General features: G+C 60.8%; 44 protein-coding genes. 16 read left to right on the forward strand and 28 right to left on the reverse strand.

The genetic code is table 11. The features are described 5' to 3' along the window. Positions 1-191: 191 nt before the first annotated feature. A complete protein-coding gene (locus GXY47_00270) occupies positions 192-1,487 on the reverse strand; it encodes a hypothetical protein (protein NLV29559.1) in 1,296 nt (431 codons plus the stop codon). A gap of 66 nt (positions 1,488-1,553) precedes the next feature. Further along, complete coding sequence (locus tag GXY47_00275; protein ID NLV29560.1) at positions 1,554-1,943, reverse strand: hypothetical protein; 390 nt, start codon at positions 1,941-1,943, stop codon at positions 1,554-1,556. 918 nt (positions 1,944-2,861) lie between these two features. On the opposite strand from GXY47_00275, the gene GXY47_00280 reads away from it, so the two are divergent. The 4 genes from GXY47_00280 to GXY47_00295 all read left to right on the forward strand — a co-directional run bounded on the left by GXY47_00280 (position 2,862) and on the right by GXY47_00295 (position 7,547). Next, positions 2,862-3,803, forward strand: coding sequence for a peptidase (locus GXY47_00280; protein NLV29561.1), 942 nt, complete (start codon positions 2,862-2,864; stop codon positions 3,801-3,803). A gap of 79 nt (positions 3,804-3,882) precedes the next feature. Continuing rightward, on the forward strand, positions 3,883-4,938 hold the full coding sequence (locus GXY47_00285) for a radical SAM protein (GenBank protein NLV29562.1): 1,056 nt from the start codon (positions 3,883-3,885) through the stop codon (positions 4,936-4,938). A gap of 6 nt (positions 4,939-4,944) precedes the next feature. After that, entirely contained in the window at positions 4,945-6,888 is a 1,944-nt protein-coding gene (locus tag GXY47_00290; protein NLV29563.1) for a radical SAM protein, read from the forward strand. A gap of 164 nt (positions 6,889-7,052) precedes the next feature. Next, positions 7,053-7,547: a nuclear transport factor 2 family protein gene (locus GXY47_00295; protein ID NLV29564.1), complete on the forward strand. Its 495-nt coding sequence runs from the start codon at positions 7,053-7,055 to the stop codon at positions 7,545-7,547. Between the two features lie 6 nt (positions 7,548-7,553). On the opposite strand, the gene GXY47_00300 is transcribed toward GXY47_00295, so the two are convergent. Continuing rightward, the gene (locus GXY47_00300) at positions 7,554-8,876 is read right to left on the reverse strand and encodes a family 43 glycosylhydrolase (protein NLV29565.1); all 1,323 of its coding nucleotides are present in this window, start codon (positions 8,874-8,876) and stop codon (positions 7,554-7,556) included. A gap of 177 nt (positions 8,877-9,053) precedes the next feature. Here GXY47_00300 and GXY47_00305 point away from each other — a divergent pair, with 177 nt between their 5' ends. After that, positions 9,054-9,827: a DUF169 domain-containing protein gene (locus GXY47_00305; protein NLV29566.1), complete on the forward strand. Its 774-nt coding sequence runs from the start codon at positions 9,054-9,056 to the stop codon at positions 9,825-9,827. A gap of 23 nt (positions 9,828-9,850) precedes the next feature. Here GXY47_00305 and GXY47_00310 read toward each other — a convergent pair whose 3' ends face one another. The 6 genes from GXY47_00310 to GXY47_00335 all read right to left on the reverse strand — a co-directional run bounded on the left by GXY47_00310 (position 9,851) and on the right by GXY47_00335 (position 14,593). Beyond that, complete coding sequence (locus GXY47_00310; protein ID NLV29567.1) at positions 9,851-10,702, reverse strand: DUF169 domain-containing protein; 852 nt, start codon at positions 10,700-10,702, stop codon at positions 9,851-9,853. 66 nt (positions 10,703-10,768) lie between these two features. Continuing rightward, a complete protein-coding gene (locus GXY47_00315; GenBank protein NLV29568.1) occupies positions 10,769-11,527 on the reverse strand; it encodes a 3-oxoacyl-ACP reductase FabG in 759 nt (252 codons plus the stop codon). Positions 11,528-11,635: 108 nt separating this feature from the next. Then, positions 11,636-12,055, reverse strand: coding sequence for a hypothetical protein (locus tag GXY47_00320; GenBank protein ID NLV29569.1), 420 nt, complete (start codon positions 12,053-12,055; stop codon positions 11,636-11,638). A gap of 528 nt (positions 12,056-12,583) precedes the next feature. Continuing rightward, positions 12,584-12,883, reverse strand: coding sequence for a type II toxin-antitoxin system RelE/ParE family toxin (locus GXY47_00325; GenBank protein ID NLV29570.1), 300 nt, complete (start codon positions 12,881-12,883; stop codon positions 12,584-12,586). Further along, positions 12,880-13,068 carry a hypothetical protein gene (locus tag GXY47_00330; protein ID NLV29571.1) on the reverse strand — a complete coding sequence of 63 codons (189 nt, stop codon included), beginning with the start codon at positions 13,066-13,068 and terminating at the stop codon, positions 12,880-12,882. The genes GXY47_00325 and GXY47_00330 overlap by 4 nt, the downstream gene beginning before the upstream one ends. A 133-nt stretch (positions 13,069-13,201) precedes the next feature. Next, positions 13,202-14,593 carry an aminotransferase class V-fold PLP-dependent enzyme gene (locus tag GXY47_00335; protein NLV29572.1) on the reverse strand — a complete coding sequence of 464 codons (1,392 nt, stop codon included), beginning with the start codon at positions 14,591-14,593 and terminating at the stop codon, positions 13,202-13,204. Positions 14,594-14,845: 252 nt separating this feature from the next. Between GXY47_00335 and GXY47_00340 the strand changes: the two genes are divergently transcribed. After that, positions 14,846-15,229, forward strand: coding sequence for a reactive intermediate/imine deaminase (locus tag GXY47_00340; protein NLV29573.1), 384 nt, complete (start codon positions 14,846-14,848; stop codon positions 15,227-15,229). Between the two features lie 229 nt (positions 15,230-15,458). Then, entirely contained in the window at positions 15,459-16,403 is a 945-nt protein-coding gene (locus GXY47_00345; protein NLV29574.1) for an aldo/keto reductase, read from the forward strand. 149 nt (positions 16,404-16,552) lie between these two features. Here the strand turns inward: GXY47_00345 and GXY47_00350 are convergent, their stop codons facing one another. The 4 genes from GXY47_00350 to GXY47_00365 form a co-directional block, all read right to left on the reverse strand. Next, positions 16,553-16,894 carry a TfoX/Sxy family protein gene (locus tag GXY47_00350; GenBank protein NLV29575.1) on the reverse strand — a complete coding sequence of 114 codons (342 nt, stop codon included), beginning with the start codon at positions 16,892-16,894 and terminating at the stop codon, positions 16,553-16,555. A gap of 31 nt (positions 16,895-16,925) precedes the next feature. Beyond that, the gene (locus GXY47_00355) at positions 16,926-17,513 is read right to left on the reverse strand and encodes a 3'-5' exonuclease (GenBank protein ID NLV29576.1); all 588 of its coding nucleotides are present in this window, start codon (positions 17,511-17,513) and stop codon (positions 16,926-16,928) included. Between the two features lie 177 nt (positions 17,514-17,690). After that, positions 17,691-19,640 (reverse strand): aconitate hydratase, encoded by a 1,950-nt coding sequence (locus tag GXY47_00360; GenBank protein ID NLV29577.1) that lies wholly within the window; start codon positions 19,638-19,640, stop codon positions 17,691-17,693. Positions 19,641-19,655: 15 nt separating this feature from the next. Continuing rightward, on the reverse strand, positions 19,656-20,933 hold the full coding sequence (locus tag GXY47_00365) for a cytochrome C (GenBank protein ID NLV29578.1): 1,278 nt from the start codon (positions 20,931-20,933) through the stop codon (positions 19,656-19,658). 570 nt (positions 20,934-21,503) lie between these two features. Between GXY47_00365 and GXY47_00370 the strand changes: the two genes are divergently transcribed. The 3 genes from GXY47_00370 (at position 21,504) to GXY47_00380 (ending at position 27,591) form a co-directional block, all read left to right on the forward strand. Continuing rightward, positions 21,504-22,085: a zinc-ribbon domain-containing protein gene (locus GXY47_00370; protein NLV29579.1), complete on the forward strand. Its 582-nt coding sequence runs from the start codon at positions 21,504-21,506 to the stop codon at positions 22,083-22,085. After that, complete coding sequence (locus GXY47_00375) at positions 22,082-26,350, forward strand: hypothetical protein (protein NLV29580.1); 4,269 nt, start codon at positions 22,082-22,084, stop codon at positions 26,348-26,350. Before GXY47_00370 ends, GXY47_00375 begins: the two co-directional genes overlap by 4 nt. A 431-nt stretch (positions 26,351-26,781) precedes the next feature. Further along, positions 26,782-27,591, forward strand: a complete 810-nt coding sequence (locus GXY47_00380; protein ID NLV29581.1) for a zinc ribbon domain-containing protein — start codon at positions 26,782-26,784, stop codon at positions 27,589-27,591. A 153-nt stretch (positions 27,592-27,744) separates the two neighbouring features. Here the strand turns inward: GXY47_00380 and GXY47_00385 are convergent, their stop codons facing one another. From GXY47_00385 to GXY47_00405, 5 genes are all read right to left on the reverse strand, one after another. Beyond that, complete coding sequence (locus GXY47_00385) at positions 27,745-27,948, reverse strand: hypothetical protein (protein ID NLV29582.1); 204 nt, start codon at positions 27,946-27,948, stop codon at positions 27,745-27,747. Between the two features lie 246 nt (positions 27,949-28,194). Further along, positions 28,195-28,839, reverse strand: coding sequence for an O-methyltransferase (locus GXY47_00390; GenBank protein NLV29583.1), 645 nt, complete (start codon positions 28,837-28,839; stop codon positions 28,195-28,197). A gap of 22 nt (positions 28,840-28,861) precedes the next feature. Further along, positions 28,862-30,106 carry a 2-amino-4-hydroxy-6-hydroxymethyldihydropteridine diphosphokinase gene (gene folK, locus GXY47_00395; GenBank protein NLV29584.1) on the reverse strand — a complete coding sequence of 415 codons (1,245 nt, stop codon included), beginning with the start codon at positions 30,104-30,106 and terminating at the stop codon, positions 28,862-28,864. Next, positions 30,103-30,465 (reverse strand): dihydroneopterin aldolase, encoded by a 363-nt coding sequence (folB, locus tag GXY47_00400; protein NLV29585.1) that lies wholly within the window; start codon positions 30,463-30,465, stop codon positions 30,103-30,105. The genes folK and folB overlap by 4 nt, the downstream gene beginning before the upstream one ends. Further along, entirely contained in the window at positions 30,446-31,198 is a 753-nt protein-coding gene (locus tag GXY47_00405; protein NLV29586.1) for an SDR family oxidoreductase, read from the reverse strand. Before GXY47_00405 ends, folB begins: the two co-directional genes overlap by 20 nt. A 457-nt stretch (positions 31,199-31,655) precedes the next feature. On the opposite strand from GXY47_00405, the gene GXY47_00410 reads away from it, so the two are divergent. Next, positions 31,656-32,615 (forward strand): hypothetical protein, encoded by a 960-nt coding sequence (locus tag GXY47_00410; protein NLV29587.1) that lies wholly within the window; start codon positions 31,656-31,658, stop codon positions 32,613-32,615. A gap of 3 nt (positions 32,616-32,618) precedes the next feature. Here GXY47_00410 and GXY47_00415 read toward each other — a convergent pair whose 3' ends face one another. Together GXY47_00415 and GXY47_00420 are read right to left on the reverse strand one after the other, a co-directional pair. Further along, positions 32,619-33,902, reverse strand: a complete 1,284-nt coding sequence (locus tag GXY47_00415; GenBank protein ID NLV29588.1) for a hypothetical protein — start codon at positions 33,900-33,902, stop codon at positions 32,619-32,621. A 152-nt stretch (positions 33,903-34,054) separates the two neighbouring features. Continuing rightward, positions 34,055-35,395 (reverse strand): esterase, encoded by a 1,341-nt coding sequence (locus GXY47_00420; protein NLV29589.1) that lies wholly within the window; start codon positions 35,393-35,395, stop codon positions 34,055-34,057. A gap of 206 nt (positions 35,396-35,601) precedes the next feature. Between GXY47_00420 and GXY47_00425 the strand changes: the two genes are divergently transcribed. Next, positions 35,602-37,212: a tannase/feruloyl esterase family alpha/beta hydrolase gene (locus GXY47_00425; protein NLV29590.1), complete on the forward strand. Its 1,611-nt coding sequence runs from the start codon at positions 35,602-35,604 to the stop codon at positions 37,210-37,212. A 784-nt stretch (positions 37,213-37,996) separates the two neighbouring features. Further along, positions 37,997-38,575, forward strand: coding sequence for a porin family protein (locus tag GXY47_00430; protein NLV29591.1), 579 nt, complete (start codon positions 37,997-37,999; stop codon positions 38,573-38,575). A 202-nt stretch (positions 38,576-38,777) separates the two neighbouring features. Here the strand turns inward: GXY47_00430 and GXY47_00435 are convergent, their stop codons facing one another. Beyond that, positions 38,778-41,354 carry a serine/threonine protein kinase gene (locus tag GXY47_00435; GenBank protein ID NLV29592.1) on the reverse strand — a complete coding sequence of 859 codons (2,577 nt, stop codon included), beginning with the start codon at positions 41,352-41,354 and terminating at the stop codon, positions 38,778-38,780. After that, positions 41,351-41,959: a sigma-70 family RNA polymerase sigma factor gene (locus tag GXY47_00440; GenBank protein ID NLV29593.1), complete on the reverse strand. Its 609-nt coding sequence runs from the start codon at positions 41,957-41,959 to the stop codon at positions 41,351-41,353. The genes GXY47_00435 and GXY47_00440 overlap by 4 nt, the downstream gene beginning before the upstream one ends. Before the next feature lie 525 nt (positions 41,960-42,484). Between GXY47_00440 and GXY47_00445 the strand changes: the two genes are divergently transcribed. After that, positions 42,485-43,021 (forward strand): hypothetical protein, encoded by a 537-nt coding sequence (locus GXY47_00445; protein NLV29594.1) that lies wholly within the window; start codon positions 42,485-42,487, stop codon positions 43,019-43,021. Between the two features lie 221 nt (positions 43,022-43,242). Then, a complete protein-coding gene (locus GXY47_00450) occupies positions 43,243-44,163 on the forward strand; it encodes a hypothetical protein (GenBank protein ID NLV29595.1) in 921 nt (306 codons plus the stop codon). A 482-nt stretch (positions 44,164-44,645) separates the two neighbouring features. Here the strand turns inward: GXY47_00450 and GXY47_00455 are convergent, their stop codons facing one another. After that, a complete protein-coding gene (locus GXY47_00455) occupies positions 44,646-45,818 on the reverse strand; it encodes a hypothetical protein (GenBank protein ID NLV29596.1) in 1,173 nt (390 codons plus the stop codon). Between the two features lie 141 nt (positions 45,819-45,959). Then, complete coding sequence (locus GXY47_00460; GenBank protein ID NLV29597.1) at positions 45,960-46,367, reverse strand: hypothetical protein; 408 nt, start codon at positions 46,365-46,367, stop codon at positions 45,960-45,962. 404 nt (positions 46,368-46,771) lie between these two features. Between GXY47_00460 and GXY47_00465 the strand changes: the two genes are divergently transcribed. Continuing rightward, on the forward strand, positions 46,772-48,457 hold the full coding sequence (locus GXY47_00465; protein ID NLV29598.1) for a sulfatase-like hydrolase/transferase: 1,686 nt from the start codon (positions 46,772-46,774) through the stop codon (positions 48,455-48,457). A gap of 138 nt (positions 48,458-48,595) precedes the next feature. On the opposite strand, the gene GXY47_00470 is transcribed toward GXY47_00465, so the two are convergent. The 4 genes from GXY47_00470 to GXY47_00485 form a co-directional block, all read right to left on the reverse strand. Beyond that, positions 48,596-50,635 carry a hypothetical protein gene (locus GXY47_00470; GenBank protein ID NLV29599.1) on the reverse strand — a complete coding sequence of 680 codons (2,040 nt, stop codon included), beginning with the start codon at positions 50,633-50,635 and terminating at the stop codon, positions 48,596-48,598. 15 nt (positions 50,636-50,650) lie between these two features. Next, entirely contained in the window at positions 50,651-51,394 is a 744-nt protein-coding gene (locus GXY47_00475) for a 4Fe-4S dicluster domain-containing protein (protein ID NLV29600.1), read from the reverse strand. Positions 51,395-51,864: 470 nt separating this feature from the next. Next, positions 51,865-52,665: a hypothetical protein gene (locus GXY47_00480; protein ID NLV29601.1), complete on the reverse strand. Its 801-nt coding sequence runs from the start codon at positions 52,663-52,665 to the stop codon at positions 51,865-51,867. Positions 52,666-53,111: 446 nt separating this feature from the next. Further along, complete coding sequence (locus GXY47_00485; GenBank protein NLV29602.1) at positions 53,112-55,136, reverse strand: hypothetical protein; 2,025 nt, start codon at positions 55,134-55,136, stop codon at positions 53,112-53,114. Positions 55,137-55,334: the final 198 nt, after the last annotated feature.

Genomic DNA, 55,334 nt, shown 5'->3' on the forward strand with positions numbered 1-55,334 from the left:
ACCGTCGCAAAAGCAGTCTCGACTGCCGCCTGCTCTGCTTCACCGGAAAGGCAAAAGCTCTATAGGGTTTAATGCCCATTACTTGACAGGTCGTTCCATATCAGGAGTGCGCCCTGCCGGGCGCACCAAAAAAAGTCGGCAGCGGGCCGTACAACCCGCTGCCGACTGAACGACTGACGATTAACGACTGCCTACCGCCACTTGTCGATGTCGATCGCCTGGCCGGGTCTCAGGCCGCCGGCCATCCAGTAGTTGTTGTTGGACGCCCCGGTGACGATGAGGTCGATGCCGCCCCCCATCATGCCAAAGCCGCCGCGGCCTCCGGGCTTCGCCGCCGGAGCCGCGGCCTTGGCCGCCGGGTCCGGCTGCGTGACGTACTTGTTCAGGGCTTCCACCGTGTCGAATCCGGCGTCCTTGACGAAATTGGCGATCGGCGGACTCAGGATGATGAAGGTCCCGAACAGACCGGGATTCTGCTGTTCATAGATGCCCTTGATGATCTTGGGATAGTCCATGAGCGACTGCCAGGCGTTGACCTTCCAGTTCGCCGCGGAAAGAACGCCCCATCCGCTCAGCAAGGTGACGACATTGTCGCCTCTCTTGTACTTGGGGGAGGCGCCGCCCGGGGCGTTGCCGAAACCGTAACCGCTGCCGGCCCGCGAGTTGGATCTCCTGACGGCGAACGGCTCGAAAGGAGAGGCCTCTTCATTTTCGGCAATGATGGTGGCGAGGGCGTTCTGCGCGTTGCCGACGGTGCCCATGTAGGTCGTGCCGATCTTTCCGCAGTTTCCGCCGTTTATGGAAATGAGGTTCCAGGCCCTTCCGATCGCGACATTCGCGTGGGCATAGGGTCCCACGGCGCCGACATCGTAGTTGAGCCCGATTTCGTCGCGGATTCTGCCGTTCACCACGGCGGCGGATGCGAAACCATTATCGGAGATATTGATGGATGTCTGGTTGCCCGATGCTATGGCCAGGATGAGCGGGAAATATTCCGGCTTGGCTCCCGCCATGACCGCATTGACGGCACAATCCTTGACCGTATAGGTCCAGGTATCGCCGGCGTCGGATCCGGGATTCATGCGGCCGACCACTTCATCGGGTGCGTGGCTGGTACCTTTCAGCATATCCTCGACCTTTTCTTCGGTCGGAAGAATGATCGGCATGAAATCGGTGTATCTCTTTTCCAGGTACAATTTCTGCAGCTCATCCGCCGTGCCGGTATACGTGGCCGGGCCCCTGTCTCTTCTGAGTTCCCCCGTTTTCTTCTCTTCGGCGGTCAGGGGTTTGGTAAGCATCTCCACCATCTCGGCCATGGCGGGCTTCCCCGTAACCGGGCTCTTCCCCTCGATGACCTGCTTTTTGATCTGTTCGTTCGTTTTTGCCCAGATCGGACCACGGATATAGTGAATCCGGACATTGGGCATGCCGGCCAGCATGGCCACTTCGGTTTCCTGTTCTTCAAACTCCGACAGGAGAACGGGCACCGCCGGTTTTTTCAGATCTGACTGAACTTCGATTGCGAGGCGAACCGCCCCGGGCGCGCAGACACTTCAATGCCCGAGGGCGAAGATCACCGCATCCGCCTTCTCCTGCAGTTCCTTCTTCAGTGCCGGCGTGAGGTTGCTCATGCCGGTTCTCTGGTCCACGATGGTGGTCTTGGGGTAGTTGGCCTGGAACCACTTCTTGTATTCTTCCATCAGGCGTTCCGTGTTGGGAAAACCCGTGTTGACCAGGTAGAGCGTTTTGCCGTCCAGCGTGGACAGCGGCTGGGCCATCTGCTTTGCCGTTATCGGCGGCGGTGTTCCCATCGGATTGAGCACGGTGATCTTCTCGGCGGTCGAGGCCGCCTTTTTCCCCTGTGCCTGAGTCAAAGCAGGCAGGCTGCAAAACAGGCCGATGCAGAGGGCCCCTATCGCAGCAATCATCAAATGCCGTTTCATTCCTGATCCTCCTTCAAAGAGAAATTAAATACCAAGCATGTAAACCCGAGAGATCGATCCCCGCCACTAAAGTCGCAGCTGGAGCTGGATGCCGACGCATCACCCTCGTTTTTTCTCCATCCCGATCGGGGAAATATTGAGGCCTAAGCTCCTGACAGCCCACGGTCGGATCTCGCAAAAATCATCGCAACTCCAACCATTTCAGCAGGATAGTCAGAATCAGCTGCCCTTTCCATCCTGAAGCCCGTATTCCCTTCCCCCTCCCCTCTTCCGGTGATCCCCATCATGCAGGCTGGGAATGCATCCTCTTGACCATGGGGGCATTTTAACCGAAGATCGGGCCGATCAACACGGATTTTTAACACACCGTCATAATATTGCTGGGCAGGTCGGCTGCCGGGGCGACGGGGGCGGCCCGGTCCTGCAAGGGACCGGGTCCCTCGCTCCGGGGCTTTCATCGTTGAGGTTCCCACCCATTTCCTCGGTCCGGCGGCCCCATTCTTCTTCCAAATCCCATGGCACCGCCCATGACGGTATCCGGCATGGAAGTTCTGGGTTGTGCTCCCTTCACGAGGTCGACGGGTCCCGGCGTGTCGTGTCTTCATGGGAATACGATCCAATTTTTGATGAATCCATGAAAACAAGTGAAGCCGCCATCTTGACAATGCAGGCATTCCAGCCGAAGATCGGGGAGACTAGCATCGATTTCCGACGCACGGGTGTTTATCGTGGAAGGCGGCGCCGCAGGCTGATTGAAAAAGACCCCTCTGATATCCCAGCCTGCACAAACGGAAAATCCCGCCGGTGAAAGCGGGGAGAGATTTGAATCCGAGGATGATGATAAAACGACAGGCGCTCTCCACGGTTTGGGAAAAAAGAGTCGCCCGCACCGCCGTCCTGTTCTCGGCGCTGTTTCTGATGGTATTCCTGCTGTTTTCGCTCGTCCTGGCGCGCACGGGTATCCCGCTGTGGGTTTTGATTCCGCTGTCGGCCCTGGCCGCGCTCCTGGTCCATGCGTTCCTCACTCGCAAGATCCGGCGTCGCAAAGCGATTCTGGCCCGGCCGTTCCCCCCCGAATGGGAAACGGTCCTGCAGAGCGAAGTCGTTTTCTTCCGGGCTCTCGAACCGGAGGACCGGCAGCGTTTCCGCCGCGAACTGCAGCTCTTTCTCGGCGAGAAGCGCATCACCGGAATCAAGCTCCGGCTGGATACCCGAACCCGGGTTCTGGTCGCGGCCAGCGCCATCATCCCGATCTTCGGGTTCCCCGAGTGGGAGTGGGACCAGATCAGCGAAGTCCTGGTCTATCCCGATCGGTTTGACGATGAGTACGCGTTCGACGGCGATCGGCGGCACACGCTCGGCATGGTCGGCACCGGCGCGATGAACCGGATGATGATCCTCTCCCGGCCCGACCTCCTGAACGGCTTCCGCGATTCCCGGGACAAGCGCAACGTGGGGTTCCACGAGTTCGCCCACCTGGTGGACAAATCGGACGGCTCCGTCGACGGAATTCCCTCCGTGGGGCTCCAGCGGGATGCGATCGGCCCGTGGATCGAGCTGGTGCGGCGCAAGATGAACGAGATCGAGAGAGGCAAATCGGACATCGATGCCTACGGGCTCACAAGCGAAGCCGAGTTCTTCGCCGTCGCCAGCGAATACTTCTTCGAGCGTCCGGGGATCCTGGAGCGCAAACACCCGGAATTGTACGCGATGCTGTCGCAGGTCTTCAACCAGAACCTGTCCGCGCGCGCAGCCGCCATGGCACGGGAGATGCAGCGGCGCCCCAGGCGCCTGGGGCGCAACTCGCCCTGTCCGTGCGGCAGCGGATTGAAGTACAAGAAGTGCTGCCTGGACCGCTGAAGCGGCCTCCCTGCCATCCATGCGGCACAGGACACCCCCGGACGGAGGCCCGACGGAGGGGTTTACAGGGGGAAAGGACATGGACACCTTTAGGCGGAACAGGCGCCTGATTTCCATACTGGAGAAGGGCCTGGCCGGTGAGCGGATCGACCGCCATGAAGCCCTGTTTCTCCTCGGCTTCCACGAAGCTTCCCTGGAAGCGGGCCTGGTTCGCACCGTCGCGCAGGCCGCCTCGCGGCGTCGTTTCCACAACGAGGCCTTGCTGATGGGACAGATCGGCGTCTCCACCGCACCGTGCCCCGGCAACTGCCGATTCTGCGCATTCGGCAAGCACCACACCCGGCTTCCCGAAACCAGGCTGACGCCGGAGGAGGTCGCCGCCAGGGCCCGCTCCTTCGCCGGCGGCAGGGACCTCTATGCCCTGTTCCTCATGACGATGCACGACTTCCGCTTCGATGATCTGCTGGAGACCATCGCCGCGGCCCGGCGCGCCGTCCCGGCGCACACACGTATCGTGGTCAACATCGGCGACTTCGATGCGTCCCAGGCCGGCGAACTCAAGGCAGCCGGGGTCAGCGGCGCGTATCACGTGCGCCGGCTGCGGGAAGGCACGGACACAGACCTCGATCCGGAGGCCCGTCTATCCACCTTCAGGGTCATTCGGGAGGCAGGCCTCGATTTCTACTGTTGCTGCGAGCCGATCGGGCCGGAGCACACGGGGGAGGAACTGGTCGAACAGATGTTCCTCGCCGTCGACTTCGGATGCTTTCAGCACGCGGCCATGCGGCGGGTCTACCTGCCGGGTTCACCGCTGGCCGACCGGGGGCAGATTACCGAACTGCGGCTGGCCCAGATCGTGGCCGTGATTGCCCTGGCCGCACTCGGCCGCACCGGGACGCAGAGCATCGCGGTTCACGAGCCCAACCTGATCGGCCTGGTATCCGGGGCGAACGCCGTCTACGCCGAGACGGGGGCCAACCCGCGCGACATGGCCGCCGACACAAGCGGCCACCGCGGCCGCGACATGGCGGCGTGCCGCACCATGCTGTATGAGGCGGGGTTCACGGCCCTGCGTCGCGGGGACGGCACGACGGCGCCCCTGACGCTCGAGTCGGTGACGGCCGCGATGCCCTGATCGTCCGTGACGGCAATGAAAAAAACAGTCAGCCTGGTGGATGTCAACTTCCAGCAGGGGCCCAAGAAATTCAACGCTCACTATCTACCCTACAGCGTCGGCATACTCTGGTCCTACGCCCATCAATTCCCCGAAATCGCCGACCATTACGACTTGGGCCAGATGCTCTGGCGACGGGATTCCATCGACGCGGCGGTTGAAAAATTGGAAACCGCCGATGTAGTCGGCTTCAGCTGCCATGTGTGGAACCGCAACTACAGTTACACTCTTGCCCGCAGGCTGAAAGAACTGCACCCGCACATCAAGATCCTGTTTGGCGGACCGGAACCCGCGATTGGGGAACCGGAATTTTTCAGGAAATGGCCCTTTATCGACATCATGGTCAAGCATGAGGGCGAGATTTCCTTCAAGCGCGTGCTGGAATCGTTTCTCACCGGTTCCGACCCGGGACGCATCCCAGGCCTTCTGGTCAACCGCCGGGGCCGATTGCTGGACACGGGCAACCCCCTGCGCATCGACGATCTCGACGATATCCCCAGTCCCTACCTCATGGGTTACTTCGACAGGATCCTGCAGGCAAACCCGGATGTCACCTGGAACACTACGCTGGAGACGAACCGGGGTTGCCCCTATCGCTGCACGTTTTGCGACTGGGGAAGCCTGACCCATAACAAGGTCAAGAAATTCGACCTCGAACGGGTTCTGGCTGAACTCGAATGGATCGGCCGCAACCGGTGCGGATTCCTCAATATCGCCGATGCCAACTTTGGCCTGTTTCCCGATCGCGACCAGGCCATCGCGCAAAGGCTGGTCGAAGTACAGGCCAGGTACGGTTACCCGAACAGTTATACCATCAGTTGGGCGAAGAATCAGAGGCCTGCAGTCATCGATATCGTGAAGACACTGATTTCGGGGGGAACCGGCAGGGTGGGATTGAATTTGAGCGTACAGAGCCTGAATGACGTCACACTGCGGGCCGTCAAACGCAGGAACCTCGCGATCAATGAAATCAGCGAGGTTTTCAGGATGTGTGAGCGGGAGGGCATTCCGCTCTACACCGAACTCATTCTCGGCTTGCCGGGGGAAACTTTGGACACGTGGAAGGAGAATTTCTGGAAATTGTTCAAGGCCGGCAATCACACCGGAATCACGGTATATCAGGCACAGTTGCTGGAAAATGCGGAGATGAACCTGACGCAGCGCGCGGAATATGGACTGGAGGCCGTCACGGTTTATGACTACCTCGATGGAGCCAACAACCTCGATGGATTGCGCGAAGGCGTCAAGGTCGTCGTGGCGACCTCCGCCATGCCCAGGGACATCATGCTGGAAGCCATGCTGTTTAGTTGGCTGATGAACACCTTCCACATAAGCGGCATCACAACCTTCCTGTGTCGTTTTCTATTCGACAGGTATGGCATCGAATACAGTACCTTCTATGAGCGCCTCCATGCGTACATCCAGCGCGATGCGTTCCTGGCCAGGGAACTCGCCGATACGCGTCACTATTTCAGTAAATGGATGCGCGAAGGGGAGATCCAGCATCCCAGGATTGCCGGAGTAGACATTTTCGGCGTCAATCTGATTCATCGCACCGTCATCAACATTCACGCCCGCGGACAAAGCGCGCACGTATTTGATGTCATCGAGGACTTTCTGCACGACGCCTTCGCCCCGATCGATCCCGGGCTGATCAAACAGCTGGTGACGTTCCAGCGCCATTACCTCGTGAATCACGCCGAGCTTTCAGGCTATCCCAGGGTCGTGGGCTTCGACTACGATTTCCTCGGCTATATGCGCGACGGGACCGCCCTGGAAAAACCGGCCGTTTATACCTTTGAATTTGCGGAAGACAAAAAGATGTCGTTGACCACATTCTGCGAGCAGATTTTCTTCGCCCGCCGCAAAAACTTTGGCAAGGCCACGGTGACGGGCGGACGCGTAGCCTGAAGGGCCGCCGGGACCGGACGCCTCCGCTCTTCCGCCGGGTGCCTGCGGTCGACTGCAAAGGCGCCGGCTTGACTGTGAGCGCCTTTTGGTCGAAGATCATGGCGATCGGCGCACATCATCGACTCACCGGTATTCAGTGCAGAAAACTTGACAAAGGAGCGGATATGGACAGATTGCGGCTTTTGGTTTTCCCGACGGCGGCACTCGCAGCCTTGATTCTTGCATCCTCATGCACGGCGGGAAAGGACCCGGCGCGCATCGAGGACCGCGTCGCGATCGAACAGTTGATGTGGGACTACATCCAGGCGCTCGACTCGGGGGACGCGGAGCGCTATGCGGCCCTGTTTACGCCCGAAGGGGAGTTCAAGGGAGTCAACATGAGCGTCAAGGGGCACGATGCGCTGAAGAACATGATAGCGGGGTCCGGGGAGGCCAGGGCAGCTGCGAACCAGGGCGACGCTCCCGCGGGACGCCTCTACCACGTCGTGACGAACCCCCACATCGAATTCATCGGCCAGGACCGCGCCCGCTTCCATGCCTACTGGATGGGAGCGTTGTCGGACAGGGGAGTCACCTCCGCGGGCCGTGAAGTCAACGACCTCGTGCGGGTCGACGGCCGCTGGCTTATCGATGTGCGCGACGTGGCCCCCAAGGACTGACCCGGATCATTCGAACCGGATCCAGTCGATCTCGACGTTCGTTCCTTCCTCGAGAAGGACAAACAGGTTGTGGACCCCGGCAGGGCTCCCGGAAACGGGAGCCCTGACCGCGCCCCAGTCCGCCCCCTTCGCCACATCCACCTCGGCGAGGAGCGGCCCGTCCTTCCCGTCCAGCCGGATTTCGACGCGCCCGCCGGTCAACGACAATGTCCTGGCCGTGACGCTGCGCACCTTCCCCGCCCCGAAGTCCACCCTGTCGTATTGCACCCATGCCTCCGGGGCCGCCAGGACCGCTTTCCACCCGTCCCGCTTCCGCTCGGGATTCACGAAGGCCACCGACGTCCCTGCCGGGCTGACGGCGCTGTACCTGTCGATCTGGATTTCCCTGAGGGCATCGGAAATCCCGACGCCCCGATGGGTCGGGATCACCTTCCGGATGGCGCCGTCCTCCTCGAAATAGAGAAAGTCCGCCCTCATGGACCGGTTCTTGTCGAATTCCGGGGACAGGTCCTGGTCGTGATAGAACAGGTACCACCGGCCCCGGTATTCCACGATGGAGTGGTGATTGGTCCAGCACCCGCTGGCGGACCGGTCCATGATCACCCCTTTCGGTTCGAAAGGCCCCATCGGGCTGCTCGCGGTCGCGTATTCCAGCCTCTCGGCGCCGTCCACCTCGTGAGGATAGGTCAGGTAATAGGTGCCGTTGCGTTCGAAAACGAAGGGCCCTTCCACGAGTCCATTGGTCGGCAGGTTTTCGATCCGCTGCACGGGGGAATCGAGCTCCACCATGTTGTCTTTCAGTCTGGCCACGAATATGGCGTTCATGGAATAGTACAGGTAGGCCGTGCCATCCTTGTCGATGAGCACGCAGGGGTCGATTCCGCGCGCCCCGTCGATGGCCTGCGGCTCCGGCTTGAAGGGGCCGAAAGGCCGGTCCGCCACGGCGACCCCGATCCGGCCCCCGGCGGGGAAATAGAAATAATATTTCCCGTTTTTGAAAACGCAGTCGGGGGCCCACATATCGAACGATTCGCGCCCCAGCCACGGAACGTCGGTCTGGGTCAGGATGACCCCGTGATCCTTCCAGTCCGTCAGGTTTTCGGAAGAGAACACGTGGTAGTCCTCCATGACGAACCAGTTGGCCCGCCCCCTCCCCGGGCTTGCCGGGATATCGTGGGAGGGATAGACATAGACGATGCCTTCGAACACCCGCGCGGTCGGATCGGCGGTGAACTGGTCCAGGACCAGCGGGTTCTGGGCGACGGCGCCGTTCGCCCCGAGAAGGGCGCACAGGGCGAGGATTCGGGCGCAGCATTTGAATGGTTTCATCCGGACCTCCCGTAGACTGTCTCGGGCGGTTGTCCGCCCTTTCCCATAGCAGACGGTGATGCGATCGTATACGATCGTCCGGGAAAATCAAATTGGAATCGACCGGTGACGATCGCGGCCCGATTCTGCTATATAATCCCGGTTATCCATTCATCGATGCACTCCAGGAGGTACGGGATGAGAGCGTTGTCACAGGATCTGTCGATCTACGAAAAATTCCATTTCGAGTACGCGCCGGTGGCCGTGAAATTCCTTCTTCCCAGACCGGATGAAGGGATCGGGCGGCTGGACCGGAGTCTGTCGCTGTGCGAAATGATCACGGAGGCCCGGGTACGCAACGAACCCTTCTACATCACGAAGGAGAACGAGTGCTGCGTCGGCAAGGTGGCCCTGGGGATGGTGGACCTGGAAGTCCCGGTGGAAGGGGGGCTGGTGGGTCCCAAATTCGGCATCTACCAGGAAGACCGCGCCAACAACGCCCTCTTCCGGCACGCGCCCATGTTCCGAAGAGGAGTGGTCCATTTTGTCCTCTTTTCCACCCTGGAGAAGCTGGGCTTCGAGCCGGACCTGCTGATCCTGAACACCGACGTGACACAGGCGGAAATCCTCATCAGGGCGATGAGTTATTCCACCGGGGACCCCGTGGAATCGAAGCTGACGCCCGCCCTCGGGTGCTCCTGGATCTTCGTGTATCCCTTCCTGACCGGCAAGACGAATTACATGATCACGGGAACGACCTTCGGCGCCAGGGCAAAGGAGGCTTTCAAGCCGGGACAGTTTCTCTTCTCCATCCCCTACCAGCAGTTGCCCCTCGTGACCCGCAACCTCGAGGAAATGGAGTGGTATCTCCCGGCTTACGCGGACGGCAGGGAGAAATTCCTGGCAAGGGACGAGAAGGCGTTCCAGGAGGCGGAAAAAACCTACCGGGACGCCCTGTCCCTCCTTGGGTGACGCTCTCCGGGAGGGACGCCCGCCTACTCCGTGATCCCCCACCGCTTGAACAGCAGGCGATAAAATTCGGGCTGCTCGAAATCGGCCTGCATGAGCCTGGTCAAATGGGTATGGCCGAGCTTGATCTCGTCGTAATGGCGCAGGCCTTCCGCCACGATTTTCACCTTGTCTTTCGTCAGCGAGAAAATGATCTTGTTTTCGTCGGTCAGGGCCCGCTCCTGCTCCCCCGGGTCGGGGAGGGTGATGCTATAGTCCTTCCCGCCCTCGAGGAGGGGCACGAGGGAATAGATGCAGGAGTCGATGGGATCGAATTCGGAGACTACGTGCACCCCTTCCTTGAATTTGACCGCCATCAGGATGTTGCGCAACTGGGCGTTGTTCGCATAGATGAAGACCGCGTCGGGCTCGAAGCCGGTCCGGCGCAGGGGCGCGGTGAGGCAGCCGATGTACTTTCCGGCCTCGAGGCAGGGGAACGTCATGTTCTTCGCCAGTTCCGGCTTCTCCAGAAAATGGCCGAGGAACTTGCTGCCGGTGCCGCCCAGCGCCTCGAGAATCTCCGGGTCCTCCCCGAGCTCCGGGTTGTATAATCCGCCCTTCCTGAAGAATTCCGGCTGCTCCACCAGCCCGTAACCGATCACGGGGGCGTAACACCAGTGGTCCTCTTTGAGCATGGCCACCGTTTCCCCGTCGCGGCGCGAGAGGGAAAAGGCCTGGCACTGGGCCAGGTGCTGACGGCGGTCTCTCTTGGGCCTGACGGCGTCCGCCGGGATCTCCCCCTCCGTCCGGATCATCTTCACCGCGATCGGAAAAGAATCCAGCCTCAGGAGATCCTCGATTTCCTTTCCGTAACTCCGGTATTCCTCTATGGTCGCCATTCTGGATTCTTCCCTTTTCGGGTGAAGGGATCCCCCCGTTCACGAGGCCCGGCCTGACGCCCGGCCCTAGACCGAGATAAACCCGCCGTCGACAAAAAAGGTCTGTCCCACGATAAAATCGGATTCGTCGGATGCCAGGAAAAGGGCGGTGGCGGCGATATCCCCCGGTTTGCCGATGACGCCCCTCGGCGTTTTCGCGATCCCGTTCCGGATGAAATCCTCCCCCTGCGTGGCCACGTCGTTCACCATCGGGGTGTCGATGATTCCGGGGCCTATCGCGTTCACGTTGATTCCCAGCGGGGCGAGATCGATCCCCAGCGAGGTGGTCAGGCTGATGATGCCGCCCTTGGAGGCGCAATACCCGCAGTCATCGTGGAGACCGATCCTGGCGCCCATCGACGCGATATTGATGATCTTCCCCTTTTTGCGTTCGATCATGGGCCCGACCGTATGCTTGATGCAGAGGAATGCGCCCTTGAGATTCGTGTCGAGCACCCGGTCCCAGTCCTCCTCGGTCATGTCGAGGATCGACTTCTTTACCAGGATCCCGGCATTGTTGACCAGGATGTCCACCGGGCCGAATTCCCGGACCGCTTTCCCGACCATCCTTTGGACCTGTCCGGAATCGGAGATGTCGGTCTCTACGAACAGGGCCTGGTAACCCGCCTTCCGGATCTCCTCTTCCGCGCTTTTCCCCGTGTCGGCCCTGATTTCGGCGATGACCACGCGTGCCCCTTCCCCGGCGAATCTATTCGCTATGGCACGCCCGATCCCCGAGCCGGCCCCGGTGACGATGGCCGTCCTGTTCTCCAGTTGCCGTTTCATGTTGTCTCTTTCCGGGACCCTTCGTTGAAGGATAGTCGGCGCGAGCCCGCCGGCGGCAGCCGTCGCTTGCTTTTCTGCCTCAAAAATTCCGTATGCTTCCCGAAGGGATCAACGTCCCCCGCCGGGCATTCCACCGCCGACGCTGCGCTTCAGCTTGAGTTCATCGCCCGAAAGCGTTCCCGTCCACGATATGGGCATTTCCTGGCCGCCAAACGAACGCATGTAGCTGAAGGCGATGGTGTTTCCTTCCAGCTTGCCGTCCTTGAACGCGATCGGTCCGGGGAACTGGGTGTTTTCAATGGTGCCCGACAGTTTCGACCCATCGACCTTGATGTCCAGCTTCACGTCGTTGCTGCCTTCCTTGGCGATCCACTTCCCGGCAACTCCCGTCGACGGCCCGCTGCCTGCCTCTCGTTTGGCGGTCAATTCGACATTGGCGCTCCCGCCACCGGGCTGGGCCAAAGCTTGCAAGGGGATGGTCAAAACCGCGACAGCCAACAGGGAAAAAAGCAACCTTCCGTTTTTCATAGCGACTCTACCCTCCGATATCCTGATTCTTTTACCTCTGTCGCATACACAACCATATTACGATCTACCATATACGCATGTTTTCCGTTTTACCAAGCAAATTCCTGCCGACAGAGGGCTTCCTGTGACTATGGCCACGCGCATACCAGGCATGGGCCTCGTCGGCTTCGACGCGGGGAAGATCCCAGCCGGGGAAGGTGTCGTGGAAAATCAGGATTTCAGTGCGCATGACGCCGGATGGGACACCCGACGGGTGGTGCGCCGTTGCGGACCTGGAAGCCGAGGGGGGGCTGCTTCACGCGGGGTCCAACCCCGGTGCGTTTCATGACGGCTTCGCCCGTGAAGGTCTCGGGCGGAGGTTTGAGGCGGCGGGTTTTGCCGGCATCGCTCATGCCCCCGCGGCCGAGGCGGAAAAGCCGCTCCCGGACGGGGGCCTTCACCGGTTCGGGCCAGACTCACCGGTTCTCCCGAGCGCTTGCCTAAATCTTACCAAACCCTGTAATTCCCTGGTTTATGCGGATCTTCGGCTCAATCTTCTTCCTTGCTGGCGCCTAGCACATTTCGCGACCCGTGAAGCACAGCGATGACGTCGATCTGATCCGCCCTAATATGGTAGATGATCCGGTACGGTATCTCGATGACCTGGCGGATCTGATCCATGTCGTACTCCGGCACACGCCGACCGGAGAGAGGGGCATCGGCAATTTGCTGGGAACGGCGAGTGAGGCGAGCGACCATCCGCAGTGCGTACTCAGGCGAATCCTTTGCGATATACGCATAGATGGCGTCGAGGTGATCTTGCGCGGTGTCTGTCCAGTGGACTATCATTCAGGCAAACCGTACTTCGAGCGGACATCCTGCACGCTTTTCGTACGGCCGGACCGGCTGTCTGCCAGTCCGCGTTCTATGCTCTCCCGCACGTAGATCTCGTGCATCAGATCATCCCACGTCGCGTCGTCTGGGAGGCGGTCAACAAGTTTGTGGGCTTCTTCTTTCTGAACCACATTCGACATCGTCAGGTCTCCGTATTCCTTATGGACAGGATACTGGAGACGCGTTTTGACGTCAATGTCGCTGAGCCGTACGATCAGGATGGCCTCACCAGGGCAACCGCAATCCTTCGGATAAACAAACCCTGCTCTCTCCTTATCGCATCATTTCATACAGCCGGAGCATGGCGTCCACCACACCATCAATCTGCGCATGATCGTGAAACAGGTGAGTGGATATCCTCAAGGCATGGGTATTCTTTGTGTCTTCCTTATGCAGATGAAATTCGGTAGACCGGATCACGTAACCGGTTTCTCTCTTGAGGCGGTCGACAAAATCCTCGATCTTTTTCTGATCCTGCACATCCTTGAACGGATTGAAGGACGTCAGTCCGGATGTGAGTTCCGGTATGTCCGGGGAAAACAGCAGCGCGGAATCGCCAAATGCCTGCCTGATGCTCCTTTTCAGGTAGGAACTCAACCCGCAGACGTATTGCTCGATACGCTCACGGCCTATCTCTTCCCATAGATCGCAGGCATCGAGCAGGGCCTGCATGGCAGGGTAGTTTTCCTGTCCGCGGAGCCCGAACTGGCTGGAAAAATCGCTCATCTTCGACCGGTCATTGTTTATGGGCTGCGAGACATAGGGATATAAACAGCTGTTCTGAGGCCAGAGCAGGGGAAGCCTGTCGCCGTGATTTCTCAAATAAAGTATGCCCGTAGCACCCGGCCCGCATTGCCATTTATGACCGGAGGCGGCGTAAAAATCACACCCGATCCCCCTGAAATCGAGTTCCACCATACCCGCCGTGTGGGCGCCATCGATAATGGAGATCAACCCCTTTTCCCGGGCCAGGTTGCATAGGGCCCGGGCCGGGAGTCTGACTCCTGTCTTATAGGGAATATGGGAAAAGAGCAGGGCCCTGCATTTGGGGGTAATCTCTTTATCGAAGGCCTCAACCACCTGGCCCCCGTTCTCGAGATCAAGGACCGGTATCTCTACCTCCCTCAAAACAACCCCGAACCGGTCCTTGAGCACCTGAAGGGGTGAAAGAGCAGACACGTGTTCGTGGTGCGTGATCAGGATTTCGTCATTTTCTTCAAACGGAAGCCCGAAAAGGACGGTATTCAGGCCGTCCGTGGTGTTGCGCGTAAACGCGATCTCATCTTTTGTGCAGCCGAATTGCCTCCCCAGCTTTTCTCGCTGCTTACTGAGCCCGAATTCCCAGCCCAGTTCATCGGCAAAACCCATCGGGTGCCGTGCAATCACCCTGTTGTATCGGTCATAATGATCGATGACGCCTATGGGCATGGCACCCGTGGTGCCGATATTCATGTAGACCTGGTCGGGATCGAGGGCAAACTGCGCCTGTACCCTTTTCCAGAAACTCTTCTCGGGAAGGGCGGCGTCGATAACCGGTACCCTTTGTTCTGACGCAAGACATGCATTATCAAGTCCGATGACGCCCCCGGCCGCCGCCAGCCCCGCCAGCTTGAAAAACGTTCTTCTGTCCTGGTTTTCGACCTTGTTGCCAGACGATCCCTGCATGATCCCCCCCTGATGCAAGCATTGGGCTCCGGACCGGCGCCGCTTTAGAGGTTGACATGAATTCCCTGTATACGTATCCCTAAAAGATGACAAAAACATCCATTTTTTCTACTGCAGGCGGCCGGAGCCGATCGGTCAGGGACTGCCGCCTGACGATCATGCCCCTGTAAAACAAGGAGATCGCTCATGAAAAAGACGCTTCTGTTTCCCCTGCTCATTTTTGTTTTCACCGGGTGTTCCAGACAAACCGATATCCGTGAAACCCTATCCTCCCCGGATGCCCCTGCGGCCATAGGCCCTTACTCACAGGCGGTTCGTGCCGGCAATATTCTATACCTCTCGGGGCAGCTCGGTCTTGATCCCGCGACAGGAAAACTGGCCGGGGAGGATTTTGCCAGCCAGGCGCGTCAGGCTTTAAATAATCAAAAAGCGATCCTCGAGGCTGCCGGCTTTTCCTTGAAGGATGTGGTGCAATGCCAGGTATTCGTGACGGATATGAACAACTACCCTGCATTTAACGAAATCTACAAGGAGTATTTCATCTCGGATTTTCCGGCCCGGGCCGTCCTGGAGGTCTCCCGTATCCCGGCGGATGGATTGATCGAGATCATGATGACGGCCGTTCACGGCATATGACCACATTTTTCCTCAGGTGGCGGGAAAGGCTCCATCGGGGATAGCAGGGAATCCGACGGGGCCCGCGCCCATCGGCGGATACCTGCCGCCGGCGTTGTGGATCTCGGGCGGCCCCATCCGCCGCATGCGGGTCTCCTGCGGCACCCGCTCCACGTCCCTCACGAAACTCTGAACTGGAAACGCAGGACCCGTAATCCCCTATGATATGATCTATCCGGAGAAACCCATCATGAGCGGAACCAGGATCACGCGGCGGGAGTTTGTGCGCGGAGCGGCCGCGCTGGCCGGAGCCGCCATGACCTGTCAGGCCGCCGGTTTTGCCCTCCAGGCAAGGAAAACGGCGACGGACCAGGTTGCGCTGGGCAAAACCGGCATGAAGCTGAGCCGGCTCGGCATCGGCACCGGCACAATCAGCGGCAGCGTGCAAAGAGGTCTCGGGCACGATAGATTCAACGCCCTGATACGGTACGCCTACGACAGAGGGATCACCTATATCGATACGAGCGACACCTATCAGACCCACACGTGGGTGCGCGAGGCCATAAAGGGGATACCCCGGGAAAAGCTCTATATCCAGTCCAAGATCCCGACCACTTCGGGATTCGGCGGCCGGGGCGGATTCGGGGCCGCGGGCAGGCAGGCGTCGGCCCTGGAGACCCTGGACCGCTTCCGCAGGGAACTGGATGTGGATTACATCGACACGGTGTTGATTCATTGCCAGATCGCGCCCGACTGGGTCGAACAGACCAAGGCCCTGCAGGACGGACTGGAGGAAGCCAGACAAAAAAACATCATCCGCGCGCACGGCGTATCCTGCCATTCGCTTGCGGCGCTGAAAAGGGCGGCGGAGCTCCCGTGGGTCGATGTCAACCTCGTGCGCATCAATCCTCAGGGCGTCAATATGGACACAGGGGGCCGGATGGGATTCGGGATGAGCGGACCGGCCGACGTCTCCGCGGTGGTCGAACAGCTCAAAGTCATGAGGAAAAAGGATCACGGCATCATCGGCATGAAGCTGATCGGCCAGGGCCAATTCAGAACCGTCGAGGAACGCAGGAAATCCCTGACGTGGGTGCTGCAGTCGAACCTCGTCGATGCCGTGGTCGTCGGCATGAAAAGCAGAGAGGAAATCGACGAAGCCATCCTGCACATCGACAACGCCTTTGCCCTCTAGGCTTTCAGCCGTCGGCCTGCAGCCGTCCGGGCGGTCGTACTCTCCCAAGCGCGGTTACGTCGTCGGGCGGAGGGAGACCGTTCCCGGGCAGCGAAGGGGGCGGTTGATGGGTAAACGGTGGACGGTGTGGCCAAAAAGCGATTTCCGATTCAGCGATCGGGCGATCGCCGCTTCCCCTTCTTCGCCTTCGGCGCCGGCAGCGCCCCGGCGGTAATACGGATCAGCTCACTGAGCCATTCGCGGTCCTCGATCTTCTCCTCGATGAGAAAGCTCGGCTTCGCCCCCAGATACGCCGCAGCCTCCACGACATCGCCGACGTATCGTCTCCCGGCTTCGGTCGGCTTGACGAAGAGCCGGCTGTCGCACACGAGCGCCACCACCTTTCCGTCGCTGTAGAGCGCATATTCGCCGAACATCTTGCGGCAGGTGATGGTACCCGCATCTTCGAGTTGGTCGACGATGAAGTCGACGAAGCTTTTGTCGATTGCCATGGTTCCCCGCTTATGGAAACAGTTGGAATCCTCACACGGCAATCCGTTTCCTCCCCGTCTTCAAAAACGCCGCTTCCGGCACCCCCGACCCTTCCGCCCGCAGGACGATCTTCGCGCACGCGAGCGCATCGGATGCGGCATCGTGGTGCTGCAGGTCGATGCCGAACCGGCCGCACACATCGGAGAGTCTCGTGGGCCTGATGTCCCAGAGGTTGCGTGCGAGACGCATGGTGCAGAGGTACCTGGCATCGGGCGGCTTCCTGCCGTGTCTGTTGCAGCATTCGTCAAGCACGCCCCGGTCGAAGGCGGCATTGTGCGCGGCGATAAAATCGGCTCCTTCGAAAAGCGGCGCAATTTCCGCCCAGAGCTCGCCGAAGTCGGGTTTGTCGGCGACATCTTCCCAGCCGATACCGTGCAGCCAGGTAAACCGGAAGCAACGGCGCGGCGGCCGGATGAGTCCCGAGAATTGCCTGACGATCCTCCCGTTTTCGACCACCACCACCCCGACCGCGCACGCGCTGTCGCGGCCATAGTCGGCCGTTTCGAAGTCGAGAGCGACGAAACGCGAAAAATGGACGTGGGGCGGTTCTGCTTTCCTGGTTTTTCGTCGCGGGGACATGGATTGCCGCATCATTGGCCCTGAGGATGTGAAGGATCCCCCGCCCTTTTCGTCCGGGCGGCCGGATTCGCTCCCCAAATATAACCGCAGGAAGTGACGCCATCAAGTATTGGACCTGCCCCTTCCCAATGCCGGGCCGATATTTCCCGGTGGCGGTGATCGGTCCGGAAAAGGCGGTTACGTGTTCCGGGCGCCCGCGTGCTTCACGAAATTGAGCGCGCCCCCGGCCAGGAGTTTCCGCCGGTCGCGATCGGAGACGTCCAGGATCGCGACGATTTCCCGCCCGCCGATCCTGACCGGGATCTCGGACGCCCCCGCGGCGACGAGATGTCTCACCCCCGGGAACAGGACCGTATCGTCCTGGCGTACGAGGTCGTAGTCCGAGGGATTCCTGAACGTCAGCGGCAGGATGCCGAAGTTGACCAGGTTGGCCTTGTGGATGCGGGCGATGCTCTTGGCGATCTTAGCCCGGATCCCCAGGCAGCGGGGGGCGAGGGCCGCGTGCTCCCGCGACGACCCCTGGCCGTAGTTCTCCCCCCCGATCACCACCCCGTTCGCCCGGGTCCGCGCCCGCTCCGCGAATCCGGGGTCGAGCGGCTCGAAGACGAACCTGCTGATGGCGGGGATATTGCTGCGCAACGGCAAGACCCGGTTCCCGGCCGGCATGATGGTATCGGTGGAGATGTCGTCGCCCACTTTCAGGATTACGGAAGCCTCTAGCTCCTCCGGAAGCTCGTCGAACCGCGGGAGCGGGACGATATTCGGGCCTGTCACCACCTCCACCCGCGCGGCCTGTTCCGGCGGGAGCGGGAACAGGATGCCCGCGTCGTCCAGGAGATATCTTTCCGGGTTCGTCACCGCCGGCCACGGCAGCAGCTCCCCGAGTTTGCGCGGATCGGTGATCCGGCCGAAGAGAGCGGCCGCCGCCGCGGTTTCCGGCGAGCAGAGATACACCCGGTCGTCCCGGGTGCCGCTGCGGCCGGGGAAGTTCCGGGGGAAGGTCCGCAGGGACACCTGGCCCGTCCCCGGCGCCTGCCCCATGCCTATGCACCCGAGGCAGCCGGGCTGGTGAATCTGGGCTCCGGCCCGCAGCAGCATCAGCACGCCCCCCCGGGCCGCGACGTTCTCGAGCACCTGCCGGCTCCCCGGGTTGATGTTCAGGGAGATGCGGGGCGCGATGCGCCTTCCCTCCAGGATCCGGCAGACGGTCATCAGGTCGCGAAAGGAGGAATTGACCGAACTCCCGATGATCACCTGGTCGACCGGGGTGCCCGCCGCCTCGGCGACGGGCACGACGTTGCCGGGGGAGGAAGGGCGGGCGATCAGGGGCTCCACCCGCGAGAGGTCGATCTCGTCGTACTCGTCGTAGGCGGCATCCGGGTCGGCGGCGAGCGGCTGCCAGGCGGAACCCCGCCCCTCGGACTCCAGGAACTCCCGGGTCCGGCGGTCGGAAGGAAAGAGCGAAGAGGTGGCCCCGAGTTCGGCGCCCATGTTGCCGATGGTGCCGCGATCGGTGGCCGACAGGGTTTCCACGCCGGGCCCGTAATACTCGATGATCTTCCCGAGCCCCCCCTCGACCGTATGGCGGCGGAGCATCTCCAGGATCACGTCCTTTCCCGATACCCAGGGCTGGAGCCTTCCGGTGAGCCGGATCCCCCAGATCGCCGGGCAGGCGAGATGGAACGGGTGCCCCGCCATGGCGATCGCCACATCCAGGCCGCCGGCGCCGATGGCCAGCATCCCGAGGCCGGCCGCCGTCGGGGTGTGGGAATCGGCGCCGAGCAGGATCCTGCCCGGGACGCCGAAGCGTTCCAGGTGCACCTGGTGCGAGACTCCGTTCCCCGCCCGGGAAAGGTGGAGGCCGAAACGCTGCGCCGCCGTCGTCAGGAAAGCGTGATCGTCGGCGTTCCGGTTGTCGGTCTGAAGCAGGTTGTGGTCGATGTACTGCGCCGCCAGCTCGATGCCCACCCGTTCGGCCCCCAGGGCCATGAACTCCAGCATCGCCATGGTACCCGTGGCGTCCTGCAGCAGGGCGTGATCGATCCGGATCGCGATCTCGGATCCCGGTTTCAGTTCCCCCTGCACCAGGTGCGCCTCGAGGATTTTCGCAGCCAGGTTCTCGCCCACGTGTCTCCTTTCCAGTCATCGGCCCCCTGCGGCCGGCGTTTCCGTCCGGCGGTTTTTTCGCAGGACATCACCTAGGTATTGGATTTCGGTCAGGCTCTGCTTCAATTCGCTCCATCCATACCAGAAGGCGTAATCGGGGTTGGCGTGGAACGCACCCTGAAACGCGCGCATCCGATGCTGCTGGAACATGATGAAGAGCTTCTGTTCGATCGGGGTGGGGGCATCGTGAAAGGCGAACAGGTCGGGGAACGCAAACTCGTAGCTTTCAGGCTTTTCCAGGATGCCGTCCCGGTAAAGCGCCGCGACGGTCCGGATCGCCTCCGCCATCACGCGATCGGCTTCGCGTATCATGAAATCGCCCTTGGCCAGCTCGCCCCGGGCAAAATTCCCGCTGTGGCACCGGCTGCACGCGGCCAGCATCCGGTCCCTTTCCCGCTGCCATTCCTCCCGGTTGAGGCGCGCCATCTGGGCGCCCTGGACTACCAGCAGGCGGCTGGTGGTGTTTTTATCCTCCCCCAGGATATGGAGCGCCTGCAGGATGGTGGAAACGTCCTCCTCCCATTGAGGGTCCTCCGGCATGGGGAAGCGAAGGCCGAGGAAGCCCCAGGCGGTGCGCACCTCGTGATTGCCCTCCGGCATGTGGCAGGTCTGGCACGCCGGCGCCGCAGCGGTATCCGGCAGCACGCCGCCCTGTTTCAGCAGCAAGCGCACGCCGTGCTTGGAGGCCGAATACATCTCCCATTGCGCGTGGTCGAAGCCCATGTGGCAGGTCCGGCAGGCCTGCGGCTGCCGCGCTTCCACGACCGAAAAAGTGTGCCTCGTGTGACAGGCGTCGCAGGACGCGGTGCCGAACCCGGGGGAGTCCTGTTTGATCAGCCGGAGGTCGTCCTCGGTTTTCACTCCGATCTTATGGCATCCCCCGCAGCCCTTCACACCCTCGGTGGCCCCGGCCGGCTGCCAATGCATCGTGGGCATGGACTTCATCGCCGCCCAGGCGAGGGCATGCTTTCCCGCTTTGTACTGCCGGACGCGTTCGGCATGGCAGGGGGCGCAGGTTTCGGGCCCGGGGATCCGGGCCAGGGCCGCGTCGGCCGCCGAATGGTGCAGGTTTCCGTGGCAGGCGGCGCAATCCAGCCCGATCGCCCCGTGCCGGCTGATCTTCCAGTCGTTGACGATGCCGGGCGAGGTCGTGGCGTGGCAATCCACGCACTCCGACGCGGCGGCCGGGAGGGCGCAGTACAGGAGCGCCAGGGTCCATGGAAACAGAAGCGGGAATCGGCCCGGGATGTTCATGGTTGTTTTCCCTCCGGATGGGTTCACTGCCCGCGGATGGGGAACGCCAGGATCCGCGCCCGCAAAATCGGGATGCTGTTATTCATAATCATCCCCGGCCGGGCGGGCCCCGTCAACCGCAATCGGAGCCGGGCCGCACAGGGCGGCGCCATCGGGCGTCATGCTCCATCGGGACCGCGGCCGGGAGCAAGGCTTCCGAAATTCAGGTCCCGGCGGATCCGGCCCACTTCTTCTTGACTGGAGCGGCTTTATATCCGAAGATCCCCGCGAAGAAGATCGAAAGTGAAGCACAACCCTATCGATGGCCGAAAGGGTTCAAGGGATATCGAAGAGATGGCCGCGCCGGGAAGCACGCTGTTCCCGGCCTGATTTTTCGTGGCGGCGGGGCCCCTCCCCGGTGCGACACGCCCGAGCGGCCGAATCCGGATGCGCGGGAGGGCGTTCCCTCGAGGGAGCGCTCACCCGAACGGGAAGCGGGGGCGCCCTCCCGTGCAAAAGCACGGACGCCTGCACATCGAAGTCAGCGACCTGGAAGCCGCGATGACAACAATCCGTTCACTATGCGGACGCATGCTCGTATGGACCGTCCTTGTCCTGTGCGGAACCGGCCTGCTGCTGCAGGACAGCGTCAGCGAGTACGCCTATTACCGGTTCGGCCTCTCCTTGCGCAAGGAGGAGTGGAGCTTCCTGTTTATGGGCCTGGTCAATGCCGCCTATGCCCTGATCCTCCTGCTGAAGCTGACTGCGGCCGTGTGGCGCCGGTTCAAGGCGCCCCCCGGCGGGAGTGTGAGCCGCCTGGCGCGCGAATGGGTCGTGTGGTTGTTGATCCTTTTCTGCGCAGCCGGGCTATGCCTGACCGAAGGCGAGGATATCAGCGCCTTTTTCCTGATCGCGGCGAATGCGGTTTATGTCCTGGTCCTGCTGATCCGGATGTTCGCGGCCCTGGCCCGCGGGCAAAGGAAGCCGGAAGGGCGGGTCCGCCACCCCGGCGCCCCGACCATCCCCTCCCGGCCGATCGACCCGGAGACCGCCTCCCCGGCGCGCCCGAAATACTGTTCCGCCTGCGGCGCCGGACTGGAGCCGGGGGACCGTTACTGTCCGCAATGCGGCCAAGAGCTTTCCGGACCCTCCCCGGAAGGGGAACCGGCATGAAGCGACGCCTTCTCCCCTTCATCAGGAGCCTCGCGATCTCGGGCATCGTCTTTGCCGCCGGTTATGCAATATCCCTGGAGCACAGGGCGGCCGGCATCCTCTTTCTTGCGCTCTATTCCACCTTCATGGTGGTGCGGGCCTACCGGAAACCGATTCCACTCGGCTTTTTGACGGCCCTGCTTCCGGGCCTGATGGCCTCCCTTTCCTACGCCATTCAGAGCGGCGTCATGGACTACGGCGATTCGGACCTGCCCCTGATCGGTCTCCTCCTCGGCATCGTGCCCGGAACCCTCATGGGCGCCGGGCACCGGGTCTATGCCGCGAACGGCCGCCTCTGGGCCAGAAAGGGGTTCCCGTACCTGCTGCTGTGGGGCGTTTCCTACCTGATCACCCAGGTCGCCGCGCTCGCGGGCGTCCGGGAGATTTCCGGGGGGGCCCTGGCCCTGTCCGGGTTTACGACCTCGTCGCTGGCGATCCTCTCGCTTTTCCTGGCCGCAAAATATCGCAGGGGCAAGCGAAAGTTCTTCAGCCCGGTCGTGTCCTCCGCGGCGATATCTCTCGTCCTGTTGCCCGCCTTCATCGCCACGGCGCCCGAATCCTCCAACGCGGGAAAGACGACGGCGCGGGATGCGGAAGAAGCCCTGTCCCTGCTGGTCGCCCATGGCGATATCGTGCGTCATTTCCCCGGGTTCGGAAATTCCCGGGAGGAGCGCTGGAACCTGGACGGCAATCCGCTCTTCGGGAAACCGGGCAATCCCGACAGCTCCGCGGAAGTAAGGTATGCCGCCCGGAATGTCGGCAGGCTGCAACTGCAGCTCTGGGCAGGCGGTGAACCGAAGCTGCCGGTTCTGCTGAAAGAGATGGACAGGGACTCCGATCCTTTGAACCGCGAGTGGTATCCGCATCGATGGCAGTCCGGAAATATCTTCGTTTGCGCCGCGCATGGCGACAGCCCGGGCGGATCTTATCAGGGCCACGCATATGTCGAGTACGGGCCATGGTTTCTGGAGGTGGAATACGACGATTATTCGGAATCGGCCGACGTACTGGGCGCCCTGAGGCGCTTCGCGACCTTTCTCGAAGAGAGGCTTGTCGATATCGAGTACGCGCGAAACGGCGGGGGCTCCTTTGCAGTCGTCCCGCCGGGAGGCGGAAAAACGGACATATCCGCGACCCAGGAGGTTGCCGATGCCGGTGCGGCCGCCGCCCTTATTCAACTGCTGGCGGCCGCGATCATGGCTGCCGCCGCCTCGGGCGCCTCGACCGGCGCCGGCGCCGCCGGAACCGCGGAAGACCCGGGTTATGAGGATCTGAACAGGTCCGGAGAAGCGCTTCCATCGACGCGGTTGGCGGACCCGGATACGGGAGAGCCGCTTCCGGAGGAGAAGGGGAGGTACCTGGTTTGGGGCCGATGGGTCGATGGGGATGAAGCGGTGCGCTGGGTGCGCGAGCGGGAATCCGCCCGGGCGGCCCGCAGCGCCGAGATCGACAGGCGCTTTGCCGATGAACGGGCCGGGAGGCAGGCCCAAGCGGATGCCGATCACCGGGCCCGAGGCGATCGCTACGATGCCGCCGACGGGACCTGGTATACGGCCGGGTACGATCAGGCGCGGCTGGCGGAAGCCCGACAAGCGGCCCGGAAAAGATTCAGCGCCGAAATGCTGGAAAAGAACCGCAACCACGCGGCCGATCGATTGCGCGGGATGCTTGCGGCGGAGGGGACCGACGCCGGCGTCGTGGATGCCATGATCGCCGCGGGGCAGTGGGATGACGTATGCAGCATGTTCCGCGACAGGGTGTACCAGGGGATAAAGGATTCCATTGCGCAGCATGCGGCCGAGCGCCGCTGGGAGACGGCGGCCCAGGTCGGGGAGTACGCGGCCACCGTGGTCGAAAACGCGTCCAAGGCAAGCATCGTGGCGCTGGCGGGGGGACCGGCATGGATTGCCGCCGGGGGATCCGCGCTCACGGGAATGGGCGCGGCCGCGGTGGCTACCGGCGCCATCGGCGCCGCCGGTGAAACCACCTCCGCGGTGCTGGATGTTGAGGAGATGCTGCGCAAGACCCCGATTACGCGGAAAAACCGCTTTGACGTCGCCTATGATATCTCAACCCACGTGGCCAAGGGCTTCGGCGCCGGATTCGTTTCCGGGGCCAAGGATGGGGCCATCGGTGTGTATTGCGGTCGGCCCGGTCTCGGAAAGTCTGTGAAGATCCTGCTTCCGGCGGCGGGCGATTTCGTGGAAACCGGGCTGCGGACCAGGGACCTGTCCAAGGCGGCGAAGACCGGAGCGCTCTCCGCGGCCGGGGAATACCTGGGCGGGAAAATCGACGGCATCCATGGCCGCATGGCCCGGGAAGCGGCGGGAACGGCGCTTTCGGCCGCGTCGGGGGGCGCGGGCAGCTATATCAACGGAGGCGATTTCGGCGAGGGCGCCATCAAGGGAATCGCCGGCAGGGTCGGCTCCAAGCTGGGGGACGCGGTCGCCCGGGGCCGTTCCGATCCGGGGCAGCTTCAGAATCCTGAAGCAGCCATGGAAGCCGATGCGGCGTCGCATCGCTCCGCTGCCGACGGTGAAGCGGAAGCCAGGCTGCGGAAAACCCTGGATGACGCCGCAGCCGAAAGGAATCGCACCATCCCGATCGAGGACCAGCCCGAAATCATCCGGAAACTTCACGAGTCGATGCGGGACGTCGAGGACACCGATCCCGCAACCGGTCGTTCCAGGATCGTCAAAAAGGTGGACCCGAAGCTCGCTTGCGACCAATTGCGCGACACCGCCTCGAGCCGCCTCGCCAAGCAGGCGGATCCGGAACTCAGGGAGGCCATGATCCGGACCCGGCAGGAGGACCTGTACGATCCCCCCGCCCGGGCGACCATCGAGCGGGTCGCACAGAAGCCGGAAGTCCAGGCCATGATGCGGCCGGGAGACAGACTCGTGCTCGAAGGGTATTCCACGCCCGGCGCCCCTCCGTCGCTCGGGGCGGACCGGGACGGAATCATGTGCATCCTGCGCACCGATCCGGAAACAGGGAACGTGCAGCGGATCCAGCTCGACGGGAAACATTGGCACGACGCCGCCTACGAGGAATTTCACAAGCACACCATCCAGTACGCCAACCGCGACGCCAACGGCAACATCACGCCGGAAACGGAGCCGGACTACCACCGGAGGCTGGAAGAGCTCGACTACCTCAAAAAACGCCCGCTGGACCGGGAAACCATCGATCGTGTGCACGACCAGGTCCGGCGGAAGGTGAACGCGCAGATAGCGGCGGAAGACCTCTCCTTGAAGGAATCCGGCCGCCCCCCGGTGAGCGAGGCGGAGCGCCAGGCCCGGATCCAGGCGGGCGTCAAGACCCGTATCGACCGCCTCAACGGCCAGTTTCTTTCCGAGGACCAGGTCAGGGCCCGCGCCTGGGCCGCCAGCCGGAACCAGGTCTTTACCGACCCCTATCATGTCGAGGCCAGCCGCGACAATTCCAACCAGGCCCTGGCGGTGGTCACCGCCCCGGACGGGACCCGGAAGGTCGAAAGGGTGGAAATCGGCGTCGAAGTCGAAGGTACGGTGCGCCCGATCCGGGACGCGTTCGGCGAAGTCCGGACGGGCCCGGGCACGGTCGAAGGTCAGTCGGGCTCGAGACGCGGCATGATGGATTCCGAGGCGGCGGCCGGCATGTGGAAGCGGAAATCGGGGGATTATGTGGACGGCAATCTTCCGGAAGCCCTCGCGCAGACACAGAAAGGCATCGCGCAGCAGATCAGGTTTATCGACGGGCAGCGCCGGGCGGGCATCCCGGTTCCGCCGCTGAAAGCCCATGACGCCGAGGCCATGACAATCCTGTCGGATCCAGGGCTGGCGACGGCGGACCCGGATACCCTGCAACAGGCCGATGCGCAGCTCCGGTCGATCCGGAAGGAGGATGGGACACCGGCGTATCCGGGTGGCATCCGGGAAGCGATCGAAAAGATTCCCGAGCAGAACCGGGTGCGGGATCTGGCCATCAGGGCGCAGGGAATTCCGGCTCAGGGCCCTCCGGCTCCGGCGGCACCGGAGGATGGGGTGACGGATGCCTCCGAAACCGTCCGGACGGCCGAAGGCCCGCTTGCGTCCGACGCCAACCGGAGCGGCATGCGGCATGGGGTTTCCAACCCCCGGACGGATGATCTGGAGGAACGGATCCGCCGGCTGGAAGAGGAGCGCGACCGGCTGGCCCGCCGGATAGCCGAGCGGGACAAGGGTCCCGAGGGAGGGAACGCGTGAGGAGAGCCGCGATTTCCATGAACCTTCAGCCGCCCCCGTGGGAGTGCGTGGTCTCGTCCGGAAGCCTGGCCTGGCTGCTTCAGGGTTCCGGGACCATGTCGCGGCTGTCGCCCCTCCGCCTCCTTTCCGATCCCCGTCCGCCCGCGCCGGAAGACCGGCGCCGGCTCGTCGCCGCCGGGCTGGTGGAAGCGTCGGGTTCGGGGCGCCGGGCCGTGACCCCGCTCGGCGCCGAAACCGCCCGCACCCTGTCCTCCCCTCTCGCCAACGTCACCTTGCGGATCTGGGATCCCGGGGCGGGCGTGGAATCCTGCGCCTATTTCCCCGGAAACCCGGTCGGCGGGGGTGGTGTTCTTTTGAACGGGGAACCGGACGGCCGCTGGCGGCTGGCGGGAACGATCGAACCGGACATTCTTGTCGCCGCGGCGGCCCGGATGATCCCGGCCGAGCCCGATTCCCGGGTTGGCGGACTGGATTTCACGGCGCACCTGCACTCCGCGGCGGCGGCCGTTCTTTGCGCCCTCCTCGATATCGGGCGCACCGCCTACCGCCGGCAGGGCTTCCCCGTCACCGGGCTCGAACCCGGAACCGCATTCTCGACCGGAGACATCGCCGGCTACCTGGACGCCCGGTGGGGCCTGTCCGATTTCGACCAGCTGATCACCTATCTTCCGGCTACGGCCGGGCGCGGCGAACCGCCGTTGCGGGCCGAAATCGAGGCCGCGATTGCCGGCCTGGCTTCGGACGGCTTTATCGAAGAGACCCTCACCGGCCGCTACCTCATCGGGGAGCCGCTCGGGAACCTGGTCCCGGCGCTGTACGGACTGCGATGCGGCTTCCAGTGGCAGCGCACAAGCCTGCTGCCGGGGGGCGACACGGCCGTTTCTCACCGGGTTTTTCTCATCGGCCCCGGCGGAGCCGTCCTGATGCTTTCGCCGACTGCGGCCGGGCGCGTGTACATGAAGCTGAGCCGCGGGGATGAGATCGCGCGATTCCTTGCCGTGGAGGCCTCGGAGATCCTGCCGCTCGGTTCCGCCGGAGACATGGAAGAAACACCGCCCGCCGCGTGCTCCGGATGCCACGCCCCGGTGCGGCAGGGGGCCCGTTTCTGCACCCGCTGCGGCCAAAGCCTCGCCTCCCCTTCCCCTCCCTCCGTCCAGCCGGACGTATGCCCGCATTGCGGCAGGAAGATCAGGCTGCACGCCCGATTCTGTACAAACTGCGGGACCCCCATCCTCCCCTGACGGCACCCCCGGCGCGACAGGACAGCCTGGAAGCCAACGGGCCCCTGATGACCAAAGAGGAAAGGAAATGCGCCAGGATGCCGCAATGGGGGATCCGAACAAAGCCGCGGGGGGCCGAACGCGTCGCGGTGCTTCAACCCCGAGGACCCGGACTCAAACGACGATGGGGGCGTGGTATTCGATGTCATAGGTGTAGTACGGCAGGACTTCCGCCCGGTTCGCGAACTGGACCTCAAGCAGCGCGCGTCCGACCTCGAGGCGCTGCCGGTGGAGCTGGGGCCGACCCCCTTCGGCACGGGTCGGAAGGATCACCATGACGCAGACCATCAACGTGAATGCCGCCATCATCCTTTTCATGGGAGAACCTCCTCGACGCATTGTTTCGGAGACCGAAGGACAGGGAGGATAGGCCGCAGTTTTCCTCCGGGTGCAGGCAGACCATTCCCCCCCCGCCTCTTCCGATAATCCCCTAAATATCGACTGCGAATAGGCCTATGGACTCTAGGGGCGTTTTGAGCGAAGATCGGGGCGATCCCTATGGATTTTTGACTCAGCGGCATTCATGGCAGCGCGGTTTGTGTAACGGTACGCCGCCCGACTGCGTCAGGTTTTCAGGCCGACCCAGAGCCCGTCTCCCAGGGGGACGATGATGCTGTGCAGCCCGCTCTCCTTCGCCATGACGTCGTTGAATGCGCGCATGCCGGCGGCTCCGGGATCGGACTCCTCGAAGAGATGGCCGAATCCGAATGCATTGTCGGCCAGGATGAGCCCTCCCTTGCGCACGACCCTCAGCGCCTCCCGGAGATAGACCGCGTAGCCCTCCTTGTCGGCGTCGATAAAAACCGCATCCGCGGACTCGGAATGAAATCCGGCGAGGATATCCGCTCCCTTGCCCCGATAGACGCGGATACGGTCGGCGACATCGGATTTCGCGATCCAGCGTTCCGCGAAATCGGCGTACTGGATGGACACCTCGATCGTTCGCACCCGGCCTCCGGGGGGCAGCCCCCGAGCCATCCAGATCGCCGAATAACCCGCCAGCGTGCCGACTTCGACCACCTCGCGCGCCCGCGCGGCCGCAAGCAGCAGTTGCAGGAAACTGCCCTGCTCCGGCGCTACCCAGATAGGGGGAATGCCCCCTGCGCGCGCGCTCGCCTTCAGGCTGCGCAGAAACGCATCTTCCTGCCGGGTGCGCTCGGCCAGGTACCTGAAGTGATCCTGAGTGACAGGGGTGGATTGTTCCGACATGGTTTCACCTCCCTGATTCCCGTTACCGGCAACCGGTCCGCTGGAACGCCCAGATAACGGAACTGCGTGCGTACCATTGGTTGTATTTGACGCCGCGCCAGTGCGCGTTTTCGCGATGGACAAGCCTGAAATCCGCGGCCAGGAGATCGATCAACTCCCGATCGGAATAGATCATGAACCGCATTCCGTTGTTGGGATCGGTCACTATGCCGCTTCCCCGGTTGGATTCGCGCAGAAGCCTTCCGTAGTACCCGTCGTCCTCACTATAGCATTCGACCATGAACAGCCCGTCGGGGGACAGCACCCGGCGCAGTTCTCCGACAAAGTGCCTGCGGCTCCGCACGGTCATCAGGTTGTCCATGACAGTTATGGCAAGGGCACAATCGACACTATGGTCCGGTAGGTCCCAGCGGGCTCGCATGTCACCGACCAGGATGGAAACGTTCGATTCCAGCCCCTTGGCCTTGGCCGTCCGGGCGAATTTCCGGACCGCGGATGCTACGACGTCCAGGCCGATAACGCGGTATCCCTCCTTCGCCAGGTGCAGACCGATCCGGCCCTGGCCGCAGCCGATATCCAGTATGGTTTTCGGGGGCGACAGTGCATTCCTTCGAATCACGGAGCGCAGCGCCGTGACCGCGGCGGGTTCGCTGTCGGTATAGCCAAGTTGGATGCCCTTCACGGTATCGTATTCACGCCGCCACAGCTCAGCCTGCGTTGCATTTCCGCCCCCTGCCTGCAGGCTCTCCACCATGCGCCTGAGCGTGAGCGTGAGCGTTTCATCCGGGCGCAGCGGGCTTTGATTCAGGCGGTCCAGCACCGTCCGGATCCCGATCTTCGAATCCGGAAGCCGGAGACCCGGGTCGAGCTCAAAAATTCCCGCGGCGACAAACTGCCTCCGGTAGATATCGGGGTCGGGGATGACCAGATTCCTGTCGTGAATGACGGCGTCGTCGCAGAGCAGGAGATCCAGGTCGATGGTCCGGGATGCGTAAGTGTCCGCGCTCCGCCGGCGCTTCAGGATCCTCTCGATGTCTCTCAGGATTCCGCTTTTCAAGAGGTGGGGGGCAACAGGGGTTTCGATGCGCCAGACCCCGTTCCGGTACTCGGGCTGGTCCCGGCCACCGATCGGCCGGGTGCGGTAGAACGTGGACGTTGCGCGAACCGCCGCACGTTTCGAAAGAAGATCCAGTGCCCTCGGGATATTGTCCCCGGGGTCGATATTGCTCCCGACTCCGATATAGGCGGATTTATCTCCACTCTTCATTTTCTGCGGCATATTTCAACCGCTACCGAGCGGGCGTATCGCAGGGCTCCGGGCTTGTCGACGGTGACGTCCGCCTCGAATACCCCGTCGCGCTCAAGACACAGCCCGGCGATGTGCCAGGCGAGCGCTTCGATCAAAAAGAACGAAGAACCGTGCACCAGGTCGATGATTTCCTGCTTGACCCGCTTATAGTCGATCGTATGATCGATGTCGTCCGTCGTGCAGGCATCCTGCAGGCTGCAGTGCAGCGTGACGTTGATGCGCACCCTTTGCTTCTTCTCCCGCTCTTCCGGCTTGATGCCGATAATGCAGCGCAGGCTCAAATCACGGATGTGAATTTTATCGTACGCTTGGGGCATACCGTTTCCGTTTCAGGTTTTCGCCGCCGTCGACAAACAGGGTCTCCCCCGTAATGAAGTCGTTTTTCAGCAGAAAGAGCACGCTGTCGGTAATATGGTGGATGCTGCCGTGTGTCCCGAGCAGCGTGCGCCCGCGGATTTTCCTCAAATATCCCGGCCCCTTGCCCGGGGGGGGCAGGATGATGCCCGGCGCGACGGCGTTGACCCGTATTCCCGGCGCGCACTCCAGCGCCATCATCCGGGTCAGGTGAAAGAGCATGATCTTGCTTATGGCGTAACCGGCATGCCCGGTGTCGTATCCCCCGATGCGGGCGTCCAGGATATTGATGACGACGCCCGTTTCGGCCTGTTTGGCGAAATCACGCGCCAGGATGAACGGGCTGAAGGTGTTGACGGCCAGGGTGGCGTCCATCCTGTCGGCGGAAATGTCGAGGAGACGGGACTCTTCGAATATGGAAGCGTTATTGATCAGGTAATCGACCTGAATCTTACTCTCCCGGAGAATGGAAAAAATTTTGGCGGCTTCGCCCGCCTTTAAAAAATCGGCCCGGATCCCGTGCGCCTCCACCCCCGCCGCCCTGATTTCATCCAGCGTTTCCGAGGCGTCGCTTTGGGGCAGGCTTTGGACGACGCAGTTCACGCCCTTCTTCGCGAGCGAGAGCGCGATGGCGCGGCCGATCCTGTGGCCGCCCCCGGTGATGAGGGCGGTTTTGCCGGCCCACGCGCTAGCCATAGGGTTGCCCGTTGAAGCAGGAAGGCGCCCGGCTGGAAGCCTCGAACAGGGTCGGGATTTGCAGCTCGGTGAGCGGCTCGGGACTGAAGGAGCGGGGCGGCCGGCGATCCGTGAATGCCTCGTCTACCGGAGCCTGGGCGATCCGCTCAACGTTTTTCCTTGCATCCATGGCTGCATGCATTCTAACCCGCAGAGAATGCGCCTTCAATGATTATTGAAAAGCGGATCGGCCGGCGTGTGCTCCATGGGCGCGCGAATCCCCGGGCACACCCGTTCGTGCGTTTGTCGCCTTCATGACGGGGCGCGGGCGTCCTCCTTCCATCCGATGCCATAAATCCGGCACGGGACAATCCTGTTGACACGCAATGCTTTCCTGAATAGATTCGATTCTCATTGAAACGCAACCGCTGGTAATGAGCTCTTTACGCGCGGCGCTTATCAGCAAGAGGTAAAACCGATGGCAAGAACAATGATCCTCCTCGCCCTTATTGCAGCTTTTTGCACCACTGCCGCTGCAAACACCGATGCAACCTGCGATCGCGCCTGCCTTGAACAATGGGTAGACCGGTACCTTGCGGCCATGCGGGATCGGGATACCAGCCCGGAAATGTTCGCTCCCGGTCTGAAATTCACCGAGGACGGGGTGCGGTTGCCCTTCGGCAACGAGGGCCTCTGGCACAGCATGAGCGGGGTTGGCAAATACAGGTTTTATGTGCCGGATGTGGAAGCCCAACAGGTAGCCTTTCTGGGTACCGTGCGGGAAAAGGCTCCACGAAGCAGGGAGGAATCCCTGTCGGCCCTCGCCTTGCGTCTCAAGATCCGCAATGACCGCATCACCGAAATAGAGCAGATCGTGATCAGGCCGGACAGCGTCAACAGCAGCGCCGGAGACTTTCCTCCAACCGGCCCGGCCGTGGAGGCCATGGGGGCGCCTCACCCCGTCTTTGCGGAAAGCATACCCGAAGCTGAACGGATGAGCAGGAAGGACCTCATCGAGACCGCCAACCATTATTTTACCGGGCTCGAAAACAACGACGGAAAGGGTTATTACCCCTTTACAGATGACTGTGTTCGCTTTGAGAACGGGGTGGATGTGCTCCTAAACACCAACAAGGAGACGGGCGAACAGACCCGTACCACCTGCAAGCAGCAGTTCGAAGAAGGGGTGAAGGGGATTGTCACCCGCATTCGCGACCGCCGCTTTGTGGCGGTGGACAGGGAAAAGGGGATCGTCTTTTCCTTTGCATTCTTTGATCATGACTTCATCCACTGGACCTGGCAGCTGGCGGAATTGTTCAAGATCGAAAATGGCCAAATCCGCCGCATTGAAGCCATCTTCCACAGGGCGCCCTATGGGATGAATTCGGGATGGAGCTCCTTCGAAAAGGGCATTTCCAACGAGATTCAGGCTCCTTAGTCTTCATTCGACCTCGAGGTAATCGGCGTCCTTGAGAAGCGGGAGGGTCGGGACCTCCTTGAAGACCGGATCGAAGGCGAAATGGGATTTGCCGAGACGGAACAGGACCACCTCCGCAATCACGAGGCCCTTGAATCGCCCCTGGTAGCGGCTATGGACAAGGGGCGCATTGAGAAGCAGCCTCGAGAATTCCGGCGCATCCGCCTGGCAGGTCGCATCCTCCAGCGATGGAATCCGTTTTCCTTCAGCGTAAATGCTTTTCCCGAGCGTTTCCGGGGCGATCGATTTCCGGTCCGCCTCCCGGGTGAGATAAGTGGAAACGGCGTATCCGGAGACCAGTCTCCGCGAAAGCGGGCTTTCCTTATCCGAAGTCTCGCAGCTCTTGTCCCCTACTCCCATCAGAATGGCCTGGGAACTGACCAGCTGCAGGTTGGCCCTGTCCGGAATTACCGGGTCTGTCTTATACACAATGGCGTTCTGCATGAAAATGGGTCCGGTGGCGTAAATCCGGCAGCCGTTCTTCGTGGAAAGGATCACCCGGTCAAGAAAGAGCGTCCCCTGAACCAGCAGATCGCCATCGCAGACGACCTCGCCGGTGTTTGTATAGTATTGTTTGCCGTTTTCGATGCCTATTCCCGCAATTTCGGGAGACGAAGGCTCATTTTTGACATATTCGAGCAGAGAGGTCGAACCGGGGGGCACCTTGAACCTGGCCAGCAGGGTTTCGCTGTCCGGCGCGCCGATGAAGACCCGTTGTTTTTCGATGATGGCAGCCGGAGCGCTTTTCCGCTGTTCCAGCCCCCGGAGATATCCCGCAAGCGAGGTGGCGCGGAGCGGCTGTCGATAGACCGGCTGATCGACGATCCTTCCCCCCGCGGCGCCGAGGTCGAAATCGAGAGGCGCCACGGGAACGATGACCGATTTCTCGACATGCGCCGACATAAAGCCGGTCGTGTCCGGGTATCTCGGGTCCCCGAAAAAGTCCCCATAAACGCTTCCGTTGAAGGAGCCGAATTTCCCGCTTTGACCGGGACGGCCGAAGAAATAGCGACTGCCATATCCGAAATCGGTAATGTAGCTCGGGCGGATATCGGCATGGCACGTGATGCAGCCGGAGGCGCGAACGGCCAGCGCCGGTTCGAATTCCGCGATGGCTGCGTTGACCGCCGTCCTGTTCAGATTGGCAGGCGCCGGGTCTTTCCCGTACAGGGAAAAACAGGAGATCATCAGCAACAGAGTCAGAGAACAGGACCGCCACCGGAGTACGAGGCCTTTTGTTGTTTTCATGACGGCAACATACCACGGATTCCCGGACGGCGGGTCATGATTCAGTGAGGTTGTCTACCCAAGCCCTCTGCCTGTCTCATTGCGGCATCCGTGTCCACCGCATGCGTCCATTGTGCCGCATGACGGCGCGTTCCGGTTAACGCGTAAAGATTCTACCTGAAGAGAAGCGGAGCGAAAACGTACAGGCTCCTTCTCCATGTCTGCCATTCGTGGGAGGTGCCGGGAGAGATATAGACGTAGCTGTTCTTGATCCCGGCGGCGATGAGCTGTTCCTGATGCCTTTTCAGGCCTTCGGGATTCTCCAGCGGGGGTTCCGAGCCGAAACTCATAAAAAGGACTTTTACCTTCCTGTTGAATTCCGCCGGATCGGCCATGGCGCCGTTGTAGACCGTCTTGACGTCGAACGGTGCAGGCGTGGGTGCGGCGCCTGGCACCGGTTTGCCTGGACCACCGGGACCAAAACCCATCGAGGCGCCGCCGCTGAACAGGCCGATGTGCGAGAATTTGTCGAGGTTCGCCATCGTGACCGCCGCGGTCTGCATGCCGCCCATGGAGAGGCCCGCCATGGCCCTGTTATTCCTGTCGGTCAGCGTGCGGAAGTTGCCATCAACCCACGGAATCAGGTCGTTGACCATCAACCGCCCGTAGGGACCGCCGCCCGGGCCGCCGAATCCACGAAAGGCGGCCGGAGCGCCTGGAGCCGGAGCCGGGGCCGGCGCACGGCCCGGAGCGCCTGCGCCAGGCAAGTAGCTGGTTTCCATGACCACGATCATGGGTTTGACCTTCCCTTCCGCAAGCAGGTTGTCGAGAATCAGGTTCGTCCGGCCCATCTCGATCCACACCCGTTCGTCCTCGCCGCCGCCGTGCTGCAAATACAGCACCGGGTAGCGGGAGTTCGCATTCTTCCCATAGTCCGGCGGCGTATAGACAAATATGCGGCGCCAGGAATTGATCGATTTGGCAAAGTAATTCTTGATCAACACGTTGCCGTGGGGCACATCCTTCAAATCATAATAGGTGACGCCCGGCTCCGGGATTTCGAAGCCGTTGCACATGTGACTGTAGCCGATGAAGGCATTGGTGCCGGGATCCAATACGACCGCGCCGTCGACGATCATCCAGTAGTTGTGGTACCCGGGGCCCTGCGGTTCCCTGGTCGTGTAGGTCCACACGCCGTCGTCGCCTTTGACCATGTCATAGGGAAGCGGATTGAGCGAATTGGAGCCGGAAGTAACCAGGGCAACCTGGACCTTCTGCGCAGTGGGGGCTTTGAATTGGAATGTGACCCGAGCGTCCGCTTCAATCCGCGGATATTGCACTCCCGGGAGATTATACGGCGAGGGATGCGCCGCGACCGCGGATGCGGAATCCGCGCCGAGCGGGGCAAGGGCCATCTCCTGCCTGGAATCGGCAGGCGCTTTCACTGCCTGGGAAAAACAGGTTCCGCCGGCGGACAGGGCCGCCAGCAGAACAAAGACCGATGATTTTGTCATGAGCTGCAATCTCCTGAAGAATGACTGTTATCTTTCCGCAAAAAGCGCGGCTTAGTTCCTCCAACCATCGACGGGGCCGATAATCCTGGACTGTAACACAATACATGTCACAGCTATGTGACATATTTGTTGACAATGGGGTGTCGGCTTCTATAGATATGGGGGAAGGATACCGCCATAAATGCTTTTCATGGAAAAGAGGTAAGATGACGGCAATGGGCAAAACATCGTACGTCACTGTTGCGGCATGCTTGATGCTGCTCTCGTCGTTTCATGTCTTGGCCGACGAGGCGGAGTCCCGCAAGGCCTGTGAATCTCTGGCTGCGCTCTCCACTCCAAATTTCCTGATTGAGAAGTCCGAGTGGGTCATGGCTTCGCGCGTGCCCGCCGGGCCCGACGGAGCCACCATGGAGGCTCCCTCTCACTGCCTGTTTCGTGTCTTGATGGACTCCCGGCCATCCGGGATAGAGGGGGTGAGCTATGGCACCGGCATCGAATTGCGGCTTCCGCTGGCTTGGAACGGGCGCTTGCTGTTTCAGGGCGGCGGCGGACTGAATGGATCGCTCAATCCGGCATACGGCACCGTCTCCGGATTCCCGTCCGCGCTGCAAAGAGGTTTTGCGGTTGTTTCCACCGACGGCGGCCATCGCGGCCGCAGCGTTGTGGATTCCAGCTTTGCCGTTGACCAGCAGGCGAAGCTTGATTTCGCCTACCAGGCGGTTCAGCGCACAACCCGCGAAGCCAAGGCGCTCATCAATCGCTACTACGGACGTAAACCCGACTATAGCTATTATATGGGTTGCTCGACCGGCGGGCGTGAAGCCATGCTGGCCGCGCAACGCCTGCCCCTGGAGTTCGACGGCGTGGTTTCCGGCAATGCTTCCTTCAACCTCACTCGGGTCGCCGCGAATCAGGTCTGGAGCCTGCAAACGGTGACGCGGATCGCGCCGAGGGATGCGAACGGCAAACCGCAGTTGTTCGCGGCTTTCACGGATGCGCAGCTGAAGGCCGTGTCGGACTCCGTGCTCAGGCAATGCGACGGACTCGATGGACTCGAGGATGGCATGATCAATGACTTCAAAAAGTGTCCTTTCGACCCTGCTTCGCTGAAGTGCGGATCCGATGCCGGCAAGGGTGCGCAACCGTGCCTCTCGGCACAACAGATCGAAGGGCTGAAGGACATCGTAGGAGGCGCGCGCAATCCGCGCGGCGAATCGCTGTACGGTGCGACGCCGTACGACACGGGGATTGCCCAACCCGCCTGGCGGCAAATGCATCTCGGCACCGCGACCAGCGCGCCGGCCAATGCGTCTCTTGGCCGCGACACGCTGCGCCTTTTTTCCATGACGCCGCCCAATCCCGATTTCGATCCCCTGCGTTTCGATTTCGACCATGACATGGATCTGCTTGCCGAGACCGCGGCCATCAACGATGCGGTGGCCACGCTGCACACTACCTTTGCGGGACGTGGCGGGAAGATGATCGTCTATCATGGACTATCGGATCAGGCTATGTGGACCGGAGCCTTGACCCGGTGGTACGAGCGCCTGACGCCTCGGGACAGCCAGGGGCCTCAAGACTGGGCTCGTTTGTTTCTCGTGCCCGGTATGACGCATTGCGGGGGCGGGCAATCAACCGACCGGTTCGATATGCTTGCGACCATCCAGCAATGGGTGGAGCGGGGTCAGGCGCCGGACCGTGTGATCGCCTCGGGCAGGGCGTTCCCCGGCAAAACGCGGCCACTGTGCCCCTATCCCAAGGTGGCACGCTATGACGGCGGCAACCCCGACGACCAGAAGAGTTTTTCATGCCGCTGAGGCAAAGGGCGGGAAAAGGATCGCAACCGCCCGCGCGCGTCGATCGATACACTCACCACGGTTCAGCCGCTATTAGGAAGCAGATCGTGCCGTGTCTTTCGGCCGTGTGGCTGGGGGGTGGGCGCGGCCAGCTTCTATGCCGACCTCACCTACGAAGGGGCCAGGAGTGTCCCCCGTTTCTCGCGATGCTCGCCGCCGGTGGCGCGGCCGTTGGCATCGTCGCCATCCTCGGCTACACCCTCCATCTGCTCGCCGTGCGGGCGACTGTCGCCGAACTCGTTCCGTCCCCCCGGCGGGGCACGGCCTACGCAGATTCAACGCCGGTTACGGACTTGCCTGGTTTGCAGGCAGCGTGCTGATGGGCGTGCCGCTCGATCGCGCATCGGGTGGCTGGTGACCTTCCCGGCAGCCAGCCGGGTGATGGCCATCCGCGTGCTGATCCGGGTGGGCCGGCCGGGGTCGTCGCGGGCGGGATCCGCGTGGATAGGTCGAGGGGAGCGTCCGTCCAGGGCCCGGCTCCCCTCCAGGGCGGGCGGCGGTTCCTTCTGCAAGGCGCCGAAGCGATATCGTTGCGGCCGATCGGCCCTGCGGTTCCCCAAAAAATAACAGGGCTCCCATGGCGTTTTTTTTGGATCTTTGTCGCGTTTGGCAGTAAGGGGCCGCAGGAGGCCGGGAGGCGCGACACGAAATCGGGGAAGGCGGCAACGGGGCCATGATATCGGCGCCGCTTTCCGTTGCCTGGAACCCGGAAACCGGTGGCGATATTATAGGAAAGGAGATCCAAATGAAAAGGAGTCTGTTGGCGATTGCGTCTTTGTTGATGTTCAGCGGGGCGCTCCTGGCGCAGGACTTTCCCAGGGTGGAGGTATTTGGAGGATACCAGATTCTCAGGGTGAGCCAGGATGATTATGGCAAAACGCTCAATGGCTGGAGAGTATCGATGGCAGGCAACCTCAACAGGTATTTCGGTATTGAAGGTGTCGTTTCCGGCACCTATGGGGATTTTTACGACATCGACGGCGAACCGGATGACCCGGACATCGATGTGAATGCCCGAATTCGCAACTATTCCTACCTGTTCGGGCCCCGGTTTACGGCTCGAAGCAAAGTGGTCACGGGATTCGCTCATTTTCTCCTCGGCGGTTCCCGCACTTCCGTTTCTGCCGCCGCGTCCGATCCCAACGCCACCTTTTCGTCCAATGCCTTCGCCTGGGCCGTGGGCGGCGGTCTCGATTTGAACCTGGCGAAGCATTTCGCCGTCCGTCCGGCCCAATTCGATTATGGACAGATACGGACCCATGATTTCGGACCGGGAAATGTGAACTCGCTCACCTACTCCGCGGGCGCCGTTTTGAAATTCTGACACGGGCGTCCTCACTGCACGGTGACGGAGAAAGGCATCCCCGTCGCCGTGCCATGTATCCGGTGCTCCTCCGGGCCGGCATTCCCGCGGAGCAACCTCCGGGACGGCCGAGAGCCCCGGGAGACGTTCAACCCTGTATCGGGAAGCCGGGGAAAGGAAGGGGCGGGCGCGGCCTTTGATTTGCAGGCGCAGGCCGGAGTTCTCAGGAGCTGGCTTTTTCCCGGTATTCGGCGGCTTTTTGATCCTGGTTTCCGGCCGTATAGAAATCGATGATGCGGTGCAATGCCTCCTGCGTTCTCTCATGCTCTGGACCCAGCGACGCCGCCAACCGCTGATAGCTTGAAAGCAGCACGGGCTCAGCCTCGGCTCGACGCCCCAGGCGGCCCAGGCATTCGGCCCACGCGCTGGCCGAATTGGCCACCAGCCAGTTTTGGTCGGGCAGGACCTTCCGTCTTAATTGCAGGCTTTCGGCCAGACACGGCAAGGCTTCGCCCGCCCGACCCTCGGCCATCAGGCTGCGGCCTAAAACATGCAGGGCGGCCGCGACCATGGGGTGGATCTCAGGGAGCGATCGGCCCCTCAGCGCCAGAATTTCCCGCGAGACGCGGCAGGCTTCCGCGTAATCCCCTTTTTCGTACAGCATGAAGGCATAATTATAGAGGGTGTACGCCAATTCCGGATGGTCCGGGCCCAGAAGCTTCTTCCTCACCGCAATGGATTGCCGGAACAGAAGATCCGCCTCGGGAAACTTCTTGAGCGCCTCCTTGATGCTGGCCAGATTGCTCAGGGTGACGGACACCTCGATGCTTTCGGCTCCGCGCAGAGAACGGATGATCGAGAGCGCTTCTTCGTGCAGGGCTTCCGCTTCCGCGTAATTCCCTTTCGTTCCCAGTACGATGGCAAGATTATTCAGGCTTTCAGCCACACTTACGCTCCGATTTCCGTCGCGTCGCCGCCGCAAGGCCAGGGCGCGGCGGTGCAATTGCTCCGCCTGGTCAAAATCCCCCTGGCGCAGGCGAATCGTAGCCATGGTGTCCAGCATGAAGGGGAAATCCAGCCCGCTCGATCCCGCCCGTGCCTCGGCAAGCCTCAGGGCCTTCCGGCACAAGGGTTCGGCGGTGATGGGATCGCCCCGGTCGAGCGCGATCAGGGCCAGTTGATGATAATTCAGCGCCGTTTCGAAGTGCCCGGGGCCATACAAATCCTCACGCAGACGGAGGGAGCGCCGTACCTGCTGCTCTGCGGGATCGTACATGCCCAGGCCCAGGTACGCCATCCCGATAGTCGTCCGGACGGCCGATTCAATCGCCGGGTCCGCATGCAACCCTTCGTCGATCCGGCGCGATGCCTGATCCAGTAACGCCGCAACGGTAACCTGCGGCCCGGCCGTGTGGGGATCGGCGGAACCGAGCATGTCCTGCAGAAAACGGGTGACTTCCTGGGATTTTCGGGCTTCCAGCCGGGCACGGTCCCGCTCCACGCGCGCGATCGCGGCGCCGCGCCACGCAACCAGAATGCCCCCGGCCAGGGACAGGAAAATCAACACCGCCGCCAGAGCCGCACCCTTATGCCGGCGCAGGAATTTCGCCGTGCGGTAACCCGGGGTTGCGGGCCGGGCCAGCACGGGCAATCCCTCCAGGTGCCGCCGGATATCGGCGGCAAACTGCTCCACCGAAGCGTAGCGTCGGCCCGGTTCCTTCTGCATGGCCTTCAGGATTATGTTGTCCAGATCGCCCCGAAGCTGACGGCCCTGGCGGCGATATCCGTCACCCGGCCCTTCGGTCGCCGTCCGCTCCCCATCGGAATCGATGGCCGGAAGGGGGGTCGCGGCCGCCACGCTGGGTTTTTCCGGTTCCACTTCACCGATAATGCGGACTATTTCCGCGGGATTGTTGCTCGACAGGCGATAAGGAGGGCGGCCGGACAGAAGCCGATAGAGCAGGACCCCCAGCGAATAGACGTCGGTCGCGGTGTTGACCCGCTCTCCACGCGCCTGCTCGGGGCTGCAATAGTCGGGTGTCAACAACAAGAGGCCCGGCAGGGTGGCCCGCGATCGGCCGAGACCGGCTTCGGGGGCGGCCAGCAGTTTGGCTATCCCGAAATCGAGAAGTTTCGGAACCCCTCCAGCGGTGACCAGGATGTTGGCCGGCTTCAAGTCCCGGTGAACGATCAAATTCCCGTGGGCGAACTGAACCGCTTCACACACCTGCAGAAACAAGCGAAGCCGCTCCTCGAGCGGCAACGAGTGCCGGCGGCAATACCGGTCGATGGGGATCCCTTCCATGTACTCCATGACCAGGAAAGGAATGCCCTCGGGAGTGCTTCCCCCGTCCAGTAGACGGGCGATGTTGGGGTGTTCGAGGCTGGCCAGAATCTGCCGCTCCATTTGAAACCGTTCGATCAGGCTTTCGTCGGCGATCGTGGGCCGCAGCAGTTTGATCGCCACCTGCTTATGAAAGGCCTTATCGGATCGCTCGGCAAGATAGACGGAGCCCATGCCGCCGTGGTCCAGTTCGCGCACGATTCGATAAGGTCCGATCTGCCGACCCACCCAGGCGCTCGCGGCCCGTCGTGCCAGCAACTCCACCCCATCCGGCGCTGCCGGATTTTCGAGGAACGAATCGGACTTCTGCCAGGAGGCCAGCAAGGACTCGACTTCCCGCCGAAGCTCGGGGTCATCGAGGCAGGCCCGATCGATAAAATCCGTACGACTCGCAGGCGGAAGGGAAATGGCCTCTTGAAAGATCCGCTCGATCCGCGTCCAGGATTCCGGATTCACTTGCGCGATCCCTCCCTTTCCGGGCCCGTCATCGATGGCCCGCCCGTGCTGATTTCTCGAAAAAGCCAGGCCTTCGCCATATTCCACTCCCGCAATATGGTGTTGGCCGACACTTCAAGGGCATCGGCCGTTTCCTCGACCGTCAGTCCCGCGAAAAAGCGAAGCTCTACAACCCGGCATTTTCTCGGGTCGATTCTTTCCAGAGCCGTCAATGCCTCATTCAAGGCGACCAGTTCGGGGGCGGCCTCCGCCGCTGCGGCTCCATAATCCTCCAGGGACAGGATCCGAGCCTGCCCGCCCCGCTTCTGGCGATGCTTTTCGCGTGCGTGATCCACCAGGATGCGGCGCATCAGCCTGGCGGCAATGGCCATGAAGTGCCCCCGGTTTTTGCAATGGATTTGCCTCTGATCCACCAGTTTGATGTAGGCCTCGTTGATCAGGGCGCTGGTCTGCAGCGTATGCCCCGGCCCTTCACGGCGCATGTAACGGGAAGCCAGGCGGTGCAATTCCTGGTAAACAAGCGGAATCAGCCGCTCCAAGGTCCCATCGCCGGCTTTATCCCAATTCTGAAAAAGAAGCGTCAACTCATCAGGCGAGACATCCATAGCCGACACCCTCTTCTGGACAGGAAGCATTGGCGGCCGTTCCGGTTCCAGGCCCACTCGCCGGGCCCCGGATGGACTTCCCTCCGTTCCTTCACTCGTCTTCCGAACTCATGCAATAGGACTTTTTAATGCCTGCGGTTTGATTTCTTTGGCATTGTACAGCGGAATCCCGCCGCTGAAAATTGATTTTTGGCACACCGCTCACCCTGGAATAACTGTCCAAACAATCAGAACCAGGCGTCAGGCATATGAGATTTTGACAACCCCTACTACCGAAGATCGGGCCATAAACATGGATCTTTTACGCACCGGTATTCATGGCGGCCTTCCGAATTCAGCGAAGCCCGACTCGAAAGCACCGTCATCCTTCCGAACCATGTTTTTTCGCAAAAGAAGGATGCAAAATGCCGCGCTTTATTAGATCATCAATGGTGCCGCCGGCTAAAAGGCAACCGGGGAATGCGGCAGAATGCCCATTCAAACACCGCCGGTAAAGATCGGCAGGCAATTCGCAAAGGAGAGACAATGAAAAGACTGCTGTTAATCATCCCTATGGTTTTCCTGTGCTGCCTGACCGTTGGGTGTCGACAGGGTGAAGATGTGGCCGCCGTGAATACCGATACGGATATTCGGGCCGCAAAGGACACGGCTGACAACCCATGGAACGGGACATGGAAATTAAACGCAGACAGGTCCAAAGCCCCGGGAGGACAGATACCCCACCCAACCTCCACAAATATCATTGAGATCCAGGGTGAAACGATGCACCTGGTCGCGGAACATACCAATACGAGCGGGAAACTGGAAAAGGTGGAGTACACCGCGAAATTTGACGGCAAAGAGTATCCGGTCCAGGCAACACCGCCCGGCCCGCAGCCATATACAATCTCGCTAAAACAGATCGATTCACGCACCAGGGAATTTGTCGAAGTCATCGGCACCTTTACAATCGAAGGCAGGGATATACTTTCGGAGGACGGCAGAAGCTTCGATCGCATCGTAAACAGCAAAGACGCGGCAGGTAACGATACCAGCGTGCTTCAGGTTTTCGAGAAGCAGTAGTTGCGTTGGCTTGCCCGGAAGTAATGGAAATCGTGGGCAGGAATTCCGGAGTATCTTCAGCGGATACCGGTCTGCAGCGGATTCCGGTCCTTGCGAACCTCGGCCTGGAGTATTCGTAAGGCGAATACCGCGGCGGGGTATCCGGGCATGAGGTGTGGAAAGCGAAGAACCGACGTGCGGGGGGCGATACAGCCCGCCAGGACACTTGAGGAGACAATCACATGAACCCTTTCATCAAGATCATCGCTATCCTCTCTTTTCCATGGCTTTGCTGCTTTGCGGCCTGCGCTTCGGCTCCCGACAGCCAAAGGAGTTCGGCGGACCTCATTGCCGTGATGGACCGGTATCTCGGCCTGCTCGTAAAAAATGATCCGTCCGGGTTGCCGGTTGCGGATAATGCCAGGATCACCGAAAACGGTTATGCGATTCAGCTGGGCGACGGGCTTTTTCAAACGGCCGAAGAAATAACCTATAAACAGTACATGGCGGATCCCTCCGTCGGCCAGGTGATGGTTTTTGGTGTCGCAAAGGAATCGGTGCTCCTGGCCAATTTCATGGTCCGCTTAAAGGTCGTTGAAGATGAGATCACCGAAATTGAAACCATTGTGGCCAGAAAAGACGAGGCTTCATTCGCCAGCCCCGAAGACCTGAAAGAGCCCAGGCCCGTATATGCCCGAGTCCTGTCCGAGCCGGAGCGTTCCCCGCGCGATGTGTTGATAAAAATCGCGAACAGTTATTTTGAAGGCATCGAAAAGAACACCGGGGAAATAGTGCCGTTTCACAAAGACTGCAACCGCTTTGAAAACGGCACGCAGACCACCAACAATCCTTCCACGATCGCGACCGGATGCAGGGAACAGTTTGACAATAAGGTGTATTCCTACATCACAAGAATCAGGAACAGGCGCTTTTTGCTGGCTGACGAGGAAAGAGGGCTGGTATTTGGAATTGTTGTTTTTGATATGCCGGGAAAAAGAGAGAACTTTGAATACTTTCCAACGCCTTTTGATCAACTGCCAACCCGGTTCTATAAGCCCCGGTCCCTGTTGCTCGCCGAGCTGTTTAAAATCGTCGACGGGCAGATACTCTCTATTGAAGCCGTAATGGTCAATGCGCCATTCGGAGCCAATTCCGGCTGGTAAATGATGGACGGCGGAATTGACGGAATGGAGATCTAACGGGTTCAGACGCAGCCCCCCGCGTCTTGCCGGGGCCGGCTTCGAGCCGCTCGCCGTGCCCTTCGAGCACCGCCCGTGCGGCAACGCCGGGCATGAGGTGTTCCTTGGGATTCGACCTCTTTCTGAGGGCAGGAAGGATCGGCCACTCGCATGGCGCGCTGCGCCCAGGGTGGCTCCTATAAGGGTTGGATCACGCGCGCTCCGTTTGCAGGTCGCCCTGCTTGCCTCGGAGGAGCCGTTTTCTCTACCGGTTCATCGCTGAAAATCGTCAGGAATTTCCGGGAGGGTTACACCCAACAGATACAGAGAACGCAAGCGAGTGCCGATCGCCTGCCAAAAAAAATCGGGTACGTCCCACCCGTTTCCCCATCTTCAGACGGCCGCAGTTCTGGCAGCAGTCCGGAAAACGGGGAAACGGGCGAAACGCCCCCGATCGTATCGTTTGCCTAGTACCTCTCGTAATTGGGTTTGAGAATCTTGTATTTTGCCACCAGCTTGTCCCAGTTCTTCGGCAATTCGATCTTCCTGGTCACGAGCTCGTTTTCGAAAAAGCCGGGTCCGGCACTCCGCAGCAGGCCTATAAACGAGCCCGGCCCGCCGGCAACCAGGATCATCAGGCTTTTGTCGAGGTCGACTTTTGCGGGCCCGGAATCGCCCGGAAGACCCGTTGGAGCTGCAGCGCCTGGAGCGATCCGGGAAGCCAGGTAGTCTTTGACTTTCTGCCTCGTGTAGCCTTCGCTTGCCAACACCTTCGCCCAGGAAGGGATGAGAATGACACTGGACATGGTGGTGCTCACCATTCCGGAAAGCGTGTTCAGAATCCCTTGTGCGTCCGTCCCGCCCGGGACGGTCTGAATGAACGTGTTGGGGAAGAACACGGTGACGGTGTTGTCTTCCCTGGCAAAACCCCTTTCGACGCTGAGAGGTTCCCACGGGCTCGCCTCTTCGTCCTCACCAATAACGAGGCTGTACTTGCCAGGATTGCCGATGACGCCCATGTCCTCGATGGCCTTCCTGGCTCCACCGATATTCCGGACGATCAGTCCGACGGCCCGGCCGATGGCGGCGTTGGCGATATCTCCGGGACTCAGCGCACCCGAACTGCAGTTGACGTTGATGTCTCTTCGTATCGGGCCGTTGATGGCAAGGAAAGGGGCCCACGATCCGGTACTGACCTCAAACGTGTCAAACCTCGATTTCGGATCGGCGAAGGCCTCAACCGTCGCGATCAGAACCGGCATGTGGATTGGAAGCGCGCCGGCCATCACCGCGTTAATCGCGATTTTTTCTATCGTGGCTTTTCCTTTTCTCGGAATGATCTTCGATACAACATGGCCGGGCGGCAGGTCCGTTCCCATCAACATTTCCGCTACCGCTTCCTCTGTCGGTGGGATTATGGGCAGCCCGTCGGTCCATCCCTTTCTATAGTAGAACTGGTTCACATCTTGAAGGCTCCCCTTGAAGGCGACTCTGGGAGTTTTGCCCGTCGACTGCCTGGGGGATTTTTCCTCGGCGCTCAGCGGACGGACCAGGGCATCCACCACATCCTTCATCGCCGCCGCAATGCCTTCTTCTATTTCGGCCTTAACCGTTGATTCACACGCCACGGATTCGCCCACGATTCGGATTCCGGGCACTCCCTTGCTCGACGCGGCGGACTGAGCATCCGCGACAAAACCATGATTAGCCAGTAACACGACTGGCTTGCCAAAGTCCTCGATCGCAATCCCATTGTAAACGAGGTACTTTGTGCAGGACCCTCAATCACCGACGACGGCTATGGCCGCGTCAAGGCTTTTGGCCCAAGCCGTGAATTTGTCTTTGTTACTTGTCTCGATCTCATTCACATTCGCACCGACGGAATGGTATATGAGGGTCTGGGCGTCGGGATACATGGCGCCCAATCGCGCTATGATGGACTCCGCAATCGGCATGGCCGCCCGCTTGGGATTGACAAATATTCCGATTTTCTTTCCCGCAAGGCTCGAGAGCCTAGGGGAAATGCCCCGCAGCGGGATCGGATCGACGTCCGCCCAGGGACTGAGAACTTCAAATTGAGTGTCTGGCGCCTTGGGTTTGGAAGCTGCAGCCGGCTGAGCCCAGGACGAACCCTGGACGGACAGGACCGCGAGAACTCCAATGGAAAGCGCCGCTAAAAATTTGCGCATAGCAGGCTCCTTCTCCTTTCAGAACTTCCGAGTACAGGGCCGATTATATCCGCGAAAGGCGATAAAGCCAGATAACAATAATTACAGCGCGGTCCGTAATCGACTACGTGGGTTCAAGCTCGCGCCGGACAAAATCAAAGGGAAACCAACGCAGGGCGTATCGAAGATCGACCGGCGCTGATCCGCCGATCTCCAGGGTTGTGGAAATCTGCAGATGGGCAGACAATAGCAAAATGCCATTTAAAAGGCCGCTTTTCAGCGGCCTTCTTTGTTATCCGGTTCCTGTTGAGATCTTCGATCCCATGGATATTTCAGGCCTGGTGTCGGACCGGCAGTCGATTCCCCTCGAAATGCAAAAGTGTTTTGGTTTATAACAACAACGCAGGGGTAAGGAGAGTGAATCCATGGGAAATGGAACCATCTTGAAAGCATTGAGTGGACTTGCCTTGCTGTCTTCGATTCTGTTTGTATCCGCATCCGGATGCACAAAAAAGGGAGCGGACAGGCCGAAACACCCGAACATCCTGCTGATCATCGGCGATGACATCGGCATAGACGTGACAACCGACATGTATCCCGGCATGATAGACGACCTCGTAAAGCAATACGGCCCTTCGGGGCACAATCATCCCAGGTACCAAGAGATTGACGGTCGCCCCGCGTCCACCCCTTCGCTCAACGCACTTGCCGGGGCGGGCATGCGGTTTACACACGCCTGGGCGCAGCCCTTTTGCTCTCCCACGCGGACATCGCTCATCACCGGACTTTATTCGGCCAAGACAGGCATAATCGATCCCCTGGGCTGGCTCTCCCGGAATCATCATTCCTTTGTTAAGGATTTAAAGGAAAAGGGCGGTTACAGCACCGCCGTGTTCGGCAAATGGCACATAGCGGGCCTGTTTGAATACCCGGGAATGAAACCGAAAGAAGCGGGCTTCGACCTGTTCCAGGGCAATCTCCACGGGGGTGTCGCAACCTATTATGAATGGGACTACCATGTCCAGGACGCATCCACGCCTCCCGACCAGTGGCGGACGGAAAAGCCGCCCGCAAGATCGCTGCCGGGCATTGAACCCACCACCTTCGCGCCGGTAGTCAAAACGGCGGATGCCATCAACTGGATCACCGAACAGGAAACGAAGAATCCCGACAAGCCCTGGTTCGCCTGGTTCGCGTTCAACCTGTCCCATATCACGGGCCGGCAGGAACCCAATCCCATGGTCATTCCGAACGCCGACACCATGGACGAAACATCGCGAAAGGAGATGGAAGAATGCATGGGGCCGGACGGACAATTCGGCTCGGCGAACACAGGCTCGTGCTCCTCGGAGGCCCTGATGCGCGCCATGACCAACTCCATGGATACGATGATAGGCAGGCTGATAGAAACGGTCGACGAGCTTGATTCCGATACCTACATTATCTATCTCGGCGACAACGGCACATGGATGTTCGGCCCCAAAAGGGAATTCATCGACAACATGTACCTCACCAAGCAGGGCCGCAGCAAGGGCACGGCCTATGAAAGCGGGGTCCGGGTCTCCATGGCAATACGCGGGCCCGGCATAAAAGCCGGTTCCCAGAGCGATGACTGGGTCCACAACGTGGACCTGTTTTCCACCATCCTGGAACTGGCCGGCCTGGATGTACCCGAAACGGTTCCCAACAGGGAAGGCAACGGCATGGTCGAAGTCGACGGAGTATCGCTGACTCCGATCCTTTTCGAAGGCGCCAGGAGCCTGCGCGATCCCCATAAAGGCTACCTGCTTGCGGCCACGGTAAATTCCTATAAAGAAGGATACCCCGTAGAGGTGGGAGCGCGGAACGCAACATACAAGGTTATATGCGATGATTCCGCCGAAACGGAAAGCTGTGTGTTCTACAACATCGTCGAAGATCCGATCGAAGAATATCCTCTCGAAAAGCCCGACAGCTGCGACGGCTATGAGAATGGAACCTGGGCGCCGTCCGATCCGGAGTGGAACTACTGCAGGCTGCAGGAGGTCATAGCGACGAAATCGATCCTGGCCCATCCCCCTGAAAGAAAAACAAATAACCTCCAGGGGGCGCCTCCGAAAGCGAAGATTTAGCCGTTTCGGCTTTTGCCCGCCCGCGGAAACGATTGATTCCCGGCACGGCAGAGGCCGGTCGGCTGGAAACCCGGCAAAAACAACAACGCCACGAATCCCGCTGGTGCGCGGAATTCGTGGCGTTGTGCGTTTACGGATTTAGCCCAGTTTGCTCTTGGACTGAAGCACGTCGGCAACATGCTTCATCCCCAGATCTTCGAGCGTCTTGCGAGTGGGATAGCCGGAATCGGGATTCCAGCCTTCAACATTATAGAAATGGGTCTTGAACTGATCGACTCCTTCCTTGCTGAAATAGAGTTCTCTGCAGTTCTGGATTTCCCATTTGCCGTCTTTGAGTATGGGCAGATTATTGTAAAAACCGCAATAGGAGGCGCCGGGCCGGTAATGATAGCCCGTAAAATTCTCCATTTTCTTATGTCTGCCCTGCATCACGAAAATTGCCCGTTTCAGAGTCCAGGCACGCCGGCCGATTTCCAGCCCGTCGTCGAAAGAATGGTTTCTTCCGGTGATGGCATTGAGGAATGTGGGTTCGGCGGTGGGAGTGCGCCCGTTGGCGCCAAGGTTGCAGTAACCCCAATCGCAGAAGCCGACCGATTCCTTGTAATAGTTCCAGTAGTGCATATGCCAGGCAACCCATTCGGCTTTGTATCTGGAATAAATTCCAGTTTTAAAAGCCTGGTCCCCCTGCCAGGTATAATCGAACCATAGCGGTTCGTTCCTGAGAGTCCCGGCTGCATAATTTTTCACCTGCTGTTCAGCATCACCTCGCCCCCAGGAAATATCGTGGCTGTTGATATCCCTGGAATCGAGCAGATTGCCGTAGGCCCATTCGACATTGGGCATGGACCAGTGATCCATGAATCCCCACATCGTCTGCCGGGCGAAGGTATTGAAGTCGTCGGTTCGTCCCAGCGCTTCGACAAAGCGGGCGGTTCCTTCCCCGAGGAGCCGGCCAATGCCCTCGCGGTTGGCGATCGCTCGTCCGTACATTTCCATGAATTGCGGGCTGGGGAATTTATCCATCGGAAGGGGCGCCATGTCGAACTTGGTGCCGGGACCGATGACCTTCATTTCATACATCTTCATCATGTACCAGCCCAGCGCGGAGTAGGCGGGTATATTCGGCTGGATGGGGAAGTCCGGATTATGGGAAGTCGGGAAGGACATGGGGCCCTGGAAACAGGTTTCCATGCCATTGATCCCGAACTGCTGAATGATATCGGTCGCTTTCCGATTGATATCCGCCGGGAGCGTTACGCCATTGGACTGTTCCTTGGTGATGGAGAACCAGGTGGATTCCGCGCAATCATCGGAATCCGCGCTGAAAGCCCGGTTCCGGTTGTGACACATTCTGCTGCCCATGCCGCAACCCGCGCAGCAGGAAGAAATATCATTTCCACCGCCGCCGAATCCGCCTCCACCGCGGGCGCCCTTGAAATATTTCTCCTTGGCGTCCACCAGCGTCTTGGGATCGGCGATTTTGAGACTGCCGGATCCCACGACCGCGACCGCTTTCAGGTTTTTGGACCCGAAAACACCGCCGAATCCACCCTGTCCCGCGCCGCTGCCGCCGCCATGCACCAGGGAAGCAACTCGGGTCATATTCTCACCGGCAGCCCCGATCGTGACGATTGCGGGTCTTTGCAGCGTATAGCCGCCATCCAACAGCTGCCAGTCCATTCCGTAGCGGACGCCGGTCCTTTTCCAGATTTCTTCCTGGCACTTCCATGTCGTCATGCCCCATAAATCTTTGGCGTCTTCCAGGGTGACTTTGTCATCGACGATATTGATATATACCGGAGATTCCGCCTTGCCGATAACCGCCACGCCATCCCAGCCGGCCAGCTTGAGCATCGCGGCAAATGTGCCGCCGAAATTGCTGTGACTCCACCACTGAATCGGATAGCACTGCGGAGACATGCCCGAAACGCTTGTCCTGGCGGCAAAAGGGATTCCCGTTCCCGAGACGGCGCCGGTCATCAAAAAGACCATATTCTGGGGATGGAATGCGTCATCGAGGTTCCATTTCCCCGGAGCTACGCTGTATTCCCAGAATATGGCTGTGGAGGTGCCGTGCCCTCCGCCGTACATTGCATACTGGTCCGTGTCCAGTGCTTTGATTTCCCTGGTTGTCAGATCGACCAATAAGATTTTCCCACCGAATCCTGGTGTTGCCATAATAGCCTCCTCTCTCTAGTGACCTGCCTCTGTTTTGGGTTTGGGTTTAGCTCCAAGGCCGCCGAATGGCATTTTGCCTTTCGGGGGAGGAGGCGCCAGGTCCACTTCGTAGCCACCAGTTTCCAATGGAAGTCTATCTACGACTTTTAGAACTTGTTTGGGACAAGCCTCGACACAAGCCTGGGTCCCGTCTACCCCACCCTTCTTGTTGAAAAAAGGTGTGTCGGTACACAAATCGCACTTCGTCGATTTTTTTGTTTTGGGGTTCCAGATGGTGCGATGAGGAGTCTGCGGACACATTCTGATACAGGTCTGGCAGCCAATGCATTTTTCGGCATTGATCATTCTGATGTTGCCGTTCTCGGCGCTGATATGACAGGCGCCCGTAGGGCAGTACTTCACGCAGAGGGGTTCCGGGCATTGCTTGCATACATGCTGGATAATATCCTCAGGATATTCATTGAGGACTGCCCGGTGCATTTGAATCCGGGACAGCGAAAAACTGACCTCCCCGTCATGGGCCATGGAACAGGCTATCATGCAGCCGTAACACCCGGCGCAGTGCTTGCTGTCATAGACCAGGTATTTGGTTGAAAGCGGGTAGGTTATCTTATCCTGAGCAACGGCAACCGGAGCCGCTGTTCCCAGAACGGTAAGAGCGCCGCCAGCGATGGCGGTCCCGCTCCCTACTACAAAATCTCGACGTGAAAACTTCTTTTCTTCGGCCTTCTCAGGCGCGGGTTTACTATCTCTAGCCATGAATGACTCCTCCATTGGGATCCATGAGTAATTTACACTATTCGGCGGATCCTCCGAACTCTTCTTGATACTACGGCACTGACAGGCTCTTTATTTCCCGATTCTCCGGCGGCGCCCAGCGTCCGGGGCGTTGCCGAAAAAGTCGAAAACCCATTGGTTGCGTGTTCCACCAGGTGAAACTGACACAATCCCCTGTATGCAGGAGGGATAGGAAGGATCGGCTGCCGTTTTCGTCAGGGCGCCGGCATTCCCTTCCCCCTCCCCTCCTCTGATCAGCCCCATCATGGCGGTTGTGAAAGCACCATCCTGACTATGGGGGGCATTTTACCCCAAGATCGGGGCAATCAACATGGATTTTGGCCGCGACCCGCCATATTGCAGACCCACCGGCATTCATTGCCGGGGTGGAAGCCAGAACCAACCGGCAAACGGGGGCCCGGGCCGATTCGAAGCCGCACGGGAAGCCGCATCTACCAGGGGATGCCGATTCCGGGGGAGATTCCAATGGTCCTCCGGTTCGAGGCGGGCGGCTGCGGTTGCCTGACCTGGGGGCGCCGCTCGGCGTTGCGGCCGGCTTCGCGGATTTCATCGGCGCTGAATTCCATTTCGAGGTAGGAAAACCGCAACGGTTTGAGCAATTCGAGATCGAAGCGGGTGCCCGGCGCGATTACGAGGTCCCGCCCCCGGGAGAAGAGGACCGAGGCGACGCCGGCGGCGGCCCCGGCCCCGGCGCCGACGGCGGCTCCCGATCCGCGGCCGATGACGGCCCCGATGATGGCTCCCTGCGCGGTGGTGCCCACGATCGTCCCGGCGTCCTCCCCCTCGGAGCCCGCGGCCGTAACCGTTTCGGAGCCGCGCTCCATGCTCTCGTCCCCCGGTCCGTGCAGGCCGCGGAAGGAGGCCGACAGGTCGCGGCGGATCCCGTTGGGAAGCAGGATGTCGTCGAAGCGCACCGCCATCCTCCCCTTGCCCCGGATCCGCCCCGGGCGCTCGACCATCGTCACCGTTCCCCTGAGGATGGATCCCCGGGGGATGACGAGGCGCTGATCGATCCAGACGGGGTAGGTGGTGTCGGCGTAGAAGACGTCGCCTTCCTTGCTGCTCTTCGTGTTCAGGTAGTCGGAAAGGGCGATGGGCACAACCGTTCCGGCGGGAACGACTATTTCCTCCGGGGCGCGGTTTGCGGCCTCATCCCCCGGCGCCGCCTCCCCGGCCGTCAGCCCGGACAGGAGCAGCAGTGAAACCAGAGCGCGCCAACCCGATATGGGCATGATTTGCCTCCCCCGGGCGCCCCTTCCGCCGGGGTACGCCGGTCAGATACCATTATTATAGACGGGATCCGCGGGGCGCGGGGTTCACTTTTTTTCTCCCGGTCCGCCGCCGGCGCACCCTCGCGCTCCCCGGCGCCACGGAAAGCGCCGACAGCGTCGGCAGGGCGGTGTTGCGGAACGCGGAGGACAACCCTTTTTCGTCAGGGCGCCGGCATACCCTTCCCCCTCACCTCTTCCGTCAGGCCTCACCATGTCGACGGCGAAAGCACCATCTTGACAATGAGGGGCGTTGTGCTCGAGGATCGGGGCGATCGGCATCGATTTTTACCGCACCCGTTTTTATCGCAGGCACAGCGGTATTTGTTGCAGCGGCCTCGCAACTATCGCGAGGCGGTTACCGCCCGTTGCTCCACTCACTCCAGGAATCCCCGCCTCGCATTGTTGAGTCAGACGCCCAGCCTCCCCCTGGCAGCCATGGTATCTGCCATCCTCTTCATGCCCAAATCTTCCAAAGTCTTTCTGGTCGGCCAGCCGTGGTCGGTATCCCAGCCCTCCAGTTTGTAGAAGTGGGTTTTAAATTCCTCCACGCCACCCTTGTCCAGGTACATATCCGGGAGGTTGTCCCAACGCCATTTGCCGTCTTCGTATACCGGGACCCCACCAAAGGCGGCCATCCCGCCGGCCCCGGGCCTGTACATGTACGGGAAGAACAATTCCTGCTCCCGGCTGAGCCCGGCCACGGTTCGAATGGACCGCTCCAGGGTCCAGATCTTCCTGCCGGTTTCCATGGTATCGGCAAAGGAACACTTGCTGCCGGTGACCGCCCGGTAATAATTCATTTCCATTTCGGGAGTGACCGTGTTCAGCCGCGGCAGGATAAATTCGCAGAAGGCCATGGATTCGTTCCAGAAACTTGCATAATGCCGGGTCCAGGCCACTTCCTTGGCCTTATGCTCGGAATAGATGCCGGTTTTTCTGGCTTCCTTTCCTTTCCAGGCATAGTTGAACATGAAGATATCGTCATTGTATGGAATGACCCTGGCGGAAAGCCGTTCCAATACCTTCTCAATGGGAGTGCCATCCCGGGAAGTCCCGACGGCCGAGCTGAACCCATGCCAACTGGGATCGCCTGCTCCGAGCAGGTAGCTGTAGGCCCATTCCACGTACGGCATGGTCCAATGCCCGGTGGCCCCCCAGGCCGGGAACCGCAAGGCGCCATTCTCCATGTCCTGTTCCAGCCGCCCCCATCTCTTGGCCGCCTCGCAGACGCCTTCGGCGATGGCGTCGCCGATTCCTTCGCGCCGGGCTATCGCATCGAGGAACGCTTCGCGGAAGACCAGCTCTCCCCATTGGTCCATGGGCAGGGGAGCCGATTCGATCTGCTTTCCCGGACCCAGCACGCCCTGCTCATAGAGGTACCGCAGATACCAGCCGATCCCCGTTTCCATCGGCACTTTACCGTGGAAGAACTCCGGCGCATCGGGAACGTCCGACACGAACGCTCCTGTGAAATGCGCCGCCCAGGAACTGGCCCCGTATTTCATCAAGGCCCCGGCGGCGCGGTCCGCAGCCTCCGTTCCACGATCGCCCAGCCACAACTGACTGGTGCACATGGTTTCGCCGCCATACAGGGTGTTGCGTCGACGGTCGGCGCGGATGCAGGGATTACAGGAACCGTCCCCGGCCACCGCGGGACCGAATTGTCCTGTCATGATCGGCGTCTGCATATCGGCCAATCTGGCATCCAGGACGCCCTTGGGATCGGCCATCGTTACATTGCCGGTCCCTGTCACGCTGATGGCCTTTAAATTCTTCGCCCCGAAAACCGAGCCGTAGCCGCTGACGAGGCTGCTGCAGCCGCTGCCGTGAATCAAAGACGCCAGACTGGACCTGGCTTCTCCGATCGGGCCGATACATACGATCTGAGGCCTGGCCGTTGTATAGGTATTCCCGATCTGTTGCCATTCATCGCCGAATCGGGTCCTGCCGGCAACCATGGATTCAATCCGGGTCTGAGTCGTCCAGGTATCCAGGCCCCAGAGCTCCTTCGCTTCCTCGATTTTGACCTGGTCGTTGATGATATTGATCCATACCGGCCTTTCCGCCCGGCCTTCCACTATCACGCCATCCCACCCCGCCAACTTCAACATGGTGGCAAAACGGCCGCCAAAATTGCCGCGGTGGAATTCCCGCGTGGGAAAGGTTTCCGGGCAGATGCCGCAGACACTGGTTCTGCCGGCTCCGGGAACGCCCGTAGCCGCCAATCGACCCGCCATGATGGGAAGGACATGACGCGGATCGTGGGGATCCTTCAAATCCCATTCGCCCGGAGCGACCGCGAGATCCCAGAAGATGGCCGCGCCCATACCATAGCCGCCGCCGTATTCCTCGTATTTTGCGGTGTCGATCGTGCTGATTTCTCTCGTTGTCAGGTTGACCCGAGCAATTTTACCCGTGAATCCGTAGGCCATATCTGTTCTCCCTCCTTAGGATTTCGATGCCGGTGGTTCTTTGGCGGTTGCGGTTCCCGGCTTGCGAGACGGCGTCTTCGGCGTCGGAGAAGCCAGATTGACGTCGTACCCGGATACATCCTCCTGCGGAGGAGTTTCATGGACAATCCTGAGCGCCTTGGCCGGGCAGCTCGTAACACAGGCGGGTTCTCCATCGGG

The sequence above is a fragment of the Acidobacteriota bacterium genome, from assembly GCA_012729555.1.
GTDB lineage: Bacteria > Acidobacteriota > UBA6911 > UBA6911 > UBA6911 > UBA6911.

Coding starts and splice junctions, on each gene's coding strand:
- GXY47_00275 (NLV29560.1), bottom strand. CDS start 1,943: ATGAAACGGCATTTGATGATTGCTGCGATAGGGGCCCTCTGCATCGGC.
- GXY47_00280 (NLV29561.1), top strand. CDS start 2,862: ATGGTATTCCTGCTGTTTTCGCTCGTCCTGGCGCGCACGGGTATCCCG.
- GXY47_00285 (NLV29562.1), top strand. CDS start 3,883: ATGGACACCTTTAGGCGGAACAGGCGCCTGATTTCCATACTGGAGAAG.
- GXY47_00295 (NLV29564.1), top strand. CDS start 7,053: ATGGACAGATTGCGGCTTTTGGTTTTCCCGACGGCGGCACTCGCAGCC.
- GXY47_00300 (NLV29565.1), bottom strand. CDS start 8,876: ATGAAACCATTCAAATGCTGCGCCCGAATCCTCGCCCTGTGCGCCCTT.
- GXY47_00305 (NLV29566.1), top strand. CDS start 9,054: ATGAGAGCGTTGTCACAGGATCTGTCGATCTACGAAAAATTCCATTTC.
- GXY47_00310 (NLV29567.1), bottom strand. CDS start 10,702: ATGGCGACCATAGAGGAATACCGGAGTTACGGAAAGGAAATCGAGGAT.
- GXY47_00315 (NLV29568.1), bottom strand. CDS start 11,527: ATGAAACGGCAACTGGAGAACAGGACGGCCATCGTCACCGGGGCCGGC.
- GXY47_00320 (NLV29569.1), bottom strand. CDS start 12,055: ATGAAAAACGGAAGGTTGCTTTTTTCCCTGTTGGCTGTCGCGGTTTTG.
- GXY47_00325 (NLV29570.1), bottom strand. CDS start 12,883: ATGATAGTCCACTGGACAGACACCGCGCAAGATCACCTCGACGCCATC.
- GXY47_00330 (NLV29571.1), bottom strand. CDS start 13,068: ATGTCGAATGTGGTTCAGAAAGAAGAAGCCCACAAACTTGTTGACCGC.
- GXY47_00335 (NLV29572.1), bottom strand. CDS start 14,593: ATGCAGGGATCGTCTGGCAACAAGGTCGAAAACCAGGACAGAAGAACG.
- GXY47_00345 (NLV29574.1), top strand. CDS start 15,459: ATGAGCGGAACCAGGATCACGCGGCGGGAGTTTGTGCGCGGAGCGGCC.
- GXY47_00350 (NLV29575.1), bottom strand. CDS start 16,894: ATGGCAATCGACAAAAGCTTCGTCGACTTCATCGTCGACCAACTCGAA.
- GXY47_00355 (NLV29576.1), bottom strand. CDS start 17,513: ATGTCCCCGCGACGAAAAACCAGGAAAGCAGAACCGCCCCACGTCCAT.
- GXY47_00365 (NLV29578.1), bottom strand. CDS start 20,933: ATGAACATCCCGGGCCGATTCCCGCTTCTGTTTCCATGGACCCTGGCG.
- GXY47_00370 (NLV29579.1), top strand. CDS start 21,504: ATGCTCGTATGGACCGTCCTTGTCCTGTGCGGAACCGGCCTGCTGCTG.
- GXY47_00375 (NLV29580.1), top strand. CDS start 22,082: ATGAAGCGACGCCTTCTCCCCTTCATCAGGAGCCTCGCGATCTCGGGC.
- GXY47_00380 (NLV29581.1), top strand. CDS start 26,782: ATGATCCCGGCCGAGCCCGATTCCCGGGTTGGCGGACTGGATTTCACG.
- GXY47_00385 (NLV29582.1), bottom strand. CDS start 27,948: ATGAAAAGGATGATGGCGGCATTCACGTTGATGGTCTGCGTCATGGTG.
- GXY47_00390 (NLV29583.1), bottom strand. CDS start 28,839: ATGTCGGAACAATCCACCCCTGTCACTCAGGATCACTTCAGGTACCTG.
- folK (NLV29584.1), bottom strand. CDS start 30,106: ATGAAGAGTGGAGATAAATCCGCCTATATCGGAGTCGGGAGCAATATC.
- folB (NLV29585.1), bottom strand. CDS start 30,465: ATGCCCCAAGCGTACGATAAAATTCACATCCGTGATTTGAGCCTGCGC.
- GXY47_00405 (NLV29586.1), bottom strand. CDS start 31,198: ATGGCTAGCGCGTGGGCCGGCAAAACCGCCCTCATCACCGGGGGCGGC.
- GXY47_00410 (NLV29587.1), top strand. CDS start 31,656: ATGGCAAGAACAATGATCCTCCTCGCCCTTATTGCAGCTTTTTGCACC.
- GXY47_00415 (NLV29588.1), bottom strand. CDS start 33,902: ATGAAAACAACAAAAGGCCTCGTACTCCGGTGGCGGTCCTGTTCTCTG.
- GXY47_00420 (NLV29589.1), bottom strand. CDS start 35,395: ATGACAAAATCATCGGTCTTTGTTCTGCTGGCGGCCCTGTCCGCCGGC.
- GXY47_00425 (NLV29590.1), top strand. CDS start 35,602: ATGACGGCAATGGGCAAAACATCGTACGTCACTGTTGCGGCATGCTTG.
- GXY47_00430 (NLV29591.1), top strand. CDS start 37,997: ATGAAAAGGAGTCTGTTGGCGATTGCGTCTTTGTTGATGTTCAGCGGG.
- GXY47_00440 (NLV29593.1), bottom strand. CDS start 41,959: ATGGATGTCTCGCCTGATGAGTTGACGCTTCTTTTTCAGAATTGGGAT.
- GXY47_00445 (NLV29594.1), top strand. CDS start 42,485: ATGAAAAGACTGCTGTTAATCATCCCTATGGTTTTCCTGTGCTGCCTG.
- GXY47_00450 (NLV29595.1), top strand. CDS start 43,243: ATGAACCCTTTCATCAAGATCATCGCTATCCTCTCTTTTCCATGGCTT.
- GXY47_00460 (NLV29597.1), bottom strand. CDS start 46,367: ATGCGCAAATTTTTAGCGGCGCTTTCCATTGGAGTTCTCGCGGTCCTG.
- GXY47_00465 (NLV29598.1), top strand. CDS start 46,772: ATGGGAAATGGAACCATCTTGAAAGCATTGAGTGGACTTGCCTTGCTG.
- GXY47_00470 (NLV29599.1), bottom strand. CDS start 50,635: ATGGCAACACCAGGATTCGGTGGGAAAATCTTATTGGTCGATCTGACA.
- GXY47_00475 (NLV29600.1), bottom strand. CDS start 51,394: ATGGCTAGAGATAGTAAACCCGCGCCTGAGAAGGCCGAAGAAAAGAAG.
- GXY47_00480 (NLV29601.1), bottom strand. CDS start 52,665: ATGCCCATATCGGGTTGGCGCGCTCTGGTTTCACTGCTGCTCCTGTCC.
- GXY47_00485 (NLV29602.1), bottom strand. CDS start 55,136: ATGGCCTACGGATTCACGGGTAAAATTGCTCGGGTCAACCTGACAACG.